The sequence below is a fragment of the Nannocystis punicea genome (assembly GCF_026965555.1).
Taxonomy (GTDB): Bacteria; Myxococcota_A; Polyangia; order Nannocystales; family Nannocystaceae; genus Nannocystis; species Nannocystis punicea.
Map to the genome: position 1 here is coordinate 10,250,760 of NZ_CP114040.1, position 57,671 is coordinate 10,308,430.

Annotated in this window: 42 protein-coding genes and 1 tRNA gene (2 of these 43 cut by a window edge); 24 read left to right on the top strand and 19 right to left on the bottom strand. The window is 70.9% G+C overall.

All coding sequences use genetic code 11. The features are described from left to right. The 6 genes from O0S08_RS39290 to O0S08_RS39315 all read left to right on the top strand — a co-directional run. Nucleotides 1-368 carry the 3' portion of a DUF4178 domain-containing protein gene (locus O0S08_RS39290; protein WP_269034612.1) on the top strand. It extends 283 nt beyond the left edge of the window, so 368 of the gene's 651 nt are visible here — the last part of the coding sequence; its start codon lies off the left edge, out of view; it ends in the stop codon at nt 366-368. Beyond that, nucleotides 361-1,743 (top strand): DUF4178 domain-containing protein, encoded by a 1,383-nt coding sequence (locus tag O0S08_RS39295; protein WP_269034613.1) that lies wholly within the window; start codon nt 361-363, stop codon nt 1,741-1,743. Before O0S08_RS39290 ends, O0S08_RS39295 begins: the two co-directional genes overlap by 8 nt. 60 nt (nt 1,744-1,803) lie before the next feature. After that, a complete protein-coding gene (locus O0S08_RS39300) occupies nt 1,804-1,995 on the top strand; it encodes a hypothetical protein (protein WP_269034614.1) in 192 nt (63 codons plus the stop codon). A 1-nt stretch (nt 1,996) separates the two neighbouring features. Next, on the top strand, nt 1,997-3,535 hold the full coding sequence (locus tag O0S08_RS39305; protein WP_269034615.1) for a polyamine aminopropyltransferase: 1,539 nt from the start codon (nt 1,997-1,999) through the stop codon (nt 3,533-3,535). Between the two features lie 555 nt (nt 3,536-4,090). Then, entirely contained in the window at nt 4,091-5,722 is a 1,632-nt protein-coding gene (locus tag O0S08_RS39310) for an NAD(P)-binding protein (protein WP_269034616.1), read from the top strand. 308 nt (nt 5,723-6,030) lie between these two features. After that, the gene (locus O0S08_RS39315) at nt 6,031-6,612 is read left to right on the top strand and encodes a DEAD/DEAH box helicase family protein (RefSeq protein WP_269034617.1); all 582 of its coding nucleotides are present in this window, start codon (nt 6,031-6,033) and stop codon (nt 6,610-6,612) included. A gap of 258 nt (nt 6,613-6,870) precedes the next feature. Here the strand turns inward: O0S08_RS39315 and O0S08_RS39320 are convergent, their stop codons facing one another. From O0S08_RS39320 to O0S08_RS39335, 4 genes are all read right to left on the bottom strand, one after another. Next, on the bottom strand, nt 6,871-7,776 hold the full coding sequence (locus O0S08_RS39320; RefSeq protein ID WP_269034618.1) for an alpha/beta fold hydrolase: 906 nt from the start codon (nt 7,774-7,776) through the stop codon (nt 6,871-6,873). A 52-nt stretch (nt 7,777-7,828) separates the two neighbouring features. Further along, nucleotides 7,829-9,046, bottom strand: a complete 1,218-nt coding sequence (locus tag O0S08_RS39325; RefSeq protein ID WP_269034619.1) for an ADYC domain-containing protein — start codon at nt 9,044-9,046, stop codon at nt 7,829-7,831. Between the two features lie 93 nt (nt 9,047-9,139). Further along, nucleotides 9,140-13,180, bottom strand: coding sequence for an nSTAND1 domain-containing NTPase (locus O0S08_RS39330; protein ID WP_276082564.1), 4,041 nt, complete (start codon nt 13,178-13,180; stop codon nt 9,140-9,142). Between the two features lie 183 nt (nt 13,181-13,363). After that, nucleotides 13,364-15,766, bottom strand: coding sequence for a hypothetical protein (locus tag O0S08_RS39335; RefSeq protein ID WP_269034620.1), 2,403 nt, complete (start codon nt 15,764-15,766; stop codon nt 13,364-13,366). Nucleotides 15,767-15,921: 155 nt separating this feature from the next. Between O0S08_RS39335 and pip (O0S08_RS39340) the strand changes: the two genes are divergently transcribed. Together pip (O0S08_RS39340) and pip (O0S08_RS39345) are read left to right on the top strand one after the other, a co-directional pair. Then, on the top strand, nt 15,922-16,887 hold the full coding sequence (gene pip, locus O0S08_RS39340) for a prolyl aminopeptidase (RefSeq protein ID WP_269034621.1): 966 nt from the start codon (nt 15,922-15,924) through the stop codon (nt 16,885-16,887). Nucleotides 16,888-16,925: 38 nt separating this feature from the next. Continuing rightward, nucleotides 16,926-17,918 carry a prolyl aminopeptidase gene (gene pip, locus O0S08_RS39345; protein WP_269034622.1) on the top strand — a complete coding sequence of 331 codons (993 nt, stop codon included), beginning with the start codon at nt 16,926-16,928 and terminating at the stop codon, nt 17,916-17,918. 72 nt (nt 17,919-17,990) lie between these two features. On the opposite strand, the gene O0S08_RS39350 is transcribed toward pip (O0S08_RS39345), so the two are convergent. Genes O0S08_RS39350 through O0S08_RS39365 form a run of 4 tightly spaced genes read right to left on the bottom strand, consistent with a single transcriptional unit; the run spans nt 17,991 to nt 21,305 of the window. Continuing rightward, entirely contained in the window at nt 17,991-19,226 is a 1,236-nt protein-coding gene (locus O0S08_RS39350; RefSeq protein WP_269034623.1) for a 2-hydroxychromene-2-carboxylate isomerase, read from the bottom strand. A 1-nt stretch (nt 19,227) separates the two neighbouring features. After that, nucleotides 19,228-20,250, bottom strand: coding sequence for a porphobilinogen synthase (gene hemB, locus O0S08_RS39355; RefSeq protein WP_269034624.1), 1,023 nt, complete (start codon nt 20,248-20,250; stop codon nt 19,228-19,230). Between the two features lie 4 nt (nt 20,251-20,254). Continuing rightward, on the bottom strand, nt 20,255-20,686 hold the full coding sequence (locus tag O0S08_RS39360) for an HIT family protein (RefSeq protein WP_269034625.1): 432 nt from the start codon (nt 20,684-20,686) through the stop codon (nt 20,255-20,257). Nucleotides 20,687-20,696: 10 nt separating this feature from the next. Next, nucleotides 20,697-21,305, bottom strand: coding sequence for a DNA-3-methyladenine glycosylase (locus O0S08_RS39365; RefSeq protein WP_269034626.1), 609 nt, complete (start codon nt 21,303-21,305; stop codon nt 20,697-20,699). A 158-nt stretch (nt 21,306-21,463) separates the two neighbouring features. Here O0S08_RS39365 and O0S08_RS39370 point away from each other — a divergent pair, with 158 nt between their 5' ends. The 7 genes from O0S08_RS39370 (at nt 21,464) to O0S08_RS39400 (ending at nt 31,543) form a co-directional block, all read left to right on the top strand. Beyond that, a complete protein-coding gene (locus O0S08_RS39370; RefSeq protein ID WP_269034627.1) occupies nt 21,464-22,048 on the top strand; it encodes a hypothetical protein in 585 nt (194 codons plus the stop codon). 29 nt (nt 22,049-22,077) lie between these two features. Then, entirely contained in the window at nt 22,078-23,451 is a 1,374-nt protein-coding gene (locus O0S08_RS39375) for a flotillin family protein (RefSeq protein ID WP_269034628.1), read from the top strand. Nucleotides 23,452-23,453: 2 nt separating this feature from the next. Further along, on the top strand, nt 23,454-24,734 hold the full coding sequence (locus O0S08_RS39380) for a flotillin family protein (RefSeq protein ID WP_269034629.1): 1,281 nt from the start codon (nt 23,454-23,456) through the stop codon (nt 24,732-24,734). Between the two features lie 226 nt (nt 24,735-24,960). Beyond that, nucleotides 24,961-25,563: a TetR/AcrR family transcriptional regulator gene (locus O0S08_RS39385; protein WP_269034630.1), complete on the top strand. Its 603-nt coding sequence runs from the start codon at nt 24,961-24,963 to the stop codon at nt 25,561-25,563. Beyond that, nucleotides 25,560-26,582 carry an efflux RND transporter periplasmic adaptor subunit gene (locus O0S08_RS39390; protein WP_269034631.1) on the top strand — a complete coding sequence of 341 codons (1,023 nt, stop codon included), beginning with the start codon at nt 25,560-25,562 and terminating at the stop codon, nt 26,580-26,582. Before O0S08_RS39385 ends, O0S08_RS39390 begins: the two co-directional genes overlap by 4 nt. A 9-nt stretch (nt 26,583-26,591) precedes the next feature. Continuing rightward, a complete protein-coding gene (locus tag O0S08_RS39395) occupies nt 26,592-29,888 on the top strand; it encodes an efflux RND transporter permease subunit (protein ID WP_269034632.1) in 3,297 nt (1,098 codons plus the stop codon). Nucleotides 29,889-29,941: 53 nt separating this feature from the next. Further along, the gene (locus tag O0S08_RS39400; RefSeq protein WP_269034633.1) at nt 29,942-31,543 is read left to right on the top strand and encodes a TolC family protein; all 1,602 of its coding nucleotides are present in this window, start codon (nt 29,942-29,944) and stop codon (nt 31,541-31,543) included. A 96-nt stretch (nt 31,544-31,639) separates the two neighbouring features. On the opposite strand, the gene O0S08_RS39405 is transcribed toward O0S08_RS39400, so the two are convergent. The 4 genes from O0S08_RS39405 to O0S08_RS39420 all read right to left on the bottom strand — a co-directional run bounded on the left by O0S08_RS39405 (nt 31,640) and on the right by O0S08_RS39420 (nt 35,233). After that, the gene (locus O0S08_RS39405) at nt 31,640-32,869 is read right to left on the bottom strand and encodes an Obg family GTPase (RefSeq protein WP_269034634.1); all 1,230 of its coding nucleotides are present in this window, start codon (nt 32,867-32,869) and stop codon (nt 31,640-31,642) included. A 3-nt stretch (nt 32,870-32,872) separates the two neighbouring features. Next, nucleotides 32,873-33,163 carry a 50S ribosomal protein L27 gene (gene rpmA / locus O0S08_RS39410; RefSeq protein ID WP_269034635.1) on the bottom strand — a complete coding sequence of 97 codons (291 nt, stop codon included), beginning with the start codon at nt 33,161-33,163 and terminating at the stop codon, nt 32,873-32,875. A gap of 22 nt (nt 33,164-33,185) precedes the next feature. Then, nucleotides 33,186-33,506, bottom strand: coding sequence for a 50S ribosomal protein L21 (gene rplU, locus O0S08_RS39415; RefSeq protein WP_269034636.1), 321 nt, complete (start codon nt 33,504-33,506; stop codon nt 33,186-33,188). A 197-nt stretch (nt 33,507-33,703) separates the two neighbouring features. Continuing rightward, on the bottom strand, nt 33,704-35,233 hold the full coding sequence (locus tag O0S08_RS39420) for an MYXO-CTERM sorting domain-containing protein (protein ID WP_269034637.1): 1,530 nt from the start codon (nt 35,231-35,233) through the stop codon (nt 33,704-33,706). Nucleotides 35,234-35,624: 391 nt separating this feature from the next. Between O0S08_RS39420 and O0S08_RS39425 the strand changes: the two genes are divergently transcribed. After that, a complete protein-coding gene (locus tag O0S08_RS39425) occupies nt 35,625-36,008 on the top strand; it encodes a lytic transglycosylase domain-containing protein (RefSeq protein ID WP_269034638.1) in 384 nt (127 codons plus the stop codon). Nucleotides 36,009-36,100: 92 nt separating this feature from the next. On the opposite strand, the gene O0S08_RS39430 is transcribed toward O0S08_RS39425, so the two are convergent. Then, nucleotides 36,101-37,708, bottom strand: a complete 1,608-nt coding sequence (locus O0S08_RS39430) for an ABC-F family ATP-binding cassette domain-containing protein (RefSeq protein ID WP_269034639.1) — start codon at nt 37,706-37,708, stop codon at nt 36,101-36,103. Nucleotides 37,709-37,865: 157 nt separating this feature from the next. Here O0S08_RS39430 and O0S08_RS39435 point away from each other — a divergent pair, with 157 nt between their 5' ends. From O0S08_RS39435 to O0S08_RS39450, 4 genes are all read left to right on the top strand, one after another. Beyond that, on the top strand, nt 37,866-38,447 hold the full coding sequence (locus O0S08_RS39435; protein WP_269034640.1) for a hypothetical protein: 582 nt from the start codon (nt 37,866-37,868) through the stop codon (nt 38,445-38,447). A gap of 150 nt (nt 38,448-38,597) precedes the next feature. Then, nucleotides 38,598-40,235 (top strand): L-glutamate gamma-semialdehyde dehydrogenase, encoded by a 1,638-nt coding sequence (pruA, locus tag O0S08_RS39440; protein WP_269034641.1) that lies wholly within the window; start codon nt 38,598-38,600, stop codon nt 40,233-40,235. 89 nt (nt 40,236-40,324) lie between these two features. Continuing rightward, the gene (locus tag O0S08_RS39445; protein WP_269034642.1) at nt 40,325-40,612 is read left to right on the top strand and encodes a hypothetical protein; all 288 of its coding nucleotides are present in this window, start codon (nt 40,325-40,327) and stop codon (nt 40,610-40,612) included. A 4-nt stretch (nt 40,613-40,616) separates the two neighbouring features. Then, entirely contained in the window at nt 40,617-41,108 is a 492-nt protein-coding gene (locus tag O0S08_RS39450) for an MOSC domain-containing protein (protein ID WP_269034643.1), read from the top strand. An 85-nt stretch (nt 41,109-41,193) separates the two neighbouring features. On the opposite strand, the gene dnaJ is transcribed toward O0S08_RS39450, so the two are convergent. After that, complete coding sequence (dnaJ, locus tag O0S08_RS39455) at nt 41,194-42,315, bottom strand: molecular chaperone DnaJ (RefSeq protein ID WP_269034644.1); 1,122 nt, start codon at nt 42,313-42,315, stop codon at nt 41,194-41,196. 149 nt (nt 42,316-42,464) lie between these two features. Between dnaJ and O0S08_RS39460 the strand changes: the two genes are divergently transcribed. From O0S08_RS39460 to O0S08_RS39475, 4 genes are all read left to right on the top strand, one after another. Then, a complete protein-coding gene (locus O0S08_RS39460; RefSeq protein WP_269034645.1) occupies nt 42,465-43,097 on the top strand; it encodes a hypothetical protein in 633 nt (210 codons plus the stop codon). Between the two features lie 47 nt (nt 43,098-43,144). Next, a tRNA-Sec gene (locus tag O0S08_RS39465) sits at nt 43,145-43,240 on the top strand. A gap of 18 nt (nt 43,241-43,258) precedes the next feature. Then, complete coding sequence (locus O0S08_RS39470) at nt 43,259-45,565, top strand: hypothetical protein (protein WP_269034646.1); 2,307 nt, start codon at nt 43,259-43,261, stop codon at nt 45,563-45,565. Nucleotides 45,566-45,667: 102 nt separating this feature from the next. Continuing rightward, entirely contained in the window at nt 45,668-47,320 is a 1,653-nt protein-coding gene (locus O0S08_RS39475) for a hypothetical protein (RefSeq protein WP_269034647.1), read from the top strand. Nucleotides 47,321-47,404: 84 nt separating this feature from the next. Here O0S08_RS39475 and O0S08_RS39480 read toward each other — a convergent pair whose 3' ends face one another. From O0S08_RS39480 to O0S08_RS39500, 5 genes are all read right to left on the bottom strand, one after another. After that, nucleotides 47,405-48,808 carry a hypothetical protein gene (locus O0S08_RS39480; protein ID WP_269034648.1) on the bottom strand — a complete coding sequence of 468 codons (1,404 nt, stop codon included), beginning with the start codon at nt 48,806-48,808 and terminating at the stop codon, nt 47,405-47,407. A 559-nt stretch (nt 48,809-49,367) separates the two neighbouring features. Next, a complete protein-coding gene (locus O0S08_RS39485; RefSeq protein WP_269034649.1) occupies nt 49,368-51,770 on the bottom strand; it encodes an FG-GAP-like repeat-containing protein in 2,403 nt (800 codons plus the stop codon). A gap of 110 nt (nt 51,771-51,880) precedes the next feature. Continuing rightward, entirely contained in the window at nt 51,881-54,373 is a 2,493-nt protein-coding gene (locus tag O0S08_RS39490; RefSeq protein WP_269034650.1) for an FG-GAP repeat domain-containing protein, read from the bottom strand. 437 nt (nt 54,374-54,810) lie between these two features. Next, the gene (locus O0S08_RS39495) at nt 54,811-56,445 is read right to left on the bottom strand and encodes a mucoidy inhibitor MuiA family protein (protein WP_269034651.1); all 1,635 of its coding nucleotides are present in this window, start codon (nt 56,443-56,445) and stop codon (nt 54,811-54,813) included. Nucleotides 56,446-56,448: 3 nt separating this feature from the next. Next, nucleotides 56,449-57,671, bottom strand: partial view of a DUF4139 domain-containing protein gene (locus tag O0S08_RS39500; protein WP_269034652.1) — the 3' portion only. Its footprint extends 1,078 nt past the window's final position; 1,223 of the gene's 2,301 nt are visible here — the last part of the coding sequence; its start codon lies off the right edge, out of view; its stop codon occupies nt 56,449-56,451.

Genomic DNA, 57,671 nt, shown 5'->3' on the forward strand with positions numbered 1-57,671 from the left:
GCGTCGGCTGGCTCGCCGACTTCCAGGGCAACTTCGCCGTCACCACCCCCGCCCCCGCGGGCGGCGAGCTGCCTGGCTTCTACAACATGTCCATCGGGACATGGCACAACGTACATGGCGTAGAGGCCATGATCGTCGATCGCCGGGCCGCCCGCTACCAGGGCGCCGAGGGCGTCCTGCCCTTCGTCGCCGAGCCCGGCCTCAACTTCTACGGCCTCGACCTCGCCGGCCCCGACGACCAGTTCATCAGCCTCGACTACGGCGTCGACCCCTTCCACACGCGGCCCGCGGTCTACCTCGGCCGGGCCGTCGAGCTGGCCGAGCTCGGCCTCGACCGCCTGCGCAGATTCGAGGGCTGGCGTGACTGAGGCGACCACCGACGCGGCCGCCCCGCGCCCCGCCGAGTCCGCCCCGCAGCGGCTGTTCCGCGACGAGGCGCGGACCGAGGCGGTGCAGTGCCTGGCCTGCGGCGGGCCGATCGCCCTGCGCGGCTTCGGGGCGATCCAGCGCGTCGTCTGCCCGGCCTGCGGCAGCCTCCTGCGCCCGGAGGACAGCGGCGCCCTGGCGCTGATCCACCGGGCCGCCCGCGCCCACCAGCCGTCGACCCTGCCGCTGCACGCCCGCGGCCGCCTCGACGGCGCGACCTGGGAGATCGTCGGCATCTGCTGGCGCGCCGTCTCGGTATGGGGGTGGCAGGAGTTCCTGCTCTACAACCCGTACCGCGGCTACCGCTACCTGGCCTGGTCGGCCGACGACGGCCACTGGTCTTTGGGACAGGTCATCCCCGGCGCGCCGAAGATCGTGCCGGGCAAGCAGCACGCGATCGAGCACCGCGGCCGCCGCTACCGCCACTTCTCCGGCGCCGACGCCCGCGTCACCTACGCCGAGGGCGAGTTCCCGTGGCAGGTCCAGGTCGGCGACGTCGCCCACGTCGACGACTTCGTGGCCCCGCCGCACGGCATCTCGATCGAGGAGGTCGCCGGCAGCGACGGCGTCGAGCTGACGCGCACGGCCATGCGCCACCTCGACCCCGCCGAGGTCTGGCGCGCCTTCGACCGCCCCGGCAAGCCGCCGAAGCAGAAGGGCGTCGGCATGCTCGCGCCCAACCGCTGGCGCGAGCAGGCGCGCTCGCTGTGGCTGTCGTGCCTGGTCCTGCTGGTCGCCTGGTACTTCGCGGTCGAGTTCGTCGCCGGCCGCGCCAGCGAGCGCGAGGTGTTCCAGGCCACCGACCTGCGGTTCGACAGCGTCCTGTCGCAGGAGGTCACGATCGGCGAGCCTGGCTCCTACACCACGGTCGAGGTCTCGTTCACCGCCTTCCCGCTCGACAACTCGTGGGCGTTCGCCGAGGTGGTGCTGATCCCGCTCGACGGCGAGGACGCGATCGGCCTCGGCCTCGAGGCCGACAGCTACAGCGGCTTCGAGGGCGGCGAGTCGTGGTCCGAGGGCGACCGCCAGGCCGACCGGATCCTCGGCCGCGTCGCCGGCGGCCGCTACCTGCTGCAGGTCACCCCCGAGCGCGACACCAGCGCCCTCGCCGACAGCGACCCGTTCGGCGTCCGCCTCGGCGGCCCGTACGGGGTGCACAGCCCGGACACCTGGGCGATCCGCCTGCGCGAGGACGTGTTCCTCACCCGCTACGCCGTCCTGCCCGTCCCGATCATCCTCGGCTTCCCCCTGCTCGCCTGGCTGCTCGGCCGCCGCCGCGAGCGCAAGCGCTGGGCCGACAGCGACCACCCCAAGTGACCCCATGAACATGTTTAAAAGAACATGTCCATTTCGACCTGACCTTTTACCCCTGTCCGATTGACCATGTTCCGCAAGGCCTACTGGATCTGCTCCGTCGCCGCCCTGCTGCTGCTGCTGTTCGGGGCCCGCTCGGGCGCGCTGCTGGCGGGCACGCCCGAGCGCGGCAAGGTCGAGCGCGACCCCGACGGCACGGTGCGCGGGCGGGCGGCCTTCGTCTGGCTCGGCGGCGGCTACCACGGCGGCAAGTGACATGTCGGCCGCGCCCGGGACCCGCCTGCTGCTCGCCTCGGTGCTGGTGGTCGCCACCTGCGGCCTCGTCTACGAGCTGATCGCCGCGACCATGGCGAGCTACCTGCTGGGCGACAGCGTCACCCAGTGGAGCCTGGTGATCGGCGTCTATCTCAGCGCCATGGGCCTCGGCTCGTGGCTGAGCAAGTTCGTGGTCACCGGCCTGCACGCGCGCTTCATCGCCGTCCAGCTGGTGATCGCCGCGGTCGGCGGCCTGTCGGCGGTGGCGCTGTTCTACGGCTACGCCTACCTCGCCAGCGTGCGCCCGCTGCTGTTCTCGATCCTGGTGATCGTCGGCACCATGGTGGGCCTCGAGATCCCGCTGCTCATGCGGATCGTCGGCGACGGCCAGGAGCTGAAGGACACTGTCGCGCGGGTGCTCGCGTTCGACTACGTCGGCGCGCTGCTGGCCAGCCTGCTGTTCCCGCTGGCGCTGCTGCCCCACCTCGGCCTGGTGCGCACCGCCCTGCTGTGCGGCCTGTTCAACGCCGCGGTCGCGCTGGCCTGCGCGTGGGTGTTCCGCGAGCACCTGCCGCGCCCGCGCGCCGCCCTCGCCCAGGCCGCGCTGGTCTGCGCCGCGCTGGCCGGCGGCCTCGTGTTCGGCGGCCGGCTCGAGCGCCTGGCCGAGCGCGAGCTCTACGACGCGCCGGTCATCTTCTCCGAGAAGACCGCCTACCAGCGCCTGACGATCACCCGCAGCGGCGCCGACATCCGCCTCTACATCGACGGCAACCTGCAGTTCGCCAGCAGCGACGAGCACCGCTACCACGAGGCGCTGGTCCACCCCGCGCTGGCCGGCGCCGCCCCGCGCCGCGCCCTCGTGCTCGGCGGCGGCGACGGCCTGGCGGTGCGCGAGCTGCTCAAGTACCCGGGCCTCGAGCGCGTCGACCTCGTCGACCTCGACCCCGGCATGACCCGCCTGTTCGGCCGCGACCCGCTGCTGGTCCGCATCAACCACGGCAGCCTGTCCGACCCGCGCGTGCACGTGCACAACGCCGACGCCATGCGCTGGCTCGAAGAACATGTCCGAACGGCCAGCGACCCGTACGACGTCGCCGTCGTCGACCTGCCGGACCCCAACAACTTCTCGCTCGGCAAGCTCTACACCGGCTCGTTCTACCGCCTGCTGCGCCGCGCCCTCGGGCCCGCCGGCGTCGGCGTGGTCCAGGCGACCTCGCCGTACCTGGCGCCGCGCTCGTTCTGGTGCGTCGTCAAGACCCTCGCCGCCGCCGAGCTGCACCCGCGCCCCTACCACGCCCACGTGCCGTCGTTCGGCGACTGGGGCTTCGTCCTCGTGTCCCCCGCCCCGCGCCCCGAGCCGACCCACCTCGCCGACGTCCCGCTCCGCTTCCTCGACGACGCCCTCCTGCCGACCCTGTTCGTGTTCCCGCGCGACCAGCAGCCGCCCGACGTCGACGCCAACCGCCTCAACGACCAGCTGCTCGTCCACTACTACGAGGAGGACCTGCGCGCCCTGCCCGGCCGCGGAGGCCGCGGATGAGCCGGCGCGACATGTCCTATCGGACATATCCCAAGAGCCCTGGCCCTGGGGCACGAGTTCGTGCGCGGACGGCGGCAGGAGCTGGACCTGGTCGATCTCCCACGGGCAGAACGTCTTGCTCATGTCGACTCTCATGAAGACGAATCGCGCAGAGCCGAGCGATGAACATCGTCGGCTCGTCGCGAGGACTCTCATGTCTCTCGAGACATCTCGCATGCACGGCCTGCACGATCGCCTCGCACGGCGACAGCGGGGCCGGCGACGCTCTCCGCAGGCGGGCACGGAGCGGCGGAGTGGGACGCAGGCGGGAGGGGCCGCAGGCGACCGCGCGCAGGCGCCATCGTCCGCCAAGCACGAACGAACCTGTCCTCGACGACAGCTCACGATCGAAGCCCGAGGGCGCCGAGCACGTTGCCTGGGAGGGCCCCGCCGTCGCGAAGGACCCGCTCCGCCGCTCCGTGGCCGCCGTCACCCAGATCCCCACGGCCCCGCGCCTTCGGCCGCGCGATTTCCTGGACAGGCTCCTGGGGACGCGACTCGCCCCGGAGGCCCAGCGTGAAGCGGCGCGGCTTCCTCGGCACGGCCGCGGGCACCGTCGCGGCGGCGGCCTGCGGCCCCGGTGAGCCGCCCGCGCCGGCGGTCGAGTTCGCCGGCCCCGATCCCGCGCGCGGCCACCACCTGCGCGAAGGGACATGGCGCGAAGGACCTGTCCACGAGACCATCCACACCGAGGTGGCGATCGTCGGCGCCGGCGTGGCCGGCAGCGCCGCCGCCTGGCGCCTAGGGCGGGCCGGCCTCGCCGACGTCCACCTGTTCGAGCTCGAGGACGACGTCGGCGGCACCGCCCGCGGCGGCGAGCTGCCGCGCTCGCGTCACCCGCTCGGCGCCCACTACTTGCCGACCCCGCCGGCCGGCTGCCCCGCGCTCGAGCGCCTGCTCGCGGACCTCGGCGTCATCCTCGGCCGCGACGCCGACGGCCGCCCCGAGTACGCGCCCTCGGCGATCGCCGCCGCCCCGCTCGAGCGTCACTTCGGCCGCGGCCGCTGGTACGAGGGCCTCTATCCCGCGACCGGCGAGACCGCCGACGAGGCCGCGCAGTGGGCCCGCTGGCACGCTCACCTGCGCGAGCTCGACGGCGGGCGCGGCGGCGACGGTCGCCCGCTGTTCGCCATCCCCGTCGCCCGCAGCAGCGCCGAGCTGCGCCACCTCGACCGCGTCTCGTTCGCCGCCTACCTCGACGACCTCGGCCTCGTCAGCGAGCGCCTGCGCTGGGCCCTCGACTACGCCTGCCGCGACGACTACGGCTGCACCCTCGCCCAGACCTCGGCCTTCGCCGGCCTGCACCACTTCCTCGCCCGCGGCCTCGAGGAGACCCGCGGCGGCTTCATCCTCACCTGGCCCGAAGGCAACGCGCGGCTGGTCCGCGGCATGCTGGATCGCGCCGACCTCGGCGATCGCCTCCACCGCGGCGCCGCCGTCGTCGCCGTCGATCCGCAGGCCGGCGAGCTCCGCGTCCATCGCCCCGCTGACGGCCGGCGCCTGCGCGTGCACGCCCGCGCGATCTTGTGGGCCGCCCCCCGCTTCGTCCTCGGCCGCCTGCTCGTCGGCGCCGATCCGCTGGCGGCCGGCGCCCTGAGCTACGCGCCCTGGCTGGTCGCCAGCGTCGACGTGCGCACCGCCCCGCGAGGCGTCGGCGCCCGCCTCGCGTGGGACAACGTCCCGCTCGCCGGCCCCAGCCTCGGCTACGTCGTCGCCACCCACGGCGAGTCGGCCGACGCGCGCCGCCCCGGCGCAGTCCTCACCTACTACGAACCGCTGTGCGGCGACGGCCCCGCCGAGCTCGCGGCCCAGCGCCAGCGCCTCCTCGCCGGCGACCCGAAGCACTGGGCCGACCACGTCGTCGCCGCGCTCTCGGCCATGCACCCCGGCATCGCCGCCGAGATCTCCCACGTCGCAGTCACCCGCTGGGGTCACGCGATGATCCGCCCGGTCCCCGGCCTGCTGTTCGGCGAGACGCTCGCCACGGCCCGCGCGCCCCTCGGCCGCCTGCGCCCCTGCGCCGCCGACGTCGCCGGCCTGCCGCTGTTCGAGGAGGCGTTCTATCAGGGCAGCAGCGCCGCCCTCGCCGCCCTCGCCGAGCTCGGCCGCGACGTCCCCGACGCCCTCGTCGACGAGCTGCCGGTCTGACCCACGATCATGTCTCCGAAGACATGTCCAAAAGACCCTGCCGGTCGCGGCGCGGGGTCACCCGCCGCTTCGGCCCTCGCCGTGACATGTCTCTTCAGACATCTTGTCACTCCGCGCGCGGCCCGGCGGGTCACCCTGCCGCGGTCGCCGCCGCCCTCGACATGGCCTTTAAGACAGCCCCCACCGCCCCCCGCTCGCTGGGCACAAACAGCCCCGCCGCCGACCGCCGCCCGTCCGCGTCTGTCGATCTCGCGGGCGAGCGCTCTCGCCCGCCCCGCGCGGCCGCGGCCGCGGTATCCTTTTAAAAGATGCCGCTGACGCTCGCGCAGCTCGAGGCGCTCTCGCAGCAGACCTTCCCGACGAAAGCGGTCGCGCGGCGCGACCCCGACGGTTACGCAGCGCTCCACGCGACCATCGCCGAGGCGCTCCATCCGGTCGCGCGCGCGCTCGAGTTCGACATGAGCAGCTTCGTCGCCCGCGCTCAGGACGAGCTGCTGGCCCTGCCGCCGCACATCCTGCTCGTCTGGTGCGACGAGGCCGACCTGATGGCCTCGCTCTACGCCCTGCCCGAGTCGGACATCGCCGCCAACGTCGCCCAGGCGCTGCACGCCGTCGCCGGCCTGCGCTTCGGCGACCCCGCGCAGCTCCCGTCGGAGCAGCGCGGCGCGGTCCTGCGGATCATGGCCGCGATCGGCACGCCTCTCGCCCGCGACGTCGACGACTTCTTCGCCGCCTACATCGACGGCGGCGCCCAGGACCCCGAGCTGCCCGTCCGCGCCGAGGTCGAGGCCCTGTTCGACCAGTTCGCCCCCTGCTACGTCGCTGACGCCGACGGCCTCGATCGCCGCTTCACCCGCGTCATCACCGTTCATCATCACATCGACGCATGACAGGTCCTTCAGGGCATGCCTCTATGGACATGCCCTGAAGGACATGCGGATTCGCAGGTCTCGCCGGCGAGCGAGCCGTGCACGGCCTGCGGACCTCGAGGGGGCTCGACGACCCGGCGGCCGCGTGCGCGTTCGCGAGGACGAGGAGCACCGGAGCGCGTCGAGCCCCCGGATCGGGGCCCCGGACGCGACATGACCTTCGGGACATCTACGATCACACGATTCGCCGCACGCTCACGCGACATTCGCCGGCAATCATCACATCAGGCCCGCCCGGGCGGCCACTTCGCGCACCGCGGCCGCCAGCGCCGCGGGGACCTCCTCCTGCAAGAAATGCCCGGCCTGCGTGCGCGTCACGGTCGCCGCCGGAAACGCCCGCTCGTGGCGGCCGAGCGCGCGGCCGAGGATCGGGTCGCGCTCGCCCCACACCAGCGCCAGCGGGCCCCCTGCTGCCACGAACCCGCGCAGCCACGCCTCGCCCTCGCGCAGCGGCGGGATGCTCGGGTGCTCGAGGCTGTCGGGGACCATGCGCGCCAGCGCCAGCGGGCCTGGCCGATCGGACAGGTGGCGCAGGGGCCAGCGATACGCGCGGGCTACCGCCCCCTTGATCGATCTGCGATCGCCCTGCGCCACCCACAGCGAATTTTGCGGGAAGCCGAGGCCGCGAAACACCAGGTCGCTGATCACGGGCACCCGCGCGAACCGGTGGAACCACGTCCCGCGGGGGCGCGGCGGCAGCACCCCCGAGGTGTTGCCCAGCACCACGCCGGCCACGCGCTCGGGGGTGCGGGCCGCCAGCGCCACCCCGAGGGCGCCGCCCCAGTCCTGACCGACGAGCACGAAGCGACGCAGGCCCAGCTGTTCCACCAGCTCGACCAGCGCGTCGACGTGACGCGTGACGCTGTGCTCGTGCAGCGCGATCCGGCTCGACAGGCCGAACCCCAGCAGGTCGGGGGCCACGCAGCGCAGCCCCGACAGCCCCGCGATCACCTCGCGCCACAGGAAGCTCCAGGTCGGGTTGCCGTGGAGCAGGAGCACCACCGGTGCTGCGAGATCGCCGTGGTCGATGCGGTGGATCCGCCGACCATCGGCCAGCGTGCTCGCGCTCCGGCGCAGCGGCAAGAGGTCGGCGAGCCACGCAGGCAGCTCCGGCACAAGCGTCATCGCCCGACGGCAACACAGCCGCCGGGCGATGTAAAGCGCGCCGCGCTAGCGCTCAGTGGCCGCCGTGGCCGTGACCGTGGCCGTGGCCGTGACCATGGCCGCCGCCCCAGCCGCCCCAGCCGCCGTCGTCGTCGTCGTCGTCGTCATCGTCGTCGTCGTCGTTGTTGTCGTCCGGCAGGCCCTCGCCGTACTTGTCGAAGGCGCTGACGATCAGGGCGCGGTGGTCGTCGAGCGAGCCGCAGTCGCTGGGGGCCTTCTTGGGGTTCCCCTTCTTGTCGAGGAAGCACTTGGGGTAGAGCCCCTGCTCCTTGTACTCCTGGTGGCGGATGTCGCGGAGGCAGTAGGCCCCATCCGGGTTCCACTCGGCCTCGATGAACCAGTTGGTCGCGCGCGCCTCGACCTGCGGCGACAGGTGGTCCCACAGGTCGATCGGGGTGCCGTTGACGGTCCACGGCTCACCGTTGCCGCAGTAGTCAGCGCGGGCCATGCGCGTGCAGGCCTGGTGGTGATCCGCGAGGGAGATCGTCTTGCAGTTCTTGCCCTTCTCCCAGTCCTTGCAGCGCTTGGTGTTCGCCCACGGGCGGTAGCCCCACAGCACGCACTTGGCGATGACGGCGTTCGTACAGGCGAAGACGAACACGTTGGGATCGTCGACGCGGTCGCCCGTCTCGAGGTTCCAGTAGTTGGCGACGGGGATCGCCGACACCAGCCCGCCCTGACCGTCCTGGCACAGCGGCTTCCACTGGTTGGAGGCCTTCGCGCGGTGCACGACGTCGTACAGGTACACGTCGTCCTGGTCGGGCGACTTGGTGATGTCGTCGATGCGCAGGACGTAGTCCTCGTAGACTTCCTCGCCGTCGATGACCTGGCCGACGGTCAGCTCCCACTCGGAGCCGATGAAGTCCTTGCCCTTCACCGAGACCTTCTTGCCGTTCTTGACGACCTTGCCGCTGAACTCCGAGCCGTTGAGCACCGGCCCGTTCAGCACCGGGCCGTTGAGCACCGGCCCGTTGAGGTTCACGCCGTTCAGCACGGGGCCCTGCATGAGCGGGCCCTCGAGCACGTTGCCGTTGAGCACCGGCCCGTTCAGCACCGGCCCGAGGATGATGCCCTGCAGGACCGGCCCGTTCAGCACCGGCCCTTGCAGGACCGGGCCGTTCAGCTGGACGGAGTTGAACTCCTCGTCACGGGTCGAGACGACATCGGAGGGTGCCTCCGCCCCCACGTAGCACCCTGCGCTGAAGCCCAGCAGCGACACGACAAGCGCCACACGACTCACGGCCATAACCACCCCCATCGATTCTCGGGACTGTAGCACAGGTAGCGGACACATGAAAGGACATATGTCCGTTCATGCTCATTTTTATGAGCGCGTGAGCGGCCATGTCGCACATACGCGCAACCCGACCGTGCTGTGGCGGAAACTCGCAGCGATCTCGAACCGGTTGGGGACCCGGGCCGCGAACTCGTTGTAGTAGAAGGCGCCGCCGCGCGCATTCAATTGTTTGTGGTCGTAGGGCGACACGGTCAATTCGTAGGCGTTGCCGATCGTGTCATAGAGGCCGTAGGGGCTCACGGACTGGGGATACGAGCCGACCGGGTCGGGGCCGAAGGCCGGGCCCAAAAGACCATACGTCCTGTCGATATTGGCCTCGCTGGGCTCGAGGTGTTCGCCGATGGAGAATCTGCGATCGTCGGCCCCGCGGGCTGCACGCTCCCATTCGTGCTCATTGCAGAAGCGGGCGCCTGGGACCCGCCCTGATGCATTGAGCCAGGCGAAATACGCTGTTGCTTCCTCGGCGCCGATTCCCGTCACTGGCAGACGTTCCCATTCGACTCGGGCGCGCTGCGTCCTGCCCTCGTAGACCAGGGGCTCGCCGGTCCGCACGGTGTACACGCGCACGGTCTGATGCAGCTCGAGCTGCCAGCCGCCCTGCGGCAGCTCCGTGAGGCGCGCGCTGTCCGAGAGCACGCGGGCCGCGTTGATCGCCAGGATCGCCGCCCGCTCGCCGGCCGGCAGGGCCGACAGGAACTCGATGTAATCGGCCCACGTCACCTCGTGGCGGCCGATCACGTAGGCGCCGGTCTCCACGCGGTGCAGCGGCTCGGCGTTCATGCTCTGGCGCAGGTCGACGATGTCGCCGGTGCCGTACAGGAAGCGCCCCGCGGGCACGTAGACGAAGCCCGCGGGGACCGTGTCGGCCGGCGGCAGCACGACCGCGAAGTCGGCGACCTCCTCGCGGGCCAGCGTGATCGGCAGGGTCACCGGCGCGTAGCCGGCGAGCTCGAAGCGCAGGCGGTACGAGCCGCGGTCGAGCGGCCGCGCGGCCACCGGCGTCGTCCCGAGCTCCTCCGTCTTGTCGATGCGCGTGCGCTTCGGGTCGTAGCGCTCGAGCTGCACCCGCGCCCCCGGCGGGTGGCTCGTCGCGGTGAACAGCGCCGGCGCGTTCCACCGCTCGATCCGCCCCCCGTCCTCGTCGTAGAGCTTGAGGCGCTCGAGCAGGTCCTGGATCACGAACTCGCCGTGACCTGCCTGTTCGGCCAGCAGCGCGCGCTCCAGCAGCACCTCGCCGAGCCGCTCGCGGATGTCGTCGCGCCGGCCGTCGAGGCTGAGCGCCGTCTCGAGCTTCTGCGCCGAGCGGGCCAGCCGCAGCTCCGCCTCCGGCAGCGCCGCCTCGTAGCGGGTCCACAGCCCGTCGGCGTGGGCCGTCTTGCCGGCGTCGTAGGCCGCCAGCGCCTGCGTGCGCAGCTCCTCGGCGTCGGCGCGCGCCTTGCCGGAGACCGCCCGCTCCTGCTCGGCCGCGGTGACCTGCGCGTCGACCTTGAGCCGCAGGTCGCGCTGGCTCTTCAGCCACATCGCCCCGTACATCGAGATCGCGACCGCCGGCACCAGCACGATCGCCCCGCGCCGCATCGCCCGCACCCGCGCCGCCGCGGCCTTGCAGGCGGCGATGAAGTCGCGCTCCTTCGGCCGCAGCGACGCCGGGTCGAGCGCCATCACTTCTTGCAGCGGCGCGCCGCTCCACAGCGCGTCGCGGCCGCGGCCGAGCCGCTCCCACTCGGCGACCGCGAGCTCGAGGCGGTGACGCGTGGCCCGGCCGTCGCGCTCCTCCTCGAGCCAGGTGCTGAGCGTCGACCAGCCGCCGAGCAGCGCCTCGTGGGCGATCTCGAAGACAGCGTCGTCGTTGACCTCGCGGGCCACCACCAGGCGCGCGCGCACCAGGGCCTTGAGCGCCTCGGCGGCCGCGGGCGAGTCGGCCGTCAGCTCGTCTTCGGTCCGCACCGCGCGGGTGTCGTCGACGGTCACGAGGCGCATCAAGATCCGCCGCGCCGCCGCGCGCTGGGCCGGGATCAGCTCGGCCAGCACCGCGTCGCCGTGCCGCGCCAGCGCCCCGCTGACGCCGCCGACCTTCCGCAGGTCGGCGGGCGAGATGATGTTGGCCGCCTGGTCGCGGATCTCCCACAGCTCGGCCAGCGCGAACTGCAGCAGCGGCAGGCTGCCGCGCGCCGCGGCCTCGACCAGCTCGTCGACCAGCGTCGACGGCTCGAAGCGCACGCCCTTGACCTTGGCCGGGCCGACGATCGCCTCGCGCGCGCCCTCGGGCGACAGCGGGCGGAGGATGTAGATCGCCCGCGACAGCTCGTCGCCGATGCCGGGCACCTGGACCACGCGGGTCAGGAAGTCGCCGCGCACCGTCGCCATCACCCGCAGCCCGGGCAGCCCGGCGGCCAGCCGCGCCAGCAGCGGCCCGACGATCGCCACCTCCTGCGTCGCGCTCAGCGTCACCAGCTCCTCGAACTGGTCGATGACGAGCAGCCGCCCGCGCGCCTCGCCGAGCTGCTTGCGCAGCGCCCGGACCAGCTCGCCCGGGCTCTCGGCGATCAGCGCCGCGAGTGTCTCTTCGGACATGTCGAAGAGGACAGCCAGCGTCGAGATCAGCGTCTGCAGCGGATAGCGGCCCGGGGTCATCGCCGCCGAGGCCCACTGGCGGTGGTGGTCGAGGTTGCCCTCCTCGACCATCGGCACCACGCCGGCCTTGACGAGCGACGACTTGCCGACGCCCGAGTCGCCGGCGACGACCACCAGCGCGTCGGCGCGGAGGCGCTCGATGACGGCGCGGATCTCGACGCCGCGACCGAAGAACACCGCGCGGTGCTTCGACTCGAACGCCTGCAGGCCGCGGTACGGGTTGCCCTCGGGGATCACCAGCTCGCGGCCGCTCGGCTGCAGCGACTCGAGCGCGGCCAGCAGGTCGTCGGCCGAGCCGAAGCGCAGGAACGGGTCGCGCCGCAGGCAGCGATCGATGAGCCCGGCCAGGCGCGGGTCGCAGCGCGGCGCCTTCTCGATCAGCGGCCGCGGCTCGTACTCCTGCAGCCGCTCGGCCAGCTCCAGCGGCGTGCTCGCCTCGGTCGGCGGGCGGCCGGAGGCGAGGATGTACATCAGCACCCCGAGCGCGTAGACGTCGGACCGCCGCGACGCCGGCTCGGCGCGCCACAGCTCGGGCGCCATGTAGTGCGGCGTGCCGAGCAGCGTGCCGGCCTGGGTCAGCGACTCGGCGGTCACCGGGATGTCGGCGGCCGACAGCGCCGCGGCCGACAGCCCCGCGCTCGAGCGACCGGCCGAGTCGGCGTGGACGCGGGGCAGCGCCCCGCTGGCGCTGGCGTCGCGCAGCTTGATCGTCTCGGCCGCGCGGTCGATGCGGCCGACGTCGTTGCTGCGCAGCACCGCCGACGACGCCGCCTCGATCGCCTCCTCCTTGGCGGGTTCGGGGCGCACCGGGTCGAGCGCGGCCGGGTCCATCAGCTTGGCCAGGCTGAAGTCGAGCAGCTTGATCTCGCCGGTCTCGGCGAGGATCGCGTTGGCCAGCTTGATGTCGCGGTGGAGCACGCCGTGGCGGTGCGCCGCGGCCAGCCCGCGGCACAGGCCGATCGCCAGCTCCAGCACCTTGCGCGACGGCAGCGGCACCTGGATCTCGTTGAGGCTCTTGCCGCGGATGTACTCGGTGATGAGGTACGGGTGGCCCTCGAGCTGACCGACGCGGTAGATCGTCACCACGTTGGGGTGCTGGATGCGGGCCACCGCGCGGCCCTCGACCTGGAAGCGCTCGCGGTCGTCGGCGTCGGGCGCGACGTGGCCGACGAACTTCACCGCCACCGGCCGGTCGAGCACCGTGTCGTGGGCCAGGTAGACCCGGCCCATGCTGCCCTTGCCGAGCAGGCGGACCAGCTTGTACTCGTCGAAGGTGGGCGGGGGCTCCCACTCGTGGACCGGCATGTCGACGATCTTCGGGACCGCCCGCATCGACCGGGCGTGCACCGACGCCGAGGTGACCTGGCCCTTGGGACCTGGCCTCGGATCCACGTTCGGAATCGCGCCGGACGCGCCTGCGTCGTGATCGCTCACCGAAATCCCTCGGGGTTCCGGGACATCACCTTTAGCGTCGCACGGCCAGCGGGGGCACGGCAAGTCCGTGCGTATCCCACTTTGGACCTGCGCAGGCCTGCTCGCGACGGCGTCTTCCGCAGGGGTGCAGCTTTCTTCACCCCTGCAGATCCGTCAATTCGCGTAGTGCCGTCGGATCGATCGTCACGGCGTCGGAGCCGAGAGGTCGATGCTCTGCAGCGAGTCCTCGAGCTCGATCTTCTTCTCGAGTCGCTTCGACTGCAGCTCGACGATCGAGCGCCCGAGCTTGTCGGCATCGCGCGTGAACTCGTCGAGGCGCTTGTTCAGCTTGCCGCGCAGATCGCCCGCGGCCCCGTCTTTCTTGATCGCCTCGAGGTTCTGCCGCGTCTCGCTGGCGCGCTGGTCGAGCTCCGCCTGCTGGCGCGCGAACCCCTCGATCTCGGTGTCGATGCGGGCGATCTCCTGGCGCAGACGCACGAGCGGCTCGATCTTCTTGCGGGTCGCCGCGTCGAGGTTCGGCACGCGCAGCAGCGCGTCGAGCAGCTGCGGCACGCGGCCGTCCCAGATCGTGATCGTGTTGCGCGACGGCGTCTGCTCGACCACCTCGACCTTGCCCTCGGTCGCGTTGCCGGTGACCTTGATCGGCACGAGGTAGGCGTCGGGCAGCTCCTCGAGGCCGTCGATCTTCGACTTGAGCGCGTAGGGCCCGCCCTGCTTCGGGTGGCGGATCAGCACCGAGTAGCCCTTCGGGTCCGGTTGGCCCTTCACCGTCCACGTCGTCGCCACGCGCTGGAAGTTCTCGACCTCGATCACCCCGCGCACGATCTTGACGATGCGCATGTCGTCGCCGGTGTACTGCGCCTGCGACGACACCAGCAGCGACGGCTCGACCGCGAACGGGATCGTCGTGCTCGTCTGCGTCCCGACCGCCTCCGACAGGCCCTCGCCGACGAAGCTGCCGCCGGCGTAGATCGCGATCGGCCCGGGCTCGAGCACGAACGGCGTGGTGTTCTTGAAGCGGACCACGCGGTACGGGTTCTGCTCGTAGCCGGTGCCGGCGCCGCCCGGGCGGAACAGGAACGTCTGCTCGGCCGCCACGTCCTGGTTGACGATCGCCACCATCGTCGAGCTGCCGTCGGGCACCGTCACGCGGTCGTTGAGGTCGAAGCGGGTCAGGCCGCTGACGCTCTTGGCCCGCGCGCTCGCCTGCGTGCTGCGGCGCAGCGACTCCTGGTCCATCGCCGGCGGCGCCGCGGCCGTCTCCTCGGCCTTGGCCATCTCGCCGCCGCCGTAGCGCTCGTCCTCGAGGTCGTAGCTGCGGTTCGCGCTGACGGCCCCGGCGGTCTTCGTCGTCGCCTTCGGCTTCTGCATCGGCCGCTTGGCGTCCTTCTTCTCGGACTCGGTCATCCACCTGTCGGGCGCCGGGGGAGGCGGAGGCGCCGGCGCCGCCTGGCCCACCACGGCCCCTGCCGCGTCGGGGCAGCCGTCCTCGTCGGTGTAGCCGTTGAACGTCTCCGCGTTGTCGGGGCACTGGTCGAGCGAGTCGGGGATCGAGTCGCCGTCGCGGTCGCCGCCCGACTGGTACGACGTCTCGCCCATCGCCACCGCGGCCCGCTTCTGCACCCCGGCCTCGGTGAGGTCGGTGCGGCCGACAGTGCGCGGCGTGTGCAGGTCGTAGCGGAACGCGATCGGCGCGCCCGACGTCAAGCTCATCGACACCTTGCCCCAATCCTCGCCGCTGGTGTTGTCGACCACCGCCCACGCCTGCAGCAGCGCCGGCCCTTTCTCGCCGGGCTCGGGCAGGACCACCCGATAGGTCGGCTTCCACATCGGCGCCGCCGCCACGTAGCTGACCACCAGGTCGTGGCTGCTCGCGCCGGCCAGGCGGATCTCCACCGCCACCTGCTGGAACATCCCCTCGCCCGCGGTCGCGTCGAGCGTGCGGTGGAACTGCAGCGCCAGGTCGCCGTCCTGCAGCGTCACCCCGCGCACCTTCGACAGCCGCACCACCTCGAGCTGCTTGCCGTCCATCAGCGAGACCTTGTAGTCGCGCGCCCCGCCCTGCGGCGGCGGCACCCGCTCCGACGACGGCGGCGGCGTCGGGTCCGGCTCGTCGACGATCGCCTCGACCATCACGATGCGCCCGCGCAGCTTGCCCTGCGTCGTCTTCAACGTCACGTAGGTGCCGCGCAGCGCGTCGAGCACCTGCGCCAAACTACCTTGCCCCGGGGCCAGGGTCGAAAGGGCAGCATTGGCCCACGACTCGGGGTCGAGCGGCATCGACACGCTGACCGCCTGCCCGCTCTTGCGGTCGATCACCGTCAGGCTCTTCAGCAGGTCGTTGACCTGGTCCTTGCGGACCTTGATCACCAGCGCGTCGCCCTTGACCTCGCCGCGGCGCTCGAAGTAGCCGATCCCGTTGCGGTAGAGGACCACGCGGTCGAGCCCGAGCGAGCTCTCGGTGGCGGCGTAAGGGTTGCGGCCGTGGGCGCAGCCGATGAGAAGGAGGGCGACGAGGGCGGACGAGGCGAGCCTGGACACGTGCGAGGGATCTCCTGCGAGGTCGATGCTAACGCCGCGAGTCATCTCCCTCTTACTTGCCCGGGCGCCCGCCGAACCCCGCCGGAGGCGCGCGTTCGGCCGCTGCGCGGTTTTGCCCGCGGATGCCGCAGCAAATGCCGCGAGTCGGTCGCACGCGGCGCCTATGGACGCCTTGATCGCGCTTTGCCAAGCTCGCGCCGATGGCCCCCCCACGAAGGCGCACGCTCTACCCGGAGATCGAGCCCTACAACGCCGGCTTCTTGCAGGTCAGCGGGCTGCACCGCGTGTACTTCGAGGAGTCGGGCAACCCCGACGGCAAGCCGGCGGTGTTCCTCCACGGCGGACCAGGCGGCGGCACCGTCCCCGATCAGCGGCGGTTCTTCGACCCCGAGCGCTACCGGATCGTCCTGTTCGACCAGCGCGGCTGCGGCAAGAGCACCCCGCACGCCGAGCTGCAGGACAACACCACCTGGGACCTCGTCGCCGACATCGAGCGCGTGCGCGAGCACCTCAACGTCCAGCGCTGGTTGGTGTTCGGCGGCTCGTGGGGCAGCACCCTCGCCCTCGCCTACGCGCAGAAGCACCCGCGACGGGTCACCGAGCTGGTGCTGCGGGGGATCTTCCTCCTCCGCCGCAGCGAGCTGCGGTGGTTCTACCAGGACGGCGCCAGCGCCCTGTTCCCCGACGCGTGGGAGCGGTTCCTCGCCCCGATCCCCGCGGCCGAGCGCGGCGACCTGATGAAGGCCTACCACCGCCGGCTCACCAGCGAGGACGCCGCCGTCCGCCTCGAGGCCGCCCGCGCGTGGAGCGTGTGGGAGGCCAGCACCAGCTACCTGCACGTCAACTCGGAGCAGATCGAGCGCGCCGGCGAGGACGAGTTCAGCCTCGCGTTCGCCCGCATCGAGGCCCACTACTTCGTCCACCGCGGCTTCCTCGAGCGCGACAACCAGCTGATCGAGAACGTCCCGCGGATCCGCAACATCCCGGCCGTCATCGTCCAGGGCCGCTACGACGTCGTCTGCCCGCCCCAGAGCGCCTGGGACCTCCACCGCGCCTGGCCCGAGGCCGAGCTGCGGATCGTCGACGACGCCGGCCACTCCGCCTTCGAGCCCGGCATCCTCCACGAGCTCGTGTCCGCCACCGACCGCTTCGCCGAGCACACCTGACCGTTCCGACCTGTCCATAAGAACCTGGGCTTTTCGTCATGACCGTTCGACCAGCTCACTCCGCCCCGCACCGTCAGGACCCGCTGTCGGGCCTGTATCCGCCGATCGACCCGTTCCACTTCGGCCGGCTGCAGGTGCCGGGCGGGCACGACCTCTACTTCGAGCAGTCGGGCAACCGGGCCGGCAAGCCGGTGGTGTTCCTGCACGGCGGGCCGGGCGGCGGCACCGACCCCAAGCACCGGCGCTTCTTCGACCCGGCGCGCTACCGCATCATCCTGTTCGACCAGCGCGGCTGCGGCCAGAGCGAGCCGTTCGCCTCGCTGGACGACAACACCACCTGGGACCTGGTCGACGACATCGAGCGCCTGCGCGAGCACCTCGGCGTCGACCGCTGGCAGGTGTTCGGCGGCTCGTGGGGCAGCACCCTCGGGGTCGCCTACGCCGAGGCCCACCCGCACCGGGTCACCGAGCTGGTGCTGCGTGGGATCTTCATGTTCACCCGCCGCGAGTCCGAGTGGTTCTACGGCCGCGGCACCCGCACCCTGTTCCCCGACGCCTGGGAGGCCTTCGTCGCCCCGATCCCCGAGGCCGAGCGCGGCGACCTGATCGGCGCCTACTACCGCCGCCTCACCTCGACCGACCCGCGCGCCCGCGTCGAGGCCGCGCGCGCGTGGAGCCTGTGGGAGAGCCGCGTCGCCACCCTGCACCCCGACCCCGACGTCGAGATGCACTGCGACAACACCGACTTCACCCTCGCCTTCTCGCGCATCGAGTGCCACTACTTCGTCCACAAGGGTTTCTTGAGCAGCGAGACCCAGCTGCTCGACGACGCGCCGAAGATCCAGCACATCCCGACGACGATCGTTCACGGCCGCTACGACGTGATCTGCCCGCTCGAGAACGCCTGGGCCCTGCACAAGCGGCTGCCCCGCTCGGAGCTGGTGATCGTCCCCGACGCCGGCCACTCCGCCTTCGAGGCCGGCATCGCCCTCAGCCTCCGCCGCGCCACCGACCGCTACGCCCACCTGTGAGGTCGTAGCCTCTCGGGGCATGTTTGCAGGGGCATGTCCTCACGGACATGCCCCTTCGAACATGTCTGAAAATCACATCGCCGAGACGTCGCCGCCGGCCGCCGCGGCCGCCAGAGTCAGGCGGTCGGCGCCCCAGTACAGCTGGGGCCCGCGCTCGGCCGTCTGGACCACGAAGGTCGGCACCCCGAACACCCCGGCCGCCTCGGCCTCCGCGGTACTCGTCACCAGCGCTTGCTTGATCTCCGGCGTCTCCGCTCTGGCCACCAGCGCCGCCCCGTCGAGCCCGACCGAGTCGGCGATCGCCGCCACCACCGCGGGGTCGCTGATGTCGCGGTCCTCGGCCCACAGCGCCGTCGCCAGCGCGCGCGCCAGCGCCGGCGGCGAACCGGCGGCCAGAGTGACCCGCAGCGGCAGGACAGTGCGGATCGGGAAGCGCGCCGGGAACTTGAACGGCAGCCCTGCGCGCTCCGCCTGACGGTCGAGGTCCTGCATCGTGTGGCGCCGCTTCTCCGGGCTCTGCACGAACAGCGGCACGTCCGGCGTGCCGATGTTGCGGAACAGGCCGCCGAGCAGGATCGGCCGCCAGCGCACCTGCGGGCCCAGCTCCGCCGCGCGCAGGATCGCCAGGTAGGCGAACGGGCTCGAGTAGTCGAAGTAGAAATCGACCGGCGCAGTCGGCGACGGCACGGTCGTCGGTGGAGCGCCGCCGAGCGCCGCCTCGACCATGTCCGCGCGGTCCTGACCCCAGAACAGCTGATCGCCGACGAAGTAGGTCGGCACGCCGAAGACCCCGCGCGCCACCGCCTCGTCGGTGCGGCGGCGCAGCTCGTCCTTGATCGCCTGCGACTCGGCGCGGGCGAGGATCTCCGCCGCGTCGAGCTCGACCTCCGTGAGCGCCCGCGTCAGCACCGCACGATCGGCGATGTCGGCGTTCTCGTCCCAGTAGGCGCGGTAGATGCGATGAATCAGCGGCAGCGTGTGGTGGGCCAGCGGCAGCGACAGCCCGGCCGCCAGCACGCAGCGCAGCGCCTCGACCGTGCGCATCGGGTGGTTCGGCGGCATGCGCAGCGGCACGCCCACGCGCTGGGCCTGGCGCCGCATGTCGTCGAGGTTGTGGCGGGCCCTGGCCGGGTTGAGCGTCGCCGCCAGGTTCTGCGGCGTCCCGCGGGCCTTGAACACCCCGCCGAGCAGCATCGGCCGCAGGTCGAGCTCGGCGCCTGTCCTTTGGGCCAGCTGCTCGACCTGGGTCGACGCCACGTAGGCGAACGGGCACGAAAAGTCGAACCAGAACTCGAGCCGCGCCGCCATCTTACTTCCTCGCGCCCGTCAGCCACTCCGCCGCCTGGCGCGCGAAGTAGGTGAAGATCACGTCGGCGCCGGCGCGGCGGATGCCGAGCAGGCTCTCGAGCACCACCCGCTTCTCGTCGAGCCAGCCGCGCTCGCTGGCCGCCTTGAGCATCGCGTACTCGCCGCTGACCTGGTAGGCCGCGAGCGGCAGGTTGGTGGCGCGGCGCAGCGCCGCGAGGATGTCGAGGTAGGGCCCGGCCGGCTTGACCATCAGGATGTCGGCGCCCTCGACCTCGTCGAGCTCGGCCTCGCGCAGCGCCTCGCGGGCGTTGGCCGGGTCCATCTGGTAGGTCTTCTTGTCGCCGCTCTTGGGGGCCGAGTCGAGCGCGTCGCGGAACGGCCCGTAGAACGCCGAGGCGTACTTGGCAGTGTAGGCGAGGATCGACACGTCGATGAAGTCCTCGCCGTCGAGCGCCTCGCGCAGCGCCTGCACGCGGCCGTCCATCATGTCCGACGGCGCGACGATGTCGGCCCCCGCGCGGGCCTGGCACAGCGCCTGGTTGCACAGCGCCGCCACCGTCTCGTCGTTCAAGATCCGCCCGTCCGGCGCGACGATCCCGTCGTGGCCGTCGCTGTTGTACGGATCGAGCGCGACGTCGGTGACGATCACCAGGTCGGGCCAGCGGTCCTTCAGCGCCTTGATCGTCTCGGGGATCAATCCATTCGGGTTCCACGCCTCGCGGCCGTCGGACGTCTTGAGCGACTCGGCCACCGCCGGGAACAGGGCGACGAGGTTCACCCCGACCGCGCGCGCGGCCTCGACCTCGGCCAGCAGACCGCGGCGCGACAGCCGGGCGCAGCCGGGCATCGACGCGATCGGCACGTCGTCGTCGCCGGCGTGGATGAACAGCGGGTAGATGAAGTGCTCCGGCGCCAGCGTGGTCTCGCGCACGAACGCGCGGATGGCCGGGTGCTTGCGGTTGCGCCGCGGTCGTTGCAGCAGGTTGAGCGGGTCGAGCGTCATCGTATCTGTCCTCCGTGACATGTCCTCAGATACACCAGTCGCCAGCGCCCTCGGGCGCCAGCTTGGCGAGCGCCTGGCGCAGCTTGTCGGCCGCCTCGTCGAGCGCGGCCGCGCTGGCGCGGTGGTCGGCGTTGGCGAAGTCGAGGTCGTGCGGCCCGTCGATCGGGACCACGTGGAGGTGCACGTGGGGCACCTCGAGGCCGGCGATCATCAGGCCGACGCGGGTCGGCGCGAACGCCAGCATCTGCCCGCGGCCGATCGCCTGCGCGACCGTCGTCAGGTGGGCCGCGAGGTCGGCGTCGAGGTCGAGCCAGTGGTCGACCTCCTGCTTGGGCACCACCAGAGTGTGGCCGGGGCGCAGCGGCGCGATCGACAGGAATGCGGCGCAGCGGTCGTCCTGGTACACGAAGCGACCGGGCAGCTCGCCGTTGATGATCCGGGTGAACACGGACGGCATTGCGGGGATGCTACACCGGTCGGAGGCCCTTCGGCGCGCTGACCCACTTCGTCCCGGCCACGGCCAGGCGCCACGGCGCGTCACGGTCGTCCGGCGCGGCGAAGTCGATGCCGACGCGCGGCCCGGCGAGGATCTCGCCGACCGGCGGGGCGTCGAGCGCCTCGAGCCCGCCGGGCTCGGTGACCGGGTGGTGCGACCACGACGTGTCGAGCTGCAGCGCCTGGCCGATCTTGCCCGGCCCGGTGAGCAGCGTCGGCCCCGACGCCCCGCCCCGGCGGCGCTGGATCTCCGTCAGGCCCAGCACCGGCTCGGCCGAGCGGATCAGCACCGCCGCCCCCTCGCCCTCTTTGTTGGTCGAGAGGTTGAGCATGTTGTGGATGCCGTAGCAGAGGTACACGTACGCGCGCCCCGGCGGGCCCCACATCGCCGCGTTGCGCTCGGTCAGGCCGAAGCGGCAGTGGTTCGCGCTGTCGTTCGGGTGGCGGTAGGCCTCGACCTCGGTGATCCGCACGATCACGCCGTCGCGCCGCAGCAGCTTGCCGAGCAGGTCGCGCGCCACCGCGAGCGCGTCGCGGGCGAAAAAAGAACGCGGCAAAATCCGGTATTCGTCGGCGGCCATGTGGCTCCAGCGCCAGTGGCTGGCTCACAAACAGCCTAGCGTCGATCCTGCCGCGGGCGTACGCCGTTATTCGCGAACATTCACGCTCCTGGGGCCGAACGGGCGGCTACGGCGCGCATCGGCCCGGTCGGCGTGGCATAATATTCGCCCTCTCGGCGATGCTGATCTACCTCTACCTGTTCGCGTTCGGGCTCGGCGGCGTCCTCCTTCTCGGCTCGATCTTCATCGGCGGCAAGGACACCGGGGGCGACGGCGGCGACGGCGACGCGAGCACCTCGGCGCAACACTTCGACCACGGCGTCGTCGAGGCCCACGGCGCGCTCCCGGGTCTGTTCACCGCCTTCCTCTCGCTGCGCTTCTGGATGTTCTTCCTCGCCTTCTTCGGCCTCACCGGCCTCGTGCTCGACGGCCTCGACCTCGTCGACAGCCCGAGCGTCGCCCTCGTCGCCGCGCTCGGCATGGGCCTCTTCACCGGCCAGGGCACCGTGGCCGTGTTCCGCAGCCTCTCGCACAGCGAGACCAGCACGGCCGCCAGCGCCGCCGACTACATCGGCCGCAGCGGCCGCGTGATGGTCGGCTTCGCCGCCGGCGACCTCGGCAAGGTGCGGCTCACGCTCAAGGGCACCACCGTCGACGTCCTGGCCACCACGGAGGAGGAGCGCGGCTTCGCCTCCGGCGAGGAGGCCCTCGTCATCGCCATGAACGACACCACCGCCGTCGTCGCCCGCGCCCCGGGCGTCTGACCGCGGCCAACCTGCCACCGGAGGATCGAGTGAATCCGTCTCTCACGTACCTGGCCTTCGCGCCAGCTCTGGAATCCACCTTCGAAGCGCTGACCAATAACCGCGCCGGGCTGGTGCTCGTCGGCGGGCTCGGCATCGGCCTCGGCGTGCTGCTGTTACTGCTGCTGGTCAAGAACTTCCTCCACATCTGTCACCCCAACGAGGCGCTGATCTTCACCGGCCGCAAGCGGATGAAGGACGGCGTCGACCTCGGCCCGCTGGTGGTCCTCGGCCGCGGCGTCGTCGGTCAGGCGCCCGAGTACCACGGCTGCGGCAAGGGCAGAGGCTGGCGGCTCCCCGTGCTCGAGGTCGTCGACCGCCTCGACATGTCGGCGATGTCGATCGACGTCTACGTGCAGAACGCCTACTCCGCCGGCAACATCCCGCTCAAGATCCACGCGATCGCCAACGTCAAGATCAGCCCCGACCCGCGGCTGATCCGCAACGCGATCGAGCGGTTCCTCGGCCGCTCCCCCAACGAGATCCAGCAGGTCGCCCGCCAGACCCTCGAGGGCGCGCTGCGCGAGGTGCTGGCGCAGATGACCCCCGAGGCGGTCAACCACGACCGGCTCGAGTTCGCCAACAACCTGGCCAAGAGCGCCCAGGACGACCTCGACAAGCTCGGCCTGCAGCTCGACACCCTCAAGATCCAGCACGTGGCCGACGAGACAGGTTACCTCGACTCGCTGGGCCGGCCGCAGATCGCCGCGGTCCTGCGCGACGCCGAGAAGGCCGAGAGCCAGGCCCAGCAGGAGATCTCCGAGGCCCAGGCGCAGGCCAACCAGCGCGCCGAGGTGGCCAAGGCCGCCGCCGAGACCGCGATCCTGGTCAAGCGCAACGAGCTGTCCAAGATCCGCGCCGAGCTCGAGGGCCGCGCCTCTGCGGTCGAGCGCGAGGCCGAGGCCGCCGCCAAGACCGCGCGCGCCGCCGCCGAGCAGGAGCTGCAGAGCGTGCGCAGCGACCTCGAACAGAAGCGCCTCATGGCCGAGGTCATCATCCCCGCCGAGGTCGACCGGGCCGCGCGGCTCTTGCTGGCCAAGGGCGACGCCGCGCCGACGATCGAGAACGGCGCCGCGGTGGCCGAGGTCCTGCGGCTGACCAGCGAGGCGTGGCAGACCATGGGCCCGCAGGCCCGCGAGATCTACGTCATCCAGCACCTCGAGGAGCTGCTGTCGGCGGTGCTCCAGCCGATCGAGAAGCTCAAGATCCGTGAGGTCGCCGCGCTCGACCCGGGCGACGGCAGCGCGATCTCCAGCTACGCCGCCTCCTACCCGCGCGCAGTCGCCTCGGTGCTCAGCGCCCTGCGCGAGACCACCGGCGTCGACGTGCCCGCAATCCTGTCCGGAAAGGCAGGTGCCCAGTGACCATGGAACTGCTGCTCGCCCTGCTCGGCATCGTCGCCATCTTTGTCGTCGCGCTCACCCTCCTCATCAAGAACGTCTTCTACGTCTGCCAGCCGAACGAGGTGCTGATCTTCAGCGGCCGCAAGCGCAAGACCGAGGACGGCAAGCTGTTCGGGTACAAGATCATCCGCGGCGGCCGGGCCATCCGGATCCCGCTGTTCGAGACGGTCGACCGCATGGACCTGACGAACATGATCATCGAGGTCCAGGTCAAGAACGCCTACTCGCGCGGCGGCATCCCGCTCAACATCCAGGGCGTCGCCAACATCAAGGTGCCGGGCGAGGAGCCGCTGCTCAACAACACCGTCGAGCGGTTCCTCGGCCGCTCGCGCGACTCGATCATGAAGACCGCGCGCGAGACCCTCGAGGGCAACCTGCGCGGCGTGCTGGCGACCATGACGCCGGAGCAGGTCAACACCGACAAGGAGACCTTCGCCCAGCGCCTGGCCGCCGAGGCCGAGCACGACCTCAACAAGCTCGGCCTCGTGCTCGACACCTTGAAGATCCAGAACGTCAGCGACGAGGTCGGCTACCTCGACGCCATGGGCCGCCAGCGGGCCGCCGCGATCCGCCGCGACGCGCTCATCGCCGAGGCCGTCAGCCAGGCCCAGGCCACCGAGCAGCGGTGGACCAACACCCGCAACGCCGAGCTCACCACCCTCGAGGCGCAGACCCAGATCGCCCTCAAGGAGAACGAGCGCCGGATCGCCGACGCCCAGACCCGCCGCGCCGCCCTCATCGCCCAGCAGCAGGGCGAGGTCGAGGCCCTCATCGCCCAGGCCCGCGCCGAGGTCGGCATGCAGGACGCCCGCATCGAGCAGGTGCGCCGCCAGCTGCAGGCCGACATCCTCGCGCCCGCCGACGCCGCCCGCCGCAAGGCCGAGGAGGACGCCAAGGGCCACGCGGCGCGGATCATCGAGCAGGGCCGCGCCACCGCCCAGGTGCTGGCGCAGATCGCCGCCACCTACAACAAGGGCGGCGCCGCGGCCCGCGACGTCCTGCTCATGCAGAAGCTGGTCCCGCTGTTCCACAGCCTGGCCGGCACGATCGGCGAGCTCAAGATCGACCGCCTGACGATCCTGCCCAAGGGGACAGGTACCGAAGGACAGCCCCTCGGCGCCCGCCTGGTCGACGCCTCGGAGCAGATCAAGGCCGCCACCGGCATCGACGTGCCGAAGTCCCTGCGGGACGCCCTGGGAGATCTGCGGCCGCAGAAGTCTCCGCCGCTCCCACGCACGACCTGAATTTCGATTCAAGTCCGTGAACCAGCGCCAGCGCTCGCTCATGCAGCGGCCTGGCGCTGAGTTTTTGTGCCAATCGACAAGACAGCGAAACTCGGCCCGTTTCGCGAGCGATACTGATCTCACCTTGACATGAATCTTCGTTCACGCCAATGAACCCCCGGTGTCGCGCAGGGTCGATGGGCGAGACGGTGAGCCGCGCAATTCGCGTGGTGCGCGAGTCCGCGAGGTGGTACGGACGGAGACACGCGCTGCGTACCGCGAGGCGATCCTCGACGCGGCCACGCGGGTGTTCGGGCGGCTCGGATTCCAGGACGCGAAGATGGCCGACATCGCCGCCGAAGCAGGCGTGGCCGCGGGCACCGTCTACAACTACTTCAAGAACAAGGAAGAGGTGTTCCGCTCGATCCTGCAGCGGACGCACGAGCTGGTGTACCAGCGGATCCTGGTCCACCAGCAGCTCGAGGACCCGCTCGAGCGCATGCGGGCCTCGACGCGCGAGGCGTTCGACTTCCTCGAGGAGCACGGCGCCCTGTTCCTGCTCTACGTCTCGATCGGCGGCGGCTTCGACTGGGCCCAGAAGCGCATCGAGCAGGCGCTGATGAACGAGAACCACGCCCGCTACCTCGCGCTCAGCCACGCCACCCTGCGCGACGCCGCCGCGCGCGGGCAGATCCGCAACGACCTCACGGTCGAGCAGCTGGCGGTGTTCCTCAGCGGCCTGACCGACGCGACGATCTTCTCCTGGGTGCGAGCCGGCTGTCCCCCCGGCCTCCGCACGCAAGCCGACCCCCTGATCGACTTCTTCCTCAACGGCGCGAGAGCCCCATGACCGCACGCCCCCGAATCGTCCCCCTCGTCCTCGCCGGCCTCCTCGTCGCCGCGTGCGACAGCAAGGAAGCCGAGAAGCCCTCGCTGCCGGCGCAGGCCGCCGCGCCGACCATCCCGGTCCCGAGCAACAAGGGCCCCGGGCCGCAGCCCGGCGCCAAGGTCGGCGCGCGCGACCTCTCGATCGAGCGCTACGTCGGCACCGCGCTGCCCAAGCAGGAGGCCGAGCTCGGCCCGCGCATGAGCGGCACGCTCGCCAGCGTCGACGTCGAGGAGGGGCAGATGGTCAAGAAGGGCCAGGTGCTGTTCCGCCTCGACGCGCGCTCGACCCGGCTCGGCGTCAGCCAGGCCGAGACCGGCCTGCAGGGCGCGCAGATCGCCCGCGACAACGCCAAGCGCGAGCTCGAGCGGCAGCAGCAGCTGGCCGCCAAGGGCACCGTCGCCGCGGCCGTGCTCGAGCGGGCCGAGTCGGCCTTCAACAGCGCCGAGAACAACGTCAGCCAGGCCGGGGTCGCGCTGTCGATGGCCCGCCGCGGCACCGCCGACTCGGCCGTCGTCTCGCCGATCGACGGCCTCGTCGCCCACAAGTTCAAGGACGTCGGCGAGACGGTGACGATGATGCCGCCGACCATCGTCGTCGTGATCCAGGACCAATCTGTCCTCGAGGTCAGGGCGCGGATCCCCGAGGCCGCGCTGCGGCTCGTCCACGTCGGCGACCAGGTCTCCGCTCACTTCACCGCGCTGGCCGTCTCGCGCGAGGCCAAGGTCGTGCGCGTCCAGCCGACCGTCGACGCCGCCACGCGCACGATCGAGATCGTCACCGACGTCGACAACAAGGACGGCGCGCTGCGCCCCGGCATGTACGTCGAGATCGAGCTGCGCCCGCCGCTCGCCTCGGTGCTGCCCGGCGCCGAGGGTGAAAAGCCCGAGGCCGCGCCCGACGCCAAGGCCGAGGTGGCCAAGGCGAGCCCGAGCAAGAAAGCCCCGAGCGACCCCCCGCCGCCGTCTGCCGGCACCCACTGAGGTCCCGCCATGCTGCTCGCCGAAGTCTCGATCCGCCGGTCCATCTTCGCGACGATGCTGATCGCCGCGCTGATGGTGTTCGGCTTCTTCAGCTTGCCGCGCATCGGCGTCGAGCTGTTCCCGAACGTCGAGTTCCCGGTCGTCACCGCGACCGTCGTCTACCCGGGCGCCGACCCGGAGACGATGGAGACCAAGGTCGCCGACCCGATCGAGGAGGCGCTGCAGTCGATCAGCGGCGTCAAGCGCATGACCTCGCGCAACCTCGAGGCCGTCACCCAGGTGGTGATGGAGTTCGAGCTCGAGGTCGACGGCAACCAGGCGCTGCAGGACGTGCGCGACAAGATCTCGGCGATCGAGCGCGACCTGCCGCAGGGCATCGACCCGCCGGTGGTGCAGAAGTTCGACGTCGGCGCCGCGCCGATCCTCTCGATCGCGCTGGCCGGCGACGTGCCGATGGCCGAGATGACGCGGATCGCCAAGGACGAGGTCAAGCAGCGGCTGCAGCAGATCTCGGGCGTCGGCAACGTCGACCTCATCGGCGGCCGCGAGCGCGAGATCAAGGTCCTCGTCGACCCCGCGCGCATGACCGGCTTCGGCCTCACCGCCGACGACGTCGCCAACGCAGTGCGGGCGCAGAGCCTCGAGCTGCCGGCCGGCTTCATCAAGACCGGCACCAGCGAGCTGACCCTGAAGACCCGCGGCGAGGTCAAGAGCGCCGCCGAGATCGCCGACATCCTGATCCCCGGCCCGCCCGGCGCGGTGGTCCGGATCCGCGACGTCGCCGAGGTCCTCGACGACGTCGAGGACGCCCGCTCGGCCTCGTTCCTCAACGGCAACTCGGCGCTCGCGCTGGTCGTCAAGAAGCAGTCGGGCGCCAACGTCGTCGCCCTCGCCGAGCAGGTCCGCGAGGTGCTCGACGAGATGCGCCCCGACCTCGAGCGGCGGGGCATCACCGCCGCCGTGCCGACCGACAACTCGGTGTTCGTCGAGCACGCCATCGGCGACGTCAAGTTCGACCTCATCCTCGGCGCGATCCTCACCATCGTCATCATCCTCGTGTTCCTGCACGACATCCGCGCGACCTTCATCGCCGCGCTGGCGATCCCGACCAGCATCGTGGCGACGTTCGCGTTCATGCAGTACATGGGGTTCTCGTTCAACAACATCTCCATGCTGGCGCTGTCGCTGTCGATCGGCATCCTCGTCGACGACGCGATCGTGGTGATCGAGAACATCTACCGCCACCTCGAGATGGGCAAGCCGCGCATGCGCGCCGCCCTCGACGCGACCAGCGAGATCGGCCTCGCGGTCATCGCCACCACCCTGTCGATCGTCGCGGTGTTCGTGCCGGTCGCCTACATGAAGGGCATCATCGGCCGCTTCTTCTTCCAGTTCGGCCTCACCGTCTCCGCGGCGGTGCTGCTGTCGATGCTGGTCTCGTTCACGCTGACGCCGATGCTGTCGTCGCGCATCATGCGGCAGCAACACAGCCACGCCCCCGGCCTGTTCGCGCGCCTGTTCAACAAGCTGTTCGGCGCCGTCGAGCGCGGCTACGCCGGCGTCCTGCGCTGGTCGCTGCGCTGGCCGTGGACCACCGTCCTCATCGCCCTGCTGTCGCTGTTCGGCTCGTGCGCCCTCGTCACCCGCGTGCCCGCCGAGTTCCTCCCGCCCGAGGACCAGTCGCAGTTCGCCGTCAACGTCGAGCTGCCGACCGGCACCGCGCTCGAGGCGACCGTCGAGACCGCCGAGGCCGTGGCCGCCGACCTGCGGGCCAACCTCCCGCAGATCAAGGACACCTTCACCACCATCGGCGGCGGCGCCGTCGGCCAGGTCAACCGCGCGCGCATCACAGTCACCCTCGAGCGGCCCAAGCAGCGCGGCTTCTCGCAGCAGGACGCGATGAAGTGGACCCGCGAGCGCCTCGCCGGCGTCGAGGGCGCGATGTTCACCGTCGACCAGCTCGACCCGTTCGGCAACGACGGCGGCTTCCGCAGCCAGCCGATCCAGTTCTCGATCCGCGGCACCGATCTCAACGAGGTCGTCGCCGCCGCCGAGGCGCTCAAGGGCGAGCTGGCCCAGACCGGCAAGTTCGTCGACCTCGACACCTCGTACCGCGGCGGCAAGCCCGAGGTCGCCGTCGCCGTCGACCGCAACAAGGCGGCCGACCTCAGCGTCCCGATCGCCTCGATCGCCCGCACCGTGCGCTCGCTGATGGCCGGCGACCCGATCTCCGACCTCAAGGAGGGCTCGGAGATCTACGACGTCATCCTCTACATGCCCGAGTCACTGCGCTCGAGCTTCGAGTCGCTGAGCAACATCAAGGTCCGCTCGGCCTCGGGCCGGCTGGTCGACCTGTCGGCGGTGGTCCGCGTCGAGCGCGGCGAGGGCCCCAGCGAGATCGAGCGGCAGAACCGCCTGCGCCAGGTGCTGGTGCTGGCGGCGCTCAACGACGTCACCCTCGGCGAGGCCCAGCAGGTCGTCACCGACGCCGCCAAGCGGGTCGTGCCGGCGAAGCTGCAGACCAGCTTCATGGGCGACGCCGAGGTCATGCAGGAGTCGTTCGAGTCGATGATCTTCGCCCTCGCCCTGGCGATCATCCTCGTCTACATGATCCTCGCGGCCCAGTTCGACAGCCTGATCCAGCCGATCACGATCATGGTCTCGCTGCCGCTGTCGGTCGTCGGCGCGTTCGGCGGCATCTACCTCGCGGGGATGTCCCTCAACATCTTCTCGTTCATCGGCCTCATCATGCTGATGGGCCTCGTCACCAAGACCGCCATCTTGCTGGTCGACTTCGCCAACAGCGAGCGCGAGAAGGGTGCCGTCATCACCGAGGCCCTGGTCCAGGCCGGCACCATCCGCCTGCGGCCGATCGTCATGACCGCCGCCGCCACCATCTTCGGCATGATCCCCGTCGCCCTGGCCCTCGGCGAGGGCGGTGAGACCCGCGCGCCGATGGCCGTCATCGTCATCGGCGGCATGATCACCTCGACGGTCCTCACCCTCGTGGTCGTCCCCGTCGTCTACCTGCTGTTCGACCGCATGGTCACCAGCCGGTCGATGCGCTGGATCAGCTTCAAGTTCTTCGGCGTCGACGTCGACAAGCCGGCCGAGACCCTCGACGACCCGCTCCCGACCGCCCCGACCCCGGTCGCCCCGGCCGCCCCGGCCATGGCCGCTCCGCCCCCGGACCTGGTCATGCCCGTGCTCGTGGCCGAGGCCTCGCCGCCGCGCTCCGACGACTTCGAGATCGAGCGCGAGGTGGTGTTCCCCCGCCTCCACCGCGGCACCAAGCCGCCGGAGTGAGCGGTCGCTCGCCTTCCCTTTAAACAGGTTCTTTCGCACAGGACGCTCCCGCCATGTCCCTTGTTTGGTCTGTCGCCCTGGCGCTGCTGGCCCCGGCCCCGCCCGGCCCCCCGCCGCCGCCCACCCGCGAAGCTCCGCGCGCCGCCGCCGACGCGGCCGTGTTCGACGCCACCGCCTACCTGCGCGAGGGTCCGCTCGCCGAGGCGCTCTCGCCCAAACCCGGCGGCCTCACGGCCGACAAGGTCGCCGTGCAGGCGATCGCCGAGTCGCCCGCGGTCGCCGCCAAGGAGGCCCAGATCCAGGCCGCCGCGGCCAAGCTCGATCAGACGATGATCGCCTTCCTGCCGCAGATCTCGGGCAAGGCCGGCTACACCCGCCTGTCCAAGGCCGCGATCAACTTCGGCGGCGGCTACAGCGTCGGCGCCGCCTCCGGCCCCGAGGCGGGCGGCGACCCGATCCCGATCGGCATCGGCCCGTGCGCCATGGGCTCGCCGCAGATGTGCACGGTCGATCCGAACACCGGCCAGCCGCTCACCCTCGTGGTCGCGCCGCCGTTCAAGATCCAGATCCCGCTCAACTCCTACTCGCTGCAGGCCCAGCTCTCGATCCCGATCTCCGACTACATCCTCTCGCTGGTGCCGGCCAAGCGCGGCTCCGAGACCCGCCGCGACGCAGTCGCCCTCGCCCGCGACGCCGAGCGCATCAAAGTCGAGACCGACGCCCGCCTCGCCTACTACAACTGGCTGCGCACGGTCGCCTCGGTGGTCGCCGTCGAGGACTCGCTGCGCCGCGTCAAGGCGCGCGCGCTCGACGTCGAGAACCTGTTCAACGCCGGCAGCGCGACCAAGGCCGAGGTGATGCGCCTGAGCGCGCAGATCGCCCAGATCGAGCAAGCGATCAACGACGCCCGGGTGTTCCGCGCGACCGCCGAACAGGGCCTGGCGATCATGCTCAACGACCAGGACCTCGACTTCGCGCCGGGCGAGGACGTCATCGACCTGCCGCCCGACATGGCCGACCTCGGCAGCCTCGAGGCCCTGATCCGCGAGGCCCACGGCAAGCGGCTCGAGCTCAAGTCGATGGAGAAGAGCATTGGCGCGGTCGACTACGGCATCAAGGCGACCCGCGCCGGCTACTTCCCGCGCCTCGACGCGTTCGCCGAGGCCACCTACGCCAACCCGAACCAGCGGTTCTTCCCGCTGGCGCCGGTGTGGCGCGGGTCGTGGTCGGTCGGCGCCCAGCTGACCTACTCGCTCAACTCGGCCCTGCGCACGCGCGCCGAGATCCGCGAGTACAAGGCCAACAAGCGCGAGCTCATGGCCCAGCTCGAGGTCCTGCGCCGCGGGATCGCCATGGAGGTCACGCAGGCCTACCTCGCCCGCAACAAGGCGATCGCCGACATCGAGCTCAGCGCCCGCACCCTCGAGTCCGCGGTCGAGGCCTACCGCGTCGCCACCGAGCTGTTCGCCGTCGGCTCCGCCACCACCAACGACATCATCGACGCCGAGGCCGACCAGCTGACCGCGATCCTCCGGATCGTCAACTCGCGCATCGACCTCCGCACCGCCAACGCCCGCCTGCTCTACGCCACCGGCCGCATCAAGCCCAACAACGTCCAGGTCTACGATACCCGCGACAAGGCGACCCGCGGCTAGTCGCCCGGCTCCGAACGCTCGAAGGGGCATGTCCGCAAGGACATGCCCCTTTCGTCATGCTCGAAAGGACCTGCCCGAGCGGGCATGTCCTGCGTGTCAGCTCTGGCTCGCCGGCGTCGGACCCGAGACGCCGCCGCGGCGGACCATGTCGACGCGGCGCCACAGCGCCTCGAGCAGCTCGGGCACGCCCTCGCCGGTGCGCGCCGAGATCGGGAACAGCGGGATGCCCTGGGCTCGCAGCGCCTTGCGCAGCGGGCCCATCGCCTCCTGGCCCTCGGGCGTGTCGACCTTGTTGAGCGCGACCACCCGCGGGCGGCCCTCGAACATCGAGCCGTACTGCGCCAGCTCCTTCTCGAGCGCTTTGAGGTCGACCATCGGATCGCGGCCGGGCGTCGGGTCGGGCGAGAGCAGGTGCAGCAGCACGCGTGTGCGCTCGAGGTGACGCAGGAAGTCGAGGCCGAGGCCGCGGCCCTCGCTGGCGCCGTGGATCAGGCCCGGCACGTCGGCGACCACGAGGGAGCGCTCGCCGGCCAGCGCGACCACGCCGAGCTGCGGCACCAGGGTGGTGAACGGGTAGTCGGCGACCTTCGGCCGCGCGCGGCTGATCGCGCGGATGAAGGTCGACTTGCCGACGTTGGGGAAGCCGACGATGCCGACGTCGGCCAGCAGCTTGAGCTCGAGGCGCAGCCAGTACGCGTCGCCGGTGATGCCGGGCTCGGCGAAGTCGGGCGCGCGGTTGGTCGAGCTGCGGAAGTGCACGTTGCCGCGGCCGCCGAGGCCGCCGTGGGCCACCACAAGCTCCTGGCCGTGGAACGTCAGGTCGCCGAGCTGCGCTCCGGGCTCGAGCTCCGTCTCGCGCCGATCCTTCTCGGCCTGCGCACGGCGGATCGGCCCCGACTTCTGGACCCGCACCGGCTCCGGGATGTCGGTGCCGTCGTCGGTCCAGGCGATCGCGCCGATCTGGTCGAGCTCCTCGTCGAGGTCGTCGGCCAGCCACGGCGGGCGCTCGCCGGGCTCGCCGGCCAGCGCCTCGAAGAACACCGTCGTGCCGACGGGTACGCGGATCCGCAGATCGTTGCCCGAGCGGCCGGTCATCTTGTTCGGCCCGCCGGGGCGCCCGCTCTCGGCCGCGAAGTGCTGGCGGAATTTCAGGTCCAGCAGCGTCGTCAAATGATCGTCGGCGACAAAGACGACATCGCCGCCCTTGCCGCCGTCACCGCCCGCCGGACCGCCGTCGGGCACGAACTTCTCACGGCGCCAGCCGACCAGCCCGTCGCCGCCTCGCCCTGCGCGGACGACGATCCGGACCTGGTCGATGAAGCGCATCGCTCACTCCGCAGCGGCGGCAGTGTCTGCCTCGGCCGCGAGCGGGTCGATGGCGATGAACGCCTTGCGCTCGTGGCCCCGCTTGTAGAAGCGGACCTTACCGTCGACCAGCGCGAACAGGGTGTAGTCCTTGCCCGTGCCGACGTTCGGCCCGGCGTGGAAGCTGCTGCCGGCCTGACGAACCAGGATGTTGCCGGCGCGGACGACCTCGCCGCCGAACCGCTTCACGCCGCGGTTCTGCGCGTTCGAGTCGCGGCCGTTCTTGATCGAACCTTGACCTTTTTTATGTGCCATCGTCGTTCTCCAGCGGCGCTTTTCAGCCCGCGATCGAGGTGATCTTGACCTCGGTGTAGGCCTGCCGGTGGCCCTGCTTCTTGCGGTAGTTGGTGCGCTTGCGGAACTTGTAGACGATGAGCTTGGACCCGCGCCCGTGGCTCACGACCTTGGCCTCGACCTTGGCGCCGGCGACCAGCGGCTTGCCGATCTTCACGGCGTCGCCCTGGCCGACGAGCAGCACCTCGAAGTTGACAGTGGCGCCGGCTTCCACCGGGAGCTTCTCGACGCGGAGCACCGAACCGGTGCTGACGCGGAACTGCCTCCCGCCGGTACGAATGATGGCTTGCTGGTTCTCGGACACGAAGCGCTCGCACTCTCTGGGGCGATTCGCCCGCCCACGCGGCAGCCAGATGGTGGCTGCGACCGCCCGGATCGATCTTCGAGACCCTCGGCCGGGCGCGAGGGAACAGGCTTATATGCGTGGCCGCCCGGGCCGGTCAAGCCGCGGGGGCGCGGCGGAGGTCACGCGCGTATTCGCGCGTGGGCCGCCGCGAGGTCTCAGGCCCGGCGCCGGCGGCGAGCCCTGTGGGCCAGCCACAAGCCCAACAGCGGCAGACCGAGCGCGCTGCCCGCCCCCTGCCCGGGGTTGCTGCGGCACTCGCACCCGTCCTTCTCGAGCGCACCCGGGCCCTCGGTCTCGCTGTCGCTGGCGCTCCCGGGATCGTTCGTGTCGTCGCCGGTGTCGCCGGCCGTGTCGGTCCCGGTATCGGTGTCGGTGTCGCCCGCGCTGTCGCCGGCGCTGGTGGTGGGCGCCTCGGAGTTGCCGACGAGGATGGTCAGCTTGTCCTGGACCACGTGCTCGGCGTGGTCCTCGGCCTCGAGCACGACCTCGTAGGTGCCGGCCGCCAGGTTGGAGAAGTACCAGGCGCCGACCTTCTCGTAGTCGACCTCGTCGAGCGCCACCTCGCCGTCCCGCTTGACGGTGATCCTCCAGCCCACGCCGCCGTAGTTGTCGTGGATGTCGGCCTTGACCTCGATGTTGGCGCCGACCTCCAGCTCGAGCACGTCGCCGTCGGGGAGGATGTTGACCGTGGGCGGCTCGGTGTCGGGCTCGGGGGTGCCGAAGATCTTGTTGAGCTCCGCGAGGTCGTTCTGCTGCTCGCTGCCCACGCCGCAGTAGATCTCGTGGATCAGGCGGCAGCCGATGGTGCCGGGGCCCTGGCACTGCTCCTCGCACAGGGCCTGGCAGTTGTCGCCGAAGTGCTTGTTGTTGCCGGCCTGGTAGCTCATGATCCGATCGCTGCCGAGCGTGTGGTCGAGGCCCCACGCGTGGGCGATCTCCTGGCTGATCGTCGCCGAGCTGCTGTCGAACGCGTAGACCACGTTGCGCTGGTCGCGGTCCTCGCAGTCGGTGCCGGGCGCGACGCCGCCGGCCGGGGAGTCGATGTTGGTGTCGGTCCACGAGCCGCCGACCATCGCCATCGTGTAGGGCACGGTCTTGCTCGGGCGGTTGAGGTAGAGGACGCGGATCCCGAGCGTCTCGAGGTCCTGCTGGACCGCCTGGATCAGGGTCAGCGCGGTCGCCTCCGAGCCGTTGAACACCGGATACGGGTGGTTGTGGCGGGCCAGGATCGACTTGCTCTCGGCCGAGTTGTCGTCGCCGGCCTTGAGCATGCCGCCGTTGAAGTTGAGGAACACCGTGCCCTTGCGCGGGTACTGGTTGCCCTCGATGTCCTCCCAGGCCGGCAGCGGCTTCGGGTCGATCTGCTTGCGGCCCTCGGCGATCTCGCGCCGCTGCACGACCTCGCCGAGCTGCACCCAGCCCTCCGGCAGCTGCCCCGGCGCCAGCGGCTCCGACGCGCGCGCGCTCAGGGGCAGGGTGTCGAGCTGGGACAGGTCCGGCTGCTCGACCGGTTCGGCCACGAACTCGCCACGCGACTGCAACACCTCGCGCATGTCGTAGTGATGCGCGCCCCTGGCCATCTTCGCGTAGGGGTCGTAACGCTCGCCGTCGGCGGCCGCGGCGGCCGCCGGCACCCCGACGGCCGCGCCGCAGAGGAGGAGAAGTGCGTCTGCCCTCAAAGCCATGTCTCCGCTCCTGCCTGCTCGCCGAGGCGAGCTACGAGAACCCATCTTACGAACATTCCCTTAGAGCACGCGTGGCGAGATGCACGCCGGCCTCGATTTTTCGCTAAACTCTGGGTCTCCCCCGGACAATGTAGGATATTTCACACCCATGACTACCCTACAGCCTTCGACCGCGCCGCCGGCCTCCCGGAGCCTCCGCCCTGCGCGATGGACCGTTGTTTGGATGTTGCTTGGGGTCGCGTTGAGCGGCCCCGGCTGTGCGACCTCACGCCTGGAGCCTGCGCGATCTCCCGCCCAGGCCTCGGCGGAACCTGCTGGCGACGGCGGGGGAGACGCCTGCGAACGCTGGCCTGCTGGGCAGCGCGACCAAATCGCGGCGGTCCAGCCGCACGTGCAGTCGGCGGCCAAGAGCAACAAGCTCGACCCGCGCCTCATCAACGCGGTCATCTGGGTCGAGAGCAAGTTTAACGCCCGCGCGCGCGGCCCCGGCGGGACCCAGGGGCTGATGCAGCTGATGCCCTCGACCGCGCGCGAGCTGGCGAACAGCCTCGGCGAGCGCTCTCGCCCGCTCGACCCCGGCTTCAACGTGCGCGCCGGGAGCCTCTACCTCGCGCGCATGATCCGCAAGTTCGACGGCAACACCGAGCTCGGACTGGCCGCCTACCACGGCGGGCCCGGGCACGTGCTCAAGTGGCGCAAGGCCGGCAAGCGCGGCGTGCCCGAGGGCAGCAAGAAGTACGTCGAGAAGATCAACGCCGCCAAGAAGATGTTCTGAGGGCCCTGCCCTCACGGACAGGACCCTCAGGACAGGGCCCAGGCGACATGTCCTCGGCGACATGTCGCCTGGACGTCGCCCGGAGCGGGGGCTCAGCGGCCGGGGGCCTTGCCGGTCTTCTCGAGGAACTCCTCGTAGTTGCCGGGGAACAGGTCGTAGCCCTTGTCGCCCTTGAGCTCGAGCACCTGGGTGGCGACCTCGGAGACCATGGCGTGGTCGTGGGACACGAAGATGAGCGTGCCCTCGTACTTCTGCATGGCCTCGGTGAGGGCGCGGATCGACTCGAGGTCGAGGTGGTTGGTCGGCTCGTCGAGCAGCAGCAGGCTCGGCTTGATGAGCGTCATCTTGGCCAGCAAGAGGCGCACCGTCTCGCCGCCGCTCAGCGCCTTGACCGGCTTGTCGGCGTCCTCGGACGGGAACAGCATGCGCCCGAGCAGGCCGCGGATCTCCTCGACCGTCGACTTCGGGTCCCACTGGTACAGCCACTGGAACGCGGTCCGGTTCTCGACGTTGCCGAGCGCGTCCTCGTGGTCCTGCGGCAGGTAGCCGAGCACGACCTCGTGGCCGAGGGTGAGCTTGCCGCGGTCGGGCTCGTAGGCGCCGGCGATGCACTTGAGCAGGGTCGTCTTGCCGATGCCGTTGGGGCCGACGACCGCGATCTTCTCGCCGCGGGTGGCGTTGAAGGTGATGTCCTTGAGGACAGGCTTGCCGTCGAACGACTTCCACAGGCGGTCGACCGACAGCGCCAGCTTGCCGCTCGGGGCCTTCTGATCGAAGCGGATGAACGGCCGCTGGATGTTGCTGCGCTTGAGGTCGACCAGCTCGATCTTGGCGATCGCGCGCCGCCGCGACTGCGCCTGGCTGGCCTTCTTGGCGTTGGCGCCGAACCGCTGGATGAACTCCTTGAGCTCGGAGATCCGCTTCTGCTTGCTCTGGTTGTGCTTCTCGGCCGAGATCCGGTACTGGATCTTCTGCCGCAGCATGTCGTCGTAGCCGCCGGTGTACGTGATGATGTTCTCGTAGTCGACGTCGGCGGTGTGGGTGCACACCTCGTTGAGGAAGTGGCGGTCGTGCGAGATGACGACCAGCACGCCCTTATACTCGAGCAGGAAGTTCGTCAGCCAGTGGATCGACTCGAGGTCGAGGTGGTTGGTCGGCTCGTCGAGCAGCAGGATGTCGGGGTTGCCGAACAGCGCCTGGGCCAGCAGCACGCGCAGGCGCATGCCGCCGGTCAGGATCGACAGCGGCTGCTCGTGCTCGGCGGCCGGGATGCCGAGGCCCTCGAGCAGGCGCTCGGCCTCGGTCTCGGCGCCGTAGCCGTCCTCCTCGCTGATGATCATCTCGAGCTCGCCGAGGCGCATGCCGACCTCGTCGCTCATGTCGCCGCTGGCGAGCAGCTTGTCCTTCTCCTCCATCGCGTCCCACAGGCGGCGGTTGCCCATGATGACGACGTCGCGGATCCGGCAGCTCTCGTAGCGGAAGTGGTCCTGGTGAAGGACCGACAGGCGGGTCCGCGGCGGCTTCCACACGCCGCCCTTGTCGGGGTCGAGCTCGCCGGCGAGGATCTTCATGAAGGTCGACTTGCCGGCGCCGTTCGCCCCCGTCAGACCGTAGCGGTGACCGGGCTCGAACGACGTCGTGACGTCGTCGAACAGCACCTTCCCGCCGTACGACTTGGTGATCTCAGATACCGTCAACATCGCTGGCTTCCTCGCAAATAACCTCGTTCAGGGCCGCGCTCCGATCGAACGATCGTCGAGCGCCAGAAGGCCCCGAGGCCGGCACGCCGCTTGCCGGGCGCGCCGGTGCGTGGTTAGCTTGCGGGACTTGCACCGGCAACGCCCAATCCTCCTCGCCGTGAGCCTCATCGCGGTCGCAGCGTGGGCGGTTCCTCACGAGGTGCACGCCTGCAGTTGCATGCCGCCGCCCGCGCCCACGGTCGCCCGCGACCAGGCGGAAGCGGTCTTCGAAGGCCGCGTCGACGTCGTCCAGAGCTCCGACACCGGGATGGTCCGCTACGTGCTCTCGGTCCAGCGGGTGTTCAAGGGCGAGCTGCCGGCGTCGACGTCGATCGTCACGCGCTCCAGCAGCGCCGCCTGCGGCCGCAGCTTCGTGCTCGGCAAGAACTACCTGGTCTACGCCCACCGCACCCCCGAGGGCGATCTCGGCGACACGATGTGCTCACGCACCCGCCAGATCGGCACGGCCGACGAAGATCTCGCGGCGCTCGGCGCCGGCACACCGCCTCCCGCTCCGGCGTCGCCCGAGACGCAGAGCCGCGAACCCCCGCGCATCGAGCCCCCGGCCGCCCCGCCGGCCCTCGACGCCCCGGCGCCGGCGACCCGCCGCGGCTGCGATGTGGCCGCCAATTCCAGCCCCGCAGCCCTCCTCAGCCTGGCGGTCCTCAGCCCCCTCCTCTATCGCCGTCGCCGACGCTGACGTGCGCGATCGCGCGCGCGCAGACCCCTGTCAGCGAGCCCGGAGCCTGATAGCCTTCGCGCCCGTCTGGGCGGCATGCCTGGAGCCACCACGACCGTCGCCGACGGCCGGGATTCCGTGCATGCTTGCGCCAGCCTGGAGACCGCCCTGATGTCGTTTGGCCTGTTCCGCGTCCCCGACCCCGTCAACGAAGCCGTGCGCACGTACGCGCCCGACACGCCGGAACGCGCTTCGCTCAAGGCCTGCTACGCCGATCTCGCCGCCAAGAAGCACGACCTGCCGCTGTGGATCGGCGGCAAGGCCGTCCGGACCGGCAACATCAGCCCCATCATCTGCCCCCACCACCGCAAGGCCGAGCTCGGCGGGTTCCACCAGGCAGGGACCCGCGAGGTCGGCGACGCCATCGCCGCCGCACAGGCTGCGCGGGCCGACTGGGCGGCGATGCCGTGGGACCAGCGGGCGGCGATCTTTTTGCGGGCCGCGGCGCTGCTGCGCGGGCCGTTCCGCGACAAGCTGAACGCGGCGACGATGCTGAACCAGTCGAAGACGGCCCACCAGGCCGAGATCGACGCGGCCTGCGAGCTCATCGACTTCTTCAACTTCAACGTCCACTTCCTGACGCAGCTGTACCAGCAGCAGCCGATCTCGTCGCCGGGCACGTGGAACCGCGTCGAGTACCGCCCGCTCGACGGCTTCGTGTTCGCCGTGACGCCGTTCAACTTCACGTCGATCGCCGGCAACCTGCCGACGGCGCCGGCGCTGTGCGGCAACACCGTGGTGTGGAAGCCGGCCTCGACCGCGGTGCTGTCGGGCGCGGTCATCATGGAGCTGCTGCAGGCGGCCGGCCTGCCCCCGGGGGTCATCAACTTCGTTCCCGGCTCGCCCGCCGCCGTCGGCGAGCAGGTCCTGGCCCACCGCGACCTGGCCGGCGTCCACTTCACCGGCTCGACCCCGGTGTTCAAGCAGATGTGGCGGTCGATCGGCAACAACATCGACAACTACCTCAGCTATCCCCGCCTGGTCGGAGAGACAGGCGGCAAGGACTTCGTGTTCGCCCACCCGAGCGCCGACGTGCAGTCGCTGGCGCACAACCTGCTGCGCGGCGCCTTCGAGTACCAGGGCCAGAAGTGCTCGGCGGCCTCGCGGGCGTACATCCCCGACAACCTGTGGCCGCAGGTGCGGGAGATCCTGGCCGACGGCATCGCCGGCATCAAGGTCGGCGACGTCAGCGACTTCACCAACTTCATGGGCGCGGTGATCGACGCCCGCAGCTACGCCAAGCTGCGCGAGGCGATCGAGGAGGCGCGCAGCCGCCAGGGCGGGCGCGTCGGCGAGGTCATCGGCGGCGAGAGCGACGACAAGACCGGCTTCTTCATCCGCCCGGCGGTCATCGCCGGGGTCGAGCCCGACTACCGGACGATGAAGGAGGAGTTGTTCGGGCCGGTGCTCACGGTCCACATCTACCCGCAGGGTCGCTTCGAGGAGACGCTGGCGCTGTGCGAGCGCGGCAGCGAGTACGCGCTGACCGGCGCCATCTTCGCCGAGAACCGAGCGGCGATCGTCGAAGCCACCGAAACCCTGCGCCACGCGGCCGGCAACTTCTACATCAACGACAAGCCGACCGGCGCGGTGGTCGGCCAGCAGCCGTTCGGCGGCAGCAAGGCCAGCGGCACCAACGACAAGGCCGGCAGCCTGCTCAACCTGGTGCGGTGGATCTCCCCGCGGACGATCAAGGAGACCTTCACGCCGCTCCGCGACTACCGCTATCCGTTCATGAGCGCCGGCTAGGGCGTCGTCCTCGGCCGCACGACGGGCTGCGCGCAACCGCGCCTCGACTTCGTCTACCTTCGCCCGTAAGCCAGTCCCGAGGACCCCTCATGCGACACGTCACCCTCTCCGCCTGCGCGTCTCTCGTCCTGCTCCTTGGGGCATGTTCCAACGGCAAGGCGACCGAGGCGGAGTGCGCCCAGTTCGCGGCGCACTTCGAGAAGTTGATGACCGGCGGGGTCAACGCGGCCGAGGCCGACAAGACCACCCAGCTGGCGAAGGACATGGCGAAGGACCTCCAGGCCACGTGCCTGAGCGAGGGCACCTCCGCCGAGGTCCGCTGCGCCCTCGCGGCCGAGTCGATGGAGGCGCTGCAGCGCTGCGGCGACCCCAAGTGAGGTCATGAGCGCGGACGGCGAGAGCGGCGTCGTCGTCGGCGTCCACGTCAACCCCGAGGGCGGGGTGCCGAAGCACGCCGTCGGCCTGGCGCTCGTCACCGGCAGCGGAGTCGCCGGCGACCGCCAGCGCGACCTGAAGCACCACGGGGGGCCCGACCGCGCGGTCTGTCTGTTCGCGCTCGAGCGCATCGAGGCGCTCGCCGGCGAGGGCCACCCGATCGCCCCGGGCACCACCGGCGAGAACCTCACGATCGCCGGCCTCGACTGGGACCGCCTCGGCGTCGGCGACCGCCTGGCCGTCGGCGACGACGTGCTGCTCGAGATCACCGGCCCCGCCCCGCCGTGCAACACGATCGCCGGCTCGTTCAAGGGCGGCGAGTTCAAGCGGATCTCCGCCAAGCTGCACCCCGGCTGGAGCCGCCTCTACGCCCGCGTCCTGCGCGAGGGCGTGGTCCGCGAGCGGGCCGCCGTCCGCCTGCTCGGGCAGCGCGCCTGAGGCTGTCTGCTCGGACAGGTCTCCTCGGGCATGCTCCCACGAGCATGTCCCGATGGACATGCCCCGACTGACAGGGAGCCGGCGCTCAGCAGCCGCGCTTGCGCCGGCGCAGGCTGCTGAAGAAGCCCTTCTTCGGCTCGGCGACGGACTCGCCGCCGAGCTCGGCGAGCTCGCGCAGGAGGTCCTCCTGGTCGCCCGACAGCTTGGTCGGCACGGTGACCTCGACGTGGATGTGGTGGTCGCCGAAGCCGCGGCCGCCGATCACCGGCACGCCCTTGCCCTTGCGGGTGACGACGTGGTTCGGCTGGGTGCCGGCCTCGAGCTCGAGGTCGATGTCGCCGGACAGGGTCGCGGCCTTGACCGTGCAGCCGAGCGCCGCCTGGACCATCGAGACGGTGACCTTCGAGTGGACGTCGTACTCGTCGCGCTGGAACCGCTCGTCGGGCTGGACGGCGACCTCGACGTAGAGGTTGCCGGCCGGGCCGCCCTTGACGCCGGCCATGCCGCGCCCGGGGATCCGCAAGGTCTGACCGTCGTCGACGCCGGCGGGGATGTTGACCTTGAGGGTGGCCTCGCGCTGGACCGCGCCGGTGCCCGAGCAGGTCTTGCACGGGGTGGTGATCATCGACCCCTGGCCCTGGCAGCGCGGGCAGGTGGTCTGGATGGTGAAGAAGCCCTGGCGGTGGATCACCTGGCCGTGACCGCCGCACTGACTGCAGGTCTGCGGCTTGGTGCCGGGCGCCGCGCCGCTCCCGTTGCAGTCCTCGCAGGCCTCGCGGCGCTGGACCGTGAGCTCGCGCTCGACGCCGGCGACCGCCTCGGCGAACGGGATGACCACGCGGGTCTTGAGGTCCGCGCCGCGCTGCGGGCCGTCGCGGCGGCCGCCGCTGAACCCGAGGTTGCCGAACAGGTCGCCGAACAGGTCGCCGAAGCGGCTGAAGATCTCGTCGGTGCCCTGGAAGCCGGAGAAGCCGGCGCGCGACGGGCCCTCGTGCCCGTACTGGTCGTAGAGGCGACGCTTGCCGTCGTCGCTCAGCACCTCGAACGCCTCGGCCGCCTCCTTGAAGCGCTCCTCGGCCTCGGGGTTGCCGGGGTTTCGGTCGGGATGCCACTGCATCGCGGCCTTGCGATAGGCGCGCTTGATGTCGGGCGCAGGGGCCGTTCGTTCGACCCCGAGAACCTCATAGTAATCGCGTTTTGCGGGCACCGCGCGCGAGAAGCTAAACACCTGCGTCCTCGCTGTCAACGACGGCTCCGCGGAGTCGACGAGGCCCGCCGTGCGGACCGCCACGCGCTCAGCGGAGCGCGCGCGGCGATGACGCTTGTGGTAGCGTGCGCCACCGAGGACACTGCCCGATGCACAAGACTGCTCTCATCCGCGCGCTCGTGGCGACCACCTGCGCACTCCCGGTCCTCGCCGCCGGGTGCAAGGAAGAACCGATCCCGCTGTTCGACGAGCAAGGCACCTGGGTGCTCTCGCTGTTCGCCCTCGAGGACGGCGACGTCATCGGCGACTTCGGCTCCGGCCTGCGCCAGGAGAAGTACATGATCTTCTACGACAAAGACGCGAAGATCGTGGCCACGGCGGCGTGTAACGACTCGATGGGCGACCAGGGCGTGAAGTCGAGCCAGTGCGACATCGGCAAGGAGCAGGGGGGCTACTACTGCCGCTGCTTCAACTACGAGTACGACGAGACGCTGATGACCTGGACCGAGTTCGTGCCCAAGAGCCAGCCCGCGCCGCCGGAGCCGAGCGAGGAGGACATCGCGGCGGGCGTGGTCCCGCCCAAGAACGGGGTCCGGATCGAGCTGGAAGAGTACAGCCCGGACACGTACAACGACACGTACCGCTACCGGCCGCTGCCGTTCGGCGTGTTCGACAGCAACGGCCTGACCTCGCAGTACGTGTTCCAGGGCCGCAGCGAGGCCTTCTTCGACGTGACCGGCTGCCGTGAGGTGTGCGGCATCGCCGGCGAGCCGGAGATGTGACCCGCACGCCGTTCCCTCGCCGGCGCGCTTCCGCTATCCTCAGCCGCGGAGGCGCTCGGCTCGCTGGTGCGGCCCCCGGTCTTCAACACCGGAGTGGGGTGCGAGGAGCGCCCTGGGCAGGTTCGATTCCTGTGCGCCTCCGATCTCCTCGCCCCTGACGCATGTTCGACCCCATCTCCGGCCTGCTCGCGCTCCTCGTCGCCGTCTTCGCGGCCGCCGGCCTGCTGGTCGCCGCCTTCGGGGCGGCCCCGCAGCTCCGCGGCCTGGCGCAGGCGCTCCGCCCCAGCCGCGCGCGCCGCCGCCTCCTGGCCGGCGCCGGCCTCGGCGCGGTCGTCGGGGCCGCGTTCGCCCTCGCGGCCGGCGGCCCCGGCGCGATCGCCTGGTGGTGGCTGGCCGCCCTGCTCGGCGCCGGCCTCCACTGGGCCGAGGCGCGCCTCGCCGACGCCGGTCCGGTCGATGATGTGTCTCGAAGTTCCGGTCGCTTCGGACATGTCTTGAAGTTCCTGTCCGCTTGCGCAGGTCTGGGCGCCGCCCTCGCGGCCGGCGGGCTGCTGCTCGCCCAGCAGGGCGCCGAGGTCCTGCGCGACGGCGTCGGCCTGGCCTCCTGGGCGGCCGGGCCGCTGCTCGCCGGGCTGGTGCTGGCGCTCGCGCTGGTCGCCCGCCGCCGGCCCGCCGCCGACGACCTCGCCGGCGTCGACGCCCTGGCCGCCTTCGCCCTGGTGGCGTGGGCCACGCTGGCGCTGGCCGCCCTGATCGCCGTCCCCGGCGCGATCGCAGCTGGCCTTTCGGCCATGGTCGAAGGGGCATGGTCGGGCGAGGCCGCGCTGGCCGGCGCGCTGGCGGCCGCGGGCCAGGCTGTCCTTTGGAGCAGCTTCGCCGCGGGCCCCGGCACCGGCGGCGCGGAAGACGGCGACCCGTCGGAGCCGGCCGAGCGGCTGGTCGGCGTCGCCCCGGTGACGGCCGTGGCGGCCACCCTCGCCGGCCTGCTCGTGCTCGCGGGCGGTGACCCGCGCGCGCCGGTGTTCTCCGCGCAGCCCAGCGCCCTGCCCGGCGCGCCGGCCGGCGCCGTCGCGCTCGAGCAGCACCTCGGCGTCGGCCTGCAGCCGAGCGACTACGGCCAGACGGTGGTGCTCGCCGAGGGCCTCGGCCTCGAGCCGGGCAAGCGCTACGAGGTGGTGCTGCGCGCCGACCCGCGCGGGCATCGAGCCGGCGAGGTCATCCCCGGCGACAACCTCGTGGTGGTGCCGACCTACGCCGTCGCGGTCGACGTCGACAGCGTCATCCTGCGCGACAAGGACCCCGCGCGCGCCGGCAACCCCGGCTTCGACGTGCACATCGCCTGCACCCGCGAGCGCGTGCAGACCCGCGTCGGCGAGTTCTACAAGCTGCGCCCGCGCGACCCCAACATCAACCTGTCGCAGCTGATGCGGGCGCGCGACCTCGACGGGCCGTACGTGCCGCTGCGGGACTATCGCTTCACCGCCAGCGTCCGCGCCGCCGTCACTCTCGAGAGCAACCAGACCCGCCACCTCCTCTACGAGGAGCCGCGCCCCGCCGACGCCCCGGCCGACCCGAGCCTGCGCGAGCTTATCACCCTCGGCTACGCCGGTCCGTACCTCGATCCGGGCGGCGCCACCGAGGCGCCGCCGCTGGCCTTCGCCGCCGCGCCCGGGGCCTCGCTGACGTACGACGAGCGCGTGCATCTCCGCCTCGATGCGCCCGCGCGCGGCCTGGAACTCGGGTTCATCAATCGCCTCGGCGAGCTCGAGGTCCCGCCGTGGGATCTGCTCGCCGGCCTCACGGTCGCGGTGTTGCCCCACCGCGACGACCCCGAGCTCGACGTGCGCGTGCCCGTGCGCAGCCGGCTCGCGTTCGGCCGCCTGCGTTTCACCAGCGCCGACCCCGCGATCGTGTTCGGCGAGCTGGCCCGGACCCACCCCGAGCACGGGGCGCCGCGGCTCTCGCCGCCGAGCCATCGCTTCGCCGCCGAGGTCCGCGCGGCCACCCGCGTGCCTGCGCCGCGCCCCGACGGCCCGGTGTTAATTCCGCTTCACCGCGATCTCCGTCCGAGCGGCAACCCCGGCTACTCGCTCTATACGCCGCACCCGGCCGAGTTGCTGCTCGCCGGCATGCAGGCGCCCGTGCGCGACCAGTTCGGCGCCGCGCAGGTGCTCCCGGGGCTCACGGCGGCGTTCGGCCGCACGGGGGCCGTCGCCGGCGGTCTCGTGCTCGGCGCCCTGACCCTCGCGGGCCTGATGTTCTGGCTGCGCCGGGGCCAGCGCTTCGGCGCGCGCTGCTTCGGCGGCGGCGAGGCAGGGGTCGCGCTCGTGTTCCTCGTCTGCGTCGTCGCCGGCCCCGCCTGCGACCCGGCCGCGCTGCTGCGAATCGCTGCACCGGCGGTGGCCCTCTGCGCTGTGCTCGGACTCACCGTCATCCTCGTCCGCTCGCCGCGTCTGCGCCGGCGCTGAGCGCACCCGCCGGGCCGCTTCGCCTCGAGATCTTCACAGGCCCTAGCACCGCGACCGAACGACGCGCTTGTCGGGCCCGCGCGCGCCGGATAGCGTGTCCGTATGACGCGCCCCCAGCTCTCGATCTCCGCAGCCCTCGCGCTCGCGCTCGCCCCTGCGTGCGGCGACGACACCGGCGCCTCCGACGGCCTGGCCACCAACGTCAACGCGACGGACGCGCCCGAGGGGACGGCGGGGGTCACCGACAGCGATTCGGACGGCTCGGTGCCGACCACCACCGACACCGCGGAGCCGTTCGTGCCGGTGCAGGCGGTCGGCGGCATCGAGCTCGAGTGGGTCGAGGCCAACCAGGGCATCGGCGTGGCGATCGGCCGCGACGGCGGCGGCGTCGGCGGCTCCGACCGCACCTCGTACCTGCTGCAGAACCGGCTCACGCTGATCCGCGCGTTCTGGAAGAAGCTGCCCGACGACTGGGTCCCGCGCGAGATCGAGGGCCGGCTGATCATCAGCGGCTACCCCGAGGGCGACAAGGTGCTGACGGCCAAGGCGATGGTCGACGGCGCGTCCTTCGTCGGCAACCTCGAGAAGAGCTTCTTCTGGGGCCTCATGCCGGGCGAGGTCATCCCCGGGCTCAAGTACCGCATCGAGCTGTGGGAGACCGAGAAGGGCTGGGCGCTGATCGATCCGGCCACCCCGGCCGGCAAGAACGCGCCCAACCTGCCGCTGTCCGGCAACGCCTTCATCGGCATCGAGGACAGCTACCAGAGCATGAAGGTGACGATCGTCCCGTACAACTACAACTTCGGCGGCTGCATCACCAAGCCGGACACGTCCGCGGAGACGATGAAGAAGTTCGAGAACTTCATGTTCATGATGAACCCGGTCGAGAAGCTCGAGATCACGATGCACGAGCCGATCGACTGGCAGGGCGAGCTGACCTACTTCGGCCAGCTCAACCAGTTCATGGTCGACCTGCGCCAGCAGGACGGCGCGCCGCCGGAGATGTACTACTTCGGCCTGGTCGACGTGTGTTCGGGCGGCCTCGGCGGCGCCGGCGGGCAGGCGATCGACATCCCGAGCGGGGCGAGCAAGAGCGACGCGTGGAAGCGGATCTCGTCCGGTCTGTCGCTGAAGGACAACGTCGACTGGTCGGCCGAGACCTTCGTCCACGAGGTCGGCCACTCCCAGGGCCGCTACCACATCGCGTGCAGCGGCGAGGCCGGGACCGACAACACCTATCCGCACCAGGGCGGCGACATCGGCGAGTGGGGCTTCGGCGTCATCAACTTCAAGCTCTATCACCCCACCGTGCACAAGGACTACATGACCTACTGCCACCCGGTGTGGGCCTCGACCTTCGGGTGGAACAAGGTCTATCCGACCATCCAGCAGCTCAGCTCGTGGGAGATGTCCGGCGCGCCCGCGCCCGAAGACGACGGCGCGATCCTCCTCGGCATGGTCTACCCCGACGGCACCGAGTCGTGGATCACCACCCCCGGCGCGGTCGACCAGACCAACCTCAGCGCCGTGCAGAGCGTCGAGTTCTTCGCCGGCGGCGAGCAGATCGCCGCCCACGCCGCCGAGGTCCGGCCGCAGCCCGACAGCGACGTCGTCAACATCGTCGTCGCGCTGCCCGACGGCTTCGACGATGTCACCCAGATCGCCCGCGTCGACGGCGGGCGGCGCACCGTCACCAAGGCCGAGTCGATCCAGATCAGCCACAAGTACCGGTCGCTGCCGCTGACCGACAAGTAGCGGCGCTCCCGGGTCCGGTCCGAAGGGACATGTCGTGCACGACATGTCCCTTCGTTCATTCACGTGACGCGCGGAGGCGCCGGTTCACAGCCCGCTGAAGTAGGTGACGATGGCGTCGAACGGGTTGCCCATCGAGCCGCCGTTCCAGAACGAGTCGGCCCCCGGGCTGACCCAGATGCCGGTGAGCGAGCCCCGGGTGTAGCCGCTGAGCACGGCGTTGTACTCGCCGAGGCCGTCGGGCTCGGCCGAGACGCCCATGCCGTTCTCGCCCTGGTCGCCGCCGATGTAGGTCGCGTAGAGCGTGCTGCCGGAATTGGCCCGGTCGAGGACGACGAACAACGCGTCGCTGGTCCCGAGGCCCCCGCCGAAGGTCCCGTCGAAGGCGTTGCTGGTGGTCACGCCGCTGTCGCTGCTGGTCCACCCGCTGAGGAAGATCTTGTCGTCGACGACCTGGACGTCGTCCAGCTCGTCCACCCCCGCCGCGCCGTAATAACGGGCCCAGCGGCGGTTCCCGTTCGACGACAGGAACGCGCCGACGAACGCGTCATGGCCGCCGCCCAGCGTCGTGTCGTGGAGGTTCGCCACGCCCGAGCTCGAGAGGGTGTGGCCGGTGACGATCAGGTTCCCGGCCTCGTCGAGGTCGACGGCCTCGGCCCGATCGAGGGCCGTCCCGCCGAAGTAACGCCCCCACTGACGCGTGCCGTTCGTGTTGAACTTCATGATGAACGCGTCGCCCACCCCCCCGTAGGTGGTGCCCTCGGTCGTCGTCTGGTGAATCCCGACGTCGCCCGTGGAAGCCTCGGTGTAACCGACGACGTAGACGTTGTTCGACGAGTCGACGGTACAACCCAGCGCCACCGAATAGCCGTCGGAGCCGCCGATATAGGCCGCCCACAGCACGTCGCCGGTGCTCGTGACCTTGGCGACGAACCCGTCCTGGAACGAGTTGAGGTCATTGTCGTGGGCGACGAAGTCGGCCAGGTCGGCGGTCGAAGTCGTGCTGCCCACGATATAGACGGTCCCCGTCTCGGCGATGCAGATGCCCTCGCCGATCTCGTTGCCGTTCCCGCCGAAGTAGGTGCCCCACAGCCGGCTGGTCCCGGTATCGTCGAACTTCACCAGCATGGCGTCGGAGGCCCCGTTCAGCGCGGTGTTCTCCGCGCCGACGCTGGCGATCACGTTGTTGCCATTGCTGGACGTGGTGTACCCGACCGCGTAGATCTCGTCGCTGCTGCCGTGGACCAGGTGGCGGAATTGGTCGAAGCCGGAGCCGCCGTAATACGTGAACCACGACGGCAATCCGCCCGACGGATCGTACTGGGTCACGAACGCGTCCTCGTCGCCGCCCCGCAGCGTCTGCCACACCCCCGCGGTGCTCAGGAGATTCGAGGTCGTCCCGCCGACCACGTCGACCAGACCGCTGGGGCTGATGTCGACGTCATGGCCGGCTTCATCGATGAGACCGCCGTGATACGTGGACCAATCCACCGTCGGGGCCGCGTGTGCGATCGGGGCCCCCGAGCCCAGCACGCCCATGCAACCGCCGATCGTCGCAACCCTCCGGAGCAACCCTGCACCCAATTGCCGATTCATCCGCATCCCCCCATTTCACGACATTGAAACCCGACCGCGAGAGCGAGCGTGAATCGAACGTCGCCTGGAGTCTACTCGGGCGGCTCGGCGCGTTCAAGTGGATCGTCCCGATCGAACCGGGCGATGCGTCGACAAGGACGGCGTCCTCTCGTTCATCCGGAGAATTCCGGACGAGGACGCCAGGCCTCGAAGTTCGACGCGTCTCGACGGTGACCGCTGCAGGCCCCATGGTCGTCCGTCTGCCGCTGCACTCGTGACATCCGCGTGGCCTGTCTCTTCGGCCATCATGGAAAGGACTACTGCGCCGAATCATCGCGACGTGCGGGTGTCGCAAGCACCGAGGACGTCTTTGCCTCGACTCACGCGAATTCGTGGCTCGTCACCGCGTCCATGAGCGCACGCAGAAAGGGCCCCGGCGCGGCGCGCCGGAGCCCTCACGCAGCGTCGCTGCGACTCACGCGCGCTTGCGGGAGCGGCGGACGCCGAACACGCCGAGCAGCAGCAGCGAGCCCCACAGGCCGCGGGTGCCCTGGCCGTCGGCGACGCAGCCGCAGCCGTCGTCGTCGAGCTGGCACTGGCCGTCCGCCCCCGGCGCGCCGCCGTCGGGGCACTGGCCGTCGGAGTCGGTGGCGGTCTCGCCGGGGCAGTCCTCCGGGCAGAGGGTCGCGTCCTCACCGGGGCCGCACACGCCGTCGCCGCACAGGCAGTCCTCGGGGCAGGTCTCGCCGCCGGTCGGCTCGCACACGCCGTTGCACTCGCCGGCCGTCTCGCCGCAGTCCTCCGGGCACACCTCGCCGTCGTCGCAGGTCCCGTCGCCGCACACGGCCCCCGAGTCGCTGTCGGTGTCGGGGCAGTCGTCGGGGCACATCGGGTCGTCGGCGGTGCCGCACACGCCGTCGCACGGCCCGCAGTCCTCGGGGCAGTTCGTGCTGTTCTCGGCCGGCATCTCGCACATGCCGTCGCCGCAGGTGTTCTCGCACATCACGCAGAGCGGCGAGTCGTCGTCGCAGGTCTCCCACTCCTGCACCGTCCCGTCGCCGCAGCTCTCGGGGTCGATCCCCAGCTCCACCGTGAACGGACCGACGCAGACGCGGTTGGCGGCGGCGTCGATGGCACAGTACTGCCAGGTCAGAGTGTCGGTCTTGCTGCCGTTGTAGGGCACGGTGAAGCCGACCCGCCACAGCGCCTCGCCGAACCAGATCGACGGCGCGATGAACTTCTTCGGGTCGTCGTCGGCCATCGTCACCAGCTCTTGCGGATCGCCGAGGCCGAGCGCGAACTCCATGTACGGCAGGCGGCGGCCGTGGGTCGTGAGGGCCGCGCCGTCGCCGGTCAGCTTGAGGCCGGTCAGGGTCGCGTCGAACAGGTAGTCGTGCCAGTGGCTCGGCGTCTTGTAGTCGTTGACGCGGGCCTCGAAGCCGGCGTGCTGGCCGAAGAACAGCAGGGTGCCGAGCTTGCTGCCGATGTTGTCGTCGTAGATCCGCGGCGGCGTGTCGTCCTCGGCGATGCCGTCGTCGGGGTCGTCGCGGCCGAACAGCGCGTGGTTGCTGAGCGCCGCGTCGCGCTGGGCGACCGCGACGTCCTCGCGGCGGTCGTGGTCGAAGTCGGCGAACATCAGGCCGACGGTGTCGTTGAGCTGCGCCACCGCCGGGAACGCGCTGTCGAGCGGCGCCGGCGCGACGGTGAACTTGGCGCCGTCGTTCAGCAGGAGGCGCGAGTTGACGGTGTTGTTGATGCTCGTGCCGGTGATGACGAAGTCGGGCTTGGCGTCGTTGTTGAAGTCGAGGCTCGCCGCGTCGAAGTCGTTCCTGCCCGGGTTGTCGCCCGGGCCCCAGTAGGCCATCGGGATGGTGAACCCGCCGCTGCCGTCGTTCAGCAGCAGCGAGTTGCGACGGGCGCACACCGGCGGGTCGCCCATGCACTGGCTGAGCCCGCCGTCCTGCAGCGTGATCACGTCGACGGCGCCGTCGCCGTCGAAGTCCATCGGCGTGAACGCCACGTTGATGTTCTTCGTGTTCATCGGCTGCAGCGCCGGCACGGGGTGGTTGCTGAAGTTGCCCTGGCCGTCGTTCAGCAGCACCCGCGCGGGGTCGGCGTCGCCGCGGGTCGAGATCATCGCGTCGAGCGCGTAGTCGTTGTTGATGTCGACGAGCTCGACGTCGAACGACCACGCCGCGAGCAGCTCCATCCCCATCATCAGCTGGGCGTCGCCGTTGGCGAACGTGCCGTCGCCGTTGTTCAGCCACAGCCGCAGCGGACCGCCCGGGTCGTCGATGAAGCCGTGCTGGGCGGCGTCGCCCCAGTCGCTGGCGAAGATGTCGAGGTCGCCGTCGTTGTCGACGTCGCCGAGCTCGAGGTCGCCGATGCTGGCGCTGGCGCTGTCGACGAGGTCCTCGCGGGTGAAGGTGCCCTCGTCGTTGATGAGCACGAAGCTGGGGCTGGAGAAGCTGACGCCGACGACCAGGTCCGCGTCGCCGTCGGCGTCGATGTCGCCGGCCTTGATGACCCACGCGTTGTCGGGGTCGGTGAAGATCCCGCCGAGCTCGGTAAAGCCGGTACCCTGGTCGTTCACCAGCACCTGGTTGACCTCGGCGTTGGCGTTCGAGCCCGAGACGCCCTCGCCCTTGCTGTTCGCGAACACGATGTCGACCCAGCCGTCGGCGTTGATGTCGACGAGCTCGACCTTCTGCGCGGTGCGGCCGTCGTCGGGCAGCTGGATCTCCGGCCTCGGCTCCCACGGAGACGCGCCCGCGATCGCCGGGAGGACGGCCGCGGTGACCGCGGTGACCACCTGGAGCGCCCGACCGGCGCGACGACGAGGAGAGGATGAAGACTTCACGGCAAGGGCGACGAGCATGGCACTTCTCCCTAGGAGCAAGAGGTAATCACGGTTCCGGACAGGGACGCTGGAAATCGAGCGAGGGGCGAGCGGCCGTGGAGACCGCTCGACCCCCGTACGCGCGGCGATCAGGCGCGCTTGCGGAAGCGACGCACGCCGAACACGCCGAACAGCAGCAGCGACGCCCACAGGCCGCGCGTGCCGTCCTGCGGCTCGGCGACGCAGCCGCAGCCGTCGTCGTCGAGCTGGCACTGGCCGTCGACGCCGCCCGCGGTGTCGGGGCACTCGCCGTCGCTGATCGTGTTGCCGCCGCAGTCCACCGGGCAGGTCTTGACGCTCTCGTACGGCTCGGTGCACATCTCGTCGCCGCAGACCGCGCAATCCTCGGGGCAGAGCTCCAAGGACTCGTTGGAGTCGCAGACGCCGTTGCCACAAACGCCGCCGTCGGTCGGATCGGGCAAGCAGTCGTCGGGGCAGTTGGTCTCGTTCTCGTTCGGCTTCTGGCAGATGTCGTCGCCGCAGTAGCCTTCGTAGTTGCAGTCGTTCGGGCAGTTGGTCGCGTTCTCCGGCGGCTCGCAGGCGCCGTCGTTGTCGCACGGGCCGCAGTCGTCGGGGCAGTTCTGCTCGTTCTCCGGCGGGTTCTGGCAGGTGCCGTCGCCGCACACGCCGTCGTAGTCGCAGTCGTCGGGGCAGTTCTCCGCGTTCTCCGGCGGCTCACAGGCCTCGTCGTTGTCGCACGGCCCGCAGTCCTCCGGGCAGGTCTCCGGCGTCTCGTTGTCGTCGCAGGTGCCGTTGCCGCAGGTCTCGTTGCAGGCGACGCAGGTCGGCGAGTCGCTGTCGCAGGTCTCCCACTCCTGGACCTCGCCGTCGCCGCAGTCGTTCGGATCGATCTCGACCTTGACCGAGAACGGGCCGAGGCAGGTCTTGTTGCCGGCCGCGTCGATGGCACAGTACTGCCAAGTCAGCGTGTCCTCGGCCATCTGGTTGTAGGGGACCTTGAAGTTGACGGTCCAGAGGCCCTCGCCGAACCAGATCGACGGCGCGATGTACTTCTTCGGGTCGCCGTCGGCCAGGCTCTTGATGTCCTCCGGGTCCTCCAGGCTGAGGGCCATCTCCATGTACGGCAGGCGGCGGTTGTGGGCCGTCAGCGCCGCGCCGTCGCCGATCAGGTTGTACGTGTCGAGCGCGGTGTCGAACTGGAAGTCGTGCCAGTGGATCGGGGTCTTGTAGTCGTTGACGCGCGCGTCGAGGCCGGCGTCCTTGCCGAAGAACAGCAGCGTGCCGAGCTTTTCGCCGAAGTTGTCGTCGTAGATGCGCGGCGGCGTCACGTCCTCCGGCACGCCGTCGGCCATGTCGGCCTTGCCGAACAGCACGGAGTTGTCCAGGTTCGCGTCGCGCTGGGCGACCGCCATGTCCTCGCGGCGGTCGTGGTTGAAGTCGGCGAACATCAGGCTGGTCGTGCGGCTCAGGCTCGGGTCGGCCGGGAACGCGACGTCCATCATCGGCAGCGCCGGCGGGCCGAACTTGGCCCCGTCGTTGATCAGCAGCCGCGCGTTGACGCCGTTGTTGATGCTGGTGCCCAGGACCACGAAGTCCGGCTTGCCGTCGTTGTTGAAGTCGAGGGTCGCCGCGTCGAAGTCGTTCTTGCCCGGGTTGAACTGGGTGGCCCAGTAGTTCATCGGGATGGTGAAGCCGCCGGCGCCGTCGTTGATCAGCACCGAGTTGCGGCGGGCGCACACGGGCGGGTCGCCGACGCACTGGCTGAGCCCGCCGTCCTGCAGCGTGAGCACGTCGAGCGAGCCCTCGCCGTCGAAGTCCATCGGCGTGAACGCCACGTTGATGTTCTTCGTGTTCATCGGCTGCAGCGCCGGCACCGGATGATTCGAGAAGTTGCCCTCGCCGTCGTTCAACATCACGACCGCCGGGTCGGCGTCGCCGCGCGTCGAGACCATGATGTCGAGCGCGTAGTCGTTGTTGATGTCGACCAGCTCGAGGTCGAACGACCAGGCGGCCAGCACCTCCATACCCATCGCCAGCTTGGCGCTGCCGTCGCTGAAGGTGCCGTTGCCGTCGTTCAGCCACAGGCGGAGCGGGTTGCCCGGGTCGTCGATCTGGCCGTGCGGCAGCGGACCCCAGTCCGCCGCCAGGATGTCGAGGTCGCCGTCGCCGTCGACGTCGCCGAGCTCGAGGTCGCCGATGGTCGCGTTGGCGCTGCCGACGATGTCCTCGCGGGTGAACGTGTTGTTGCCCTCGTTGATGAGGACGTGGCTCATGCTGCCGTTGAAGCTGTCCCCGACGACCAGGTCGGCGTCGCCGTCCTCGTCGATGTCACCGACCTTGATCACCCACGAGTTGTGTTCCTCCTCGAACACGCCCCCCAGCTCGGTGAAGCCCGTGCCCTGGTCGTTATGCAGCAGCTGGCTGAACTCCGCGGTGGCCTGGCCGCCGTTGATGAGGCCCTCGCCCTTGCTGTTGGCGAACACGATGTCGACCCAGCCGTCGGCGTCGATGTCGACCAGCTCGACCTTCTGCGAGGTGTGGGCGTCGTCGGGGAGCTGGACGTTGTTGTTGGGCTCCCAGGGGGTCGCGCCGGCCAGCGCGGGCATCAAGACCGCAGACACGGCCGCCACGATCTTGAGGGTCTGACCTGCCCGGGCGCGCGAGCTGACGCCACGGCGCGATCGACAGAGAGGTTGGGACTTCGGCAGACGGACGAACTGCATGTTTTTGGACCTTCAATCGGGGGGAACAAAGTCGAGGTAACGAGCCGCCCGCAGCGGGCCGCCCGCGACACGGCCCTGGAGCGCCGTAGCCAGCATAAGAAGGGTCTCGCGCCGCCGTCCAGTAAAGAGTGAGGTCACGCGCGGTCTCGAGCCTCCGGGCTTACACCCCTGCGCGGTGGGAAAACCGGACGCCGGGCCCTTGGAACAGGCGACGTCGGCGTGACACATCGGCGGCCTCGCCGCGACGACCTGTCTGCAAGAACAGGTTACTGCAGGCGCGCTGGGCGCTACGCACCCCCCGGACCTGCACTCGTGTCCGACGTCTGCGGACGACCTCAGATCCCGACGACGTCGCCGTGCTTGCGGACGATGAAGCCGAGGCTGAGGCTTGCGCGCCCGTAACCAGGCAGCTCGACCTTCCAGCGGACCAGTCCGTTGCTGTCGGGTCGCGCCCGATCGCTGGTCGCAGCGGCGTCGACCTCGATCTTCACCTTCTCGATCTCCGACACCGGCACCCGCTCGCTGACTTGCACCGTGCGAGCCTGCGCGCCGAGGTTGCTGAGCTTGACCTCGATCTTGTGGATCTGCGACGTCCAGCCCGACAGCATCGCCCGCTCCTCGCGCGCCTGCGTCACCGTCCGCTGCACCCGCACGGCCCCGTCGGGTCCCCAGCCGATGGCGAAGTTCTCGCCGGGCGCGATGAACAACACGCTGGTGCGACCGACGAACCCGCCGTTTTTGATCAGGTCGACCGGCCCGGCGAGGATGGGTTGATGCAGGCGGTCGTTGACGTGGGTCGTCTTCAAGATCACGGCCTCGGCGAGCTCGGCCATCAGCACGTGCTCGATCGTGGTCTTCAAGGTCCCGCTCATCAGCGGCACGCGGTAGGGCCGGCCGTCGCTCGGCACGCTCGCGCGGGCCGCCGCGCGCAGCGTCAACACCTCGCCGCCGTCGTCGATGCCGGGCAGGTCGGCCGTGCGCTGCTTCGGCGCCGCGCCGAGCCCCGTGGTCTGCACCTCCTGCTCGCGCGCCTCGACGACGATGACCTCGCTCTTGCGCTGGACGTACAGCACGTCGCTGGCGAGCTGCGGCGGCTCGGTGCCGAGCGACGGCCGCTCGGTCGAGAAGATCAGCTGCACGTCGCTCCAGTCCTCGCCGGTGTTCTGCCACACGCAGCCCTCGCTGCTGAAGTGCAGCATCGGGTCGGCGCCCTTGACCAGCTCGACCAGCTGCGCGCGGTGGTACGGCCGCCAGCACGCGCCCGGCACCACGTAGTCGACCTGCACGCCGTAGACGCCGGCCGCCGCGACCCACACCTCGACCACGACCTCGGCCGAGACCGCGTCGCTGACCTGCGAGGTCGCGCCGATCCGCTGGTTCAAGCGCCCGAGCTCGGCCTCGACCTCGCTCACCTCGAAGTCGAGCCCCTGCCGCTCCTCCCGGGCCTTGCGCTCGCGCGCGGCGACCCGCTCGAGCGCCTCGGCCCACTGCGCCGGCGCGTCCTGGCCGTAGCAGACGTCGACGCCGATGTCCTGGATCGTGACCTCGCCGACCCCGGCGAGCGCCGCCTCGTGGCGGTGGGCCAGGTCGCGCGCGGCCTGCAGCTCAGCTAGCCTTTGGGACAGGCGGTCGCGCTCGCGCTGCAGCTCGCGCGCCCGCTCGGGCTTGTCGTCGCCGAGCACCAGCTTCGAGCGGCGGACCTGCACGTCGCTGACGCGCTCGCGCGCGCCGTCGCCGGACTTCTGGGTGTGCGGCACGATCGCGGCGCACAGCGTCTTGTCGGCCATGACCGGCGCGACGCCGGCGATCCGCAGGCGGGTGACGCCGGCGCGCAGCTCGATCGAGCCGCGGCGGACGACGTGGGCGCGGTCCTCGAGGACGGTGACCTCGACGATCGGGGCCTTGAATTCGACCGGCGCGACGGACGGGGTGACGGGCTCGTGCTTGTCGATGACGGTGGGCTCGGACATGACTCACTCCCGGCGGTTGCCGCCGACCAGTTCCTTCTTCGCGGAGATCCGGACCACGTAGGTCGCGCTGAGCTTCTTCTGCTGGCCGGGCGGGACCTGCACGCGCCAGCGGTAGCCGCCCTCGAGCTCGTAGTGCTCGGGCTCGAACGGCGCCCACGCCGGCTCGACCGCGCCGAGCTCGACGTGGATCTCGTCCTCCCGCTCGCGCAGGCTGGGGATCCGCTCCTGCACCTCGACCTCGACCGGCCGCTGCGAGCGGTTGGCGACCTCGAACTCGAGCTCGTGGCGCAGCGACAGCGAGCCGCCCATCAGGCCGGCCGCCTCTTCCTTGTAGTGGGTGTTGCGCGAGACCTTGATCGCCTGCTCGACGCCGAGGCCGATCTGCACCTCGCCGCGCGGCGGGGCGACCTTCAGGTCGGCCGACAGCAAGTAGTCGCCGCCGACGTAGATGTCCGCAGGGCCAGGTAGGAGCGGCGCGTCGAGCGGGTTCTTCAGCTTGACGAAGCGGTACACGTCGGTGCTCTCGCGCGGCACCACCACGTAGCCGAGCTGGATCGGCGCCTGCTGCTTGAGCAGCGGCACCGAGTGATAGTCGCCGTCGGACGGGATGTCGATCGGCGTCTCGGCGGCGTACACGTAGTCGAAGCCGAACCACGACTCGGCGAACCGGTGGCGCGGCGGCAGCCCGCGGGCGCCGGCGTGCTGGGCCCGCGCGACCGCGCCGTCGATCAGCGAGACGACGTCGATCTCGCGCGTCACCTCGCGCACCCACAACATCTCGAGGTAGCGCTCGCGCCGGTGCGACAGCGTCAGCACGCCGCGTCGGCTGGCCTCGGGGCCAGGCATGCGCAGGTCGCCGTAGGCCAGCTGCTCCGGCGCCGCCTCGTGCTCGGGCTCCGGCTCGAAGCGCGCCAGGCCGCCTCGCGGCGCGCCGCCGCCCCCGCCCTCGGCACCGCCGAACAAGCCGCCGACGGCGCCCGCCAGCGCGCCGCCGGCGTCCGCCAGCGCTCCGCCGAAGCCGCTGCTCTTGCGCCGCTCGGCCGAGAACGTCATCGCCTGCGGCGCAGCGGCCGACGGCGGCGGAGCCGGAGGCGGCGGGGCCGAGCGCATCGGCGGCGCCATCGGTCGCGCCGGCGCGCCGCCCTTGGCCTCGGGCCGCGCACCCCCGGGCGCCGGCCCGTTGCGCGCCTGCTCGAGCTGCTGCAGCTGCGCGAGCAGCTGTTGCT

Coding starts and splice junctions, on each gene's coding strand:
- O0S08_RS39305 (WP_269034615.1), top strand. CDS start 1,997: ATGTCGGCCGCGCCCGGGACCCGCCTGCTGCTCGCCTCGGTGCTGGTG.
- O0S08_RS39315 (WP_269034617.1), top strand. CDS start 6,031: ATGCCGCTGACGCTCGCGCAGCTCGAGGCGCTCTCGCAGCAGACCTTC.
- O0S08_RS39320 (WP_269034618.1), bottom strand. CDS start 7,776: ATGACGCTTGTGCCGGAGCTGCCTGCGTGGCTCGCCGACCTCTTGCCG.
- O0S08_RS39335 (WP_269034620.1), bottom strand. CDS start 15,766: ATGACTCGCGGCGTTAGCATCGACCTCGCAGGAGATCCCTCGCACGTG.
- pip (WP_269034621.1), top strand. CDS start 15,922: ATGGCCCCCCCACGAAGGCGCACGCTCTACCCGGAGATCGAGCCCTAC.
- pip (WP_269034622.1), top strand. CDS start 16,926: ATGACCGTTCGACCAGCTCACTCCGCCCCGCACCGTCAGGACCCGCTG.
- O0S08_RS39350 (WP_269034623.1), bottom strand. CDS start 19,226: ATGGCGGCGCGGCTCGAGTTCTGGTTCGACTTTTCGTGCCCGTTCGCC.
- hemB (WP_269034624.1), bottom strand. CDS start 20,250: ATGTCACGGAGGACAGATACGATGACGCTCGACCCGCTCAACCTGCTG.
- O0S08_RS39360 (WP_269034625.1), bottom strand. CDS start 20,686: ATGCCGTCCGTGTTCACCCGGATCATCAACGGCGAGCTGCCCGGTCGC.
- O0S08_RS39365 (WP_269034626.1), bottom strand. CDS start 21,305: ATGGCCGCCGACGAATACCGGATTTTGCCGCGTTCTTTTTTCGCCCGC.
- O0S08_RS39370 (WP_269034627.1), top strand. CDS start 21,464: ATGCTGATCTACCTCTACCTGTTCGCGTTCGGGCTCGGCGGCGTCCTC.
- O0S08_RS39380 (WP_269034629.1), top strand. CDS start 23,454: ATGGAACTGCTGCTCGCCCTGCTCGGCATCGTCGCCATCTTTGTCGTC.
- O0S08_RS39390 (WP_269034631.1), top strand. CDS start 25,560: ATGACCGCACGCCCCCGAATCGTCCCCCTCGTCCTCGCCGGCCTCCTC.
- O0S08_RS39395 (WP_269034632.1), top strand. CDS start 26,592: ATGCTGCTCGCCGAAGTCTCGATCCGCCGGTCCATCTTCGCGACGATG.
- O0S08_RS39400 (WP_269034633.1), top strand. CDS start 29,942: ATGTCCCTTGTTTGGTCTGTCGCCCTGGCGCTGCTGGCCCCGGCCCCG.
- O0S08_RS39405 (WP_269034634.1), bottom strand. CDS start 32,869: ATGCGCTTCATCGACCAGGTCCGGATCGTCGTCCGCGCAGGGCGAGGC.
- rpmA (WP_269034635.1), bottom strand. CDS start 33,163: ATGGCACATAAAAAAGGTCAAGGTTCGATCAAGAACGGCCGCGACTCG.
- O0S08_RS39420 (WP_269034637.1), bottom strand. CDS start 35,233: ATGGCTTTGAGGGCAGACGCACTTCTCCTCCTCTGCGGCGCGGCCGTC.
- O0S08_RS39430 (WP_269034639.1), bottom strand. CDS start 37,708: ATGTTGACGGTATCTGAGATCACCAAGTCGTACGGCGGGAAGGTGCTG.
- pruA (WP_269034641.1), top strand. CDS start 38,598: ATGTCGTTTGGCCTGTTCCGCGTCCCCGACCCCGTCAACGAAGCCGTG.
- O0S08_RS39445 (WP_269034642.1), top strand. CDS start 40,325: ATGCGACACGTCACCCTCTCCGCCTGCGCGTCTCTCGTCCTGCTCCTT.
- O0S08_RS39450 (WP_269034643.1), top strand. CDS start 40,617: ATGAGCGCGGACGGCGAGAGCGGCGTCGTCGTCGGCGTCCACGTCAAC.
- O0S08_RS39460 (WP_269034645.1), top strand. CDS start 42,465: ATGCACAAGACTGCTCTCATCCGCGCGCTCGTGGCGACCACCTGCGCA.
- O0S08_RS39470 (WP_269034646.1), top strand. CDS start 43,259: ATGTTCGACCCCATCTCCGGCCTGCTCGCGCTCCTCGTCGCCGTCTTC.
- O0S08_RS39475 (WP_269034647.1), top strand. CDS start 45,668: ATGACGCGCCCCCAGCTCTCGATCTCCGCAGCCCTCGCGCTCGCGCTC.
- O0S08_RS39485 (WP_269034649.1), bottom strand. CDS start 51,770: ATGCTCGTCGCCCTTGCCGTGAAGTCTTCATCCTCTCCTCGTCGTCGC.
- O0S08_RS39495 (WP_269034651.1), bottom strand. CDS start 56,445: ATGTCCGAGCCCACCGTCATCGACAAGCACGAGCCCGTCACCCCGTCC.